The organism is Nocardioides sp. Z24_21, from assembly GCF_058134345.1.
The window spans coordinates 1,227,294-1,283,131 of the sequence record NZ_JBYTTH010000001.1; the positions used below are offsets into that span (position 1 = coordinate 1,227,294).

A 55,838-nucleotide genomic window follows, 5' to 3' on the forward strand; every position below is an offset into this window, starting at 1 on the left:
CCTCGACCCGGCCGGCCTGATGAACCCCGGGGTGCTGCTCCCGCCCGGCTCGTAGGCCCCGATCCACACCCCGACCTAGGGTGGCGCCATGAAGGCACAGACCCTCGGTCGCGTCCTGCTCGGCTCGGCGATGGTGGGCGCGGGGGTGATGCACCTGACCACGCAGCGCGAGGAGTTCCAGGCGCAGGTCCCCGACTGGTTCCCGGTCGACGAGGACCTCACCGTGCTCGGCTCCGGTGTCGTGGAGATCGCGCTGGGCGGCGCGTTCGTCGCGCTGCCCAGGCACCGACGCACCGTCGGCGCGCTGCTGGCCGCCTTCTTCATCGCGATCTTCCCCGGCAACATCGCGCAGTACGTCGAGGGCACCGACGCGTTCGGGCTCGACACCGACCGCGCGCGGCTGGCGCGGCTGTTCTTCCAGCCGGTGCTCGTCGTGTGGGCGCTCTGGGCCGGCGGGATGCTCGGCCGGCGCCGCCCGGTCGTCGCCGAGCGGGAGCAGCGCGAGGAGGTCGAGACGGGCGAATAGCCCGCCCGGCGCGGGTTTGCGGCGCGCCACGCGGGGCACGAAGGGTCCGACAGAGAGGGGGACTCCGTGCCCATCACCGTGCCCATCCGCAGGAGCACCAGCAGGACACTCGTCGGCGTCGCCGGCCTGTGCGCCCTTGCCCTGACCGCCACCATGGTGCCCGCCACCACCGCCAGCGCGTCCCGCGGCGACGACCAGCGAGCCGTCGAGCTGCTCGGCCCCGCCGGGACCGGCCGCCAGGCCGATGCAGAGTCTCGGGCGGCAGCCGACGAGCGCTCGCGTCCCGTCGACGTCGACGCGGCCGCGCTCGACGACGTACGAGCCGGTGACCGCATCAGCCTGACGGTGTTCGACGACACCACGATCACCGCGGCCGTCGGCGACCGCACCTCCGCCGACGGCGTCACGTCGTGGACCGGGTCCCTCGTGGGCACCACCGGCACGTTCACCGCCGTGGAGGTCGACGGCGTCGTCCGGATGCAGGTGGCGTCAGCCGCCGACGGCACCTTCGAGGTGAGCAGCGTCCCCGGCGGCGGCTACGAGGTCACCGAGGTGCCGTCCCCGTCCGACGCCCACGACGACGCCGTGCGTCCCGCCGAGCAGGCAGCGATCCACGCCGACCACGCGCACGCCAAGGTCCCGGCCGGGCGCGGCGGCGATGTGCCGGTCGCCGCCGACGAGCCGTCGACCGTCGACGTCGCCATCGTCTACTCCGCCTCGCTGCCCGCGTCGGCGGGTGGGGAGGCCGCGATGCAAGCGCAGTTCGCCCTCGGCATCACCCAGACCAACCAGGCGTTCGCCGCCTCGGGCATCGGCACGCAGCTCCGGCTGGTCGGCACCCGGCAGGTCGCCGCGGCGCCGCACTCCTCGCTCGACGCCAACTACCGCGCGCTCGGCACGCCGGGCGACGGCGTGTTCGACGAGGCCCAGGCGCTGCGCGAGGAGACGCACGCCGACCTGGTCAGCCTGTGGCTCGGTGGTCCCTACCCCTCCGGCAGCGCCTGCGGCCTCGGGGCCCTCGGCGGCGGCAACCCCGCCTACGATCCCGAGCGCGCGGCCTGGACGGTCGTGTGGGCCGACAAGTGCGCCACCGCCAACCTCACCTTCGCCCACGAGATCGGCCACAACCTCAGCGCCGACCACGACGCGAGCGCGTCCTTCCCGCCGAGCGGCGGCAAGCCGTACGCCCGCGGCTACGTCGACGTGCCGGGCAACTTCCTCACGGTGATGGCCTACCCGACCGCCTGCCCGACCTGTCCCCGCATCAGCCACTTCTCCAACCCCAACGTGGCCTACGGCGGCCGCACCACCGGCGCCGCCGCAGCCAACAACGCCCAGGCCATCAACGAGCAGATCGCGGCCGTGGCCAACTACCGCCAGTCGCAGATCTACCCGGGCGTGACCACCGTCGGCGGCAGTCCGCGCTTCAAGGGCATGGCCACGGCCACCACGACGCCGTGGTCGCCGACGGTCACCTTGGGCTACCAGTGGCTGCTCGACGGCGTCGCCGTCCCGGGTGCCACCACGAGCACCTTCTCGCTGTCGCGACGCGACATCGGCAAGAGCCTCAGTGTGCAGGTCGTGGGCTCCGCGCCCTTCTACCCGTCGGTGGCGACGGTCTCGGCCCCGGTCGTGGTCGGCAAGGCATCGTTCCGCACGAAGCGACCCAAGCTCCGTGGCGTGCCGCGCGCCGGCCGGGTCCTCTCGGTCAAGGTGAAGGGCTGGAAGCCCAAGCCGGCGAAGAAGAACGTCAAGGTCCGCTACCAGTGGCTGCGCAACGGCAAGGCGATCAAGGGCGCCAAGAAGGCCGCCTACCGCGTCCGCGCCAAGGACCGCGGCAAGAAGATCTCCGTGCAGGTCACCGCGAAGGCCAAGGGCTACGAGAAGGCACGGCGGTCCTCCAAGAAGGTCAAGATCCGTCGATGAACGCCCCTCGCCGGGCGGGTCACAGGGTCGGCAGCCAGTCGACCCGCCCGGCGAGCACGGCGTACCCCACGAACGCCCCCACGTCGAGCAGCGTGTGGGCGACCACGAACGGCATCACCCGGCCCCAGCGACGGAAGAGCCAGCCGAACAGCAGGCCCATCGCGAGGTTGCCGACGAAGCCGCCGAGGCCCTGGTAGAGGTGGTAGCTGCCGCGCAGCAGGGCCGCGAGGCCGATGGCAGCGGTGTCGCCGAAGCCGATCTGGCGCAGCCGCACCTGCACGAAGCCGAGCACCACGAGCTCCTCGAGCACGGCGTTCTCCGCCGCGGCCAGCACCAGCACCGGCACCCGCCACCACTCCCCCGGCAACGACTGCGCGACGACGGTGAGGTTGGTGCCGAGCGCGTAGGTCGCGAGGTAGAACACCACGCCCACCGACCCGACGCCGGCCGCCAGCCAGGCGCCGCGGCCCCAGTCGCGCCACGTGCTCCAGCCGCCGTCGCGTGCCCACACCTCGCGCAGCCGGGTGCCGGAGCGGACCAGCAGGTAGGCCGCCAGCGCGACGGGCACCAGCGCGAAGCCGATCCGCAGCAGCTGGTAGGTCAGGTCGAGCCACGGCCGGTCGGGGGCCAGCGAGTTGTTGAGGTTGGCCGCCTGCGACGACAGCGGACCCGGGGCGGTGAGCGCCGAGACGATGCTGACGACCGAATAGACCGCGCTGCGCCCGAGCGAGAGGAGCAGGACGATGGCGAGCTCGGCCCACAGCAGCGCCTTCGCCAGGTCGGGCACCCCGCCCGGGACGGGGGTGTCCCGCAGCCGCCACCACGGGCGTACGTCATCGGTGGTCGTCACGGGACCAGCATCCCCCAGCAGGCCGCGACCCCGCCGAGACCCCGCCGAGACCTCGCCGAGGCCCCGGCGGGAGCCGCCGGTTTGTCCGGGCCCGGCGAGGGCACACTGCTCCCATGCCCACCGGCCCCCGCACGCGCACGCCGCTCGCAGCAGTGCTCGCCACAGCACTGCTGCTGGGCGCGGGCTGCTCCGACACCCCCGGCGAGGGCGAGCGCGGGACCGAGGGCACGGGCGGCGGAGGTGCCGGGGGGAAGGGGACCAGCGGGCCGCCCGACGACACGGCGTGGACGACGAGCTCCGACCCCGTCGAGGCCGGCGGCCTGGTGTGGGCCTCCGGCGGCGTCGTCCACCTCTCCGACGGCACCACCGTCGACGTCGGCGGCCCGATGGCGACCTACGTCGTGGCCGGTGACGGCGTCTACTTCACCCCTGCCGCGAGCGACGCGGCCGCCACCGAGCACGGCTCCATGACGACCGGGCCCCTGCGCTTCGCCGACCGCGACGGGGTGAGCGACACCGGGCTGACGGTCTACGTCGAGTCCATCGGCAGCTCACCCGACGGGCGCTACGTGGGCTTCGTCGACGCCACCTCGGGACCCGCCGACCGCTTCAGCGGGCACCCCCGGGGCACGGCGGTGGTCGTGGACCTCACCTCCGGGGAGCGGGTCGTCGAGACCGCCGACGCGATGGGCGACCCGGAGCAGGACGACCTGGCGCGCGACTACGCGGAGGTCGACCTCGGGGTGCGCTTCGCCGACGCCGGGAGTGCGGTCGTCGAGGGGCTGGGCGACGTCCTCGTCTCCCTCCCCGACGGCGAGGTGACGCCGACCGACCAGGCTCCACGCAGCCCCGCCGACCCGGTCAGCCCGGACGGGGCGTGGTCGATCGACGACCGTGGCCTGGACGACCGGATCGTCTCGCGGGAGGGTCGCCCGGTGCCGGTCCGGACCGGCACGCCACGGCGAGACCTGCGGTGGTGGCTCGACGACTCGACCGTGGTCGGGATCGCGATCTCCGGCCCGGCGACGGGGCAGCAGATCGGTCCCGGCACCACCTCGACGCTGGTCACCTGCCGGGTTCCCGACGGCAGGTGCACCCCCGTCGACGGCACCACGGACGAGCGCATCCTCTTCCCCGTCGGCGCCGGCGACGAGGCACTCGACCTCGACCCGACAGGAGGTGGGTCGTGATCGACCCGGAGATCGACCACCGGCGCATCGTGTCGGGTGAGCGGAGCGCCCTCACCGGCGCCTCGGACACCCTCGCCGACGTGGGGCACGACCTCGACGACGCCCGGGGCCGCATCCACGACGCGGCCGCCACGACCGACTGGAGCGGGCCGGGCGCCGTCGGCTTCCAGGCCCGCATCGTGCAGCTCGCCAACGGGGTGTCGGTCAACCGCTCCGCGCTCGCCCGGGCGCGCGGCGCCCTCGACGTCGCCGCGACGGCGTACGGCACCGCGGTGCAGCACGCCGACCACTACATCTCCTTCTGGCGCAACCGCCCCGGCGACCTCGTTCCCGTCGTCGAGCAGCTCCTCGCGATGGTGGTGCGCACCCGGCTCGTCGAGGTGGGCGCCACCTACGGCCAGCAGCTGACCGCGGTGGCGGCGGTGATCAAGGGGGAGGACGTCGACCTCGACAGCCTCGACGAGGAGACCCGCGAGTGGGTCGAGCAGGGGCTGGAGAAGAACAAGGAGTGGGCCGGGGAGAGCGGCAGCACCTTCGGTCCGCTCATCCCCAACACCCTCGCGACCGGCGACGATCGCGGGCTCATCCCGCAGGGGCTGGCCTACGACCCGCGCACCGGCACCTACGTGATGAGCTACTACACCCCCGACGGGAGGTCCACCCTGGCCCTGGTCGACTCCGTCACCGGTCAGGAGATCGGCGACGTCGACCTCGCTGGCGTCCACGACCCCTACGCCGACCCGCCCGCTCCCGGACCGTCGCACGCCGGCGGGGTCAGCGTGCACGGCGACCAGGTCATCGTCGTCGACAAGGGCACGATCTACACCTACTCGATGTCGGACATCCGGGGCCGGAGCAACGGCGGCAGCGTCAACGCCACCAGCGTCCAGGAAGGCGTCTCCGGAGGGTCCTACTCCGCCGTCCACGACGGCAGGCTCTACCTCGGCGACTACGGGGCCGACAAGCTCCACGTCTACGAGATGGGCCCGTCCGGGTGGCAGCCGGTGCTGGACGCCAGCGGCAAGCCGGAGGTCCACGACACCCCCGACAAGTCCCAGGGGCTGGTCGTGCGCGACGGGGAGTTCGTCTTCAGCACCTCCCCCAACCGCTTCGACGACGGCTCCCTCGTCGTCCAGGACCGCGACTCGGGCGAGCGCAGCGACCCCTACCCGCTGCCCACCATGGCGGAGGGGGTCGTGGAGGTCGACGGCAACCTCGTCACGACCTTCGAGTCGACAGCCGCGAAGTACTCCGACGACGGCAGCGACTGGGCCTGGGTCCCCGGCGTGCCGGACGACGACGACCTCTGGGCCAACCCCTACCTCGCGGTCACCCCGCTTGCCGCGCTCGGCCTGTCCGCGGACTTCGAGGTGCAGCCGGGCACGCTGCGCGAGGCCTCCCACGCCCTCGACAAGCCGAGCGGCCAGCTGTCCGCAGCGTCGTCGACGGTGCGCGGGGTGCGGGTCGAGGCGGCCGACCTCGGCGAGGTGCCCGGCGCGGCCGTCTTCGCCGCGGCCGTCACGACCCTGCTCGGCGCGGCGTCCGACAGCCTGCGCTCCGGGTCGAAGGCGGTCGCGCTCGCCTCCGACAACCTGATGGACTCCGCGCGCGACTACCAGCGCACCGACGGGGTCGTCGGCGGTGCCTTCCGCGGCCTCACGCCCTGAGACCCCCGGGGGTCAGCTGAGCACGAGCCCGTCCTCACCCACGTCGACGGTGACCGAGCCGCCGTCGGTGACCTGGCCCGCGATCAGCATCCGGGCCAGCGGGTCGCCGATCGCCGACTGGATCAGCCGGCGCAGCGGTCGGGCGCCGTAGGCGGGGTCGTAGCCGGTCTCGGCGAGCCAGGCGCGCGCGGCGTCGGTGACCGAGATGCTGATCCGCCGCACCGCCAACCGCTTCTCCAGCAGCGCGAGCTGCAGGTCGACGATGTGCGCCAGGTCGTCCTTGGTGAGCGCGTCGAACATGACGACCTCGTCGAGGCGGTTGAGGAACTCGGGCTTGAAGTGCGCGCGCACGACGCCCATCACCGACTCCTTCTTCACCTCCGGCTCCATCAGCGGGTCCACGAGGAAGTGGGAGCCGAGGTTGGAGGTGAGGATCAGCAGGGTGTTGCGGAAGTCGACCGTGCGACCCTGGCCGTCGGTGAGCCGACCGTCGTCGAGCACCTGCAGGAGGATGTCGAACACCTCGGGGTGCGCCTTCTCGACCTCGTCGAGCAGCACCACGCTGTAGGGCCGGCGCCGCACCGCCTCGGTCAGCTGGCCGCCCTCGTCGTAGCCGACGTAGCCGGGAGGGGCGCCGACGAGCCGCGAGACCGAGTGCTTCTCGCTGTACTCGCTCATGTCGATGCGCACGATCGCCCGCTCGTCGTCGAACAGGAAGTCGGCCAGCGCCTTGGCCAGCTCGGTCTTGCCGGTGCCGGTCGGGCCGAGGAAGAGGAACGACCCGGTCGGCCGGTTGGGGTCGGCGATGCCGGCGCGCGAGCGGCGTACGGCGTCGCTGACCGCGGTGACCGCCTCGCGCTGGCCGATCAGGCGCTGGCCGATGACCGACTCCATCTCGAGGAGCTTGGCGGTCTCGCCCTGCAGCATCTTGCCGGTGGGGATGCCGGTCCAGGCCTCGACGACGTCGGCGATCTGCTCGGCACCGACCTCCTCGCCGACCAGCGGCTCGATGTCGGCGCCCTCGGCCCTCTCGACCTCGGCGATCTGCTTCTCGAGCTCGGGGATCTGGCCGTACTGGATCTCCGAGGCGCCGGCGAGGTCGCCCTCGCGCAGCTTCTTGTCCGCCTCGATCTTGAGCGCGTCGAGCTGACGGCGCAGCTCGCCCTCGCCCTGGAGCTGGTCGCGCTCGCGCTCCCAGCGGGCCTCGAGGCCGCGCAGCTCCTCCTCGCGGTCGGCGAGGTCCTTGCGCAGCACCTCGAGCCGCTCCGCGGAGGCCGGGTCGGTCTCCTTCTGCAGCGCGAACTGCTCCATCTTGAGCCGGTCGACCTGGCGGCGGAGCACGTCGATCTCCTCGGGGCTCGACTCGTGCTCCATGCGCAGCCGGGAGGCGGCCTCGTCGATGAGGTCGATCGCCTTGTCGGGCAGCTGGCGCCCGGGGATGTAGCGGTCGCTCAGGGTGGCCGCGGCGACCAGCGCGGCGTCGGTGATCCGGACGCCGTGGTGCGCCTCGTACTTCTCCTGGATGCCGCGCAGGATCTGGATGGTGTCCTCGACGCTCGGCTCGCCGACGAAGACCTGCTGGAAGCGCCGTTCCAGTGCGGGGTCCTTCTCGATCCGCTCGCGGTACTCGTCGAGCGTGGTCGCGCCGATCATGTGGAGCTCGCCGCGCGCCAGCATCGGCTTGAGCATGTTGCCGGCGTCCATCGCGGAGTCGCCGCCGGCGCCCGCGCCGACCACGGTGTGCAGCTCGTCGATGAAGGTGATGACCTGCCCGCCGGCGTCCTTGATCTCCTCGAGCACGGCCTTGAGCCGCTCCTCGAACTCGCCGCGGTACTTCGCGCCTGCGACCATCGCCGCAAGATCGAGGGCCAGCACCCGGCGACCCTTGAGGGAGTCGGGCACGTCACCGGCGACCACGCGCTGGGCGAGGCCCTCCACGACGGCGGTCTTGCCGACGCCGGGCTCACCGATCAGCACCGGGTTGTTCTTGGTGCGCCGCGAGAGCACCTGGACCACCCGGCGGATCTCGGCGTCACGGCCGATGACGGGGTCGAGGCGACCCTCCTCGGCGGCCTGGGTGAGGTCGACGGAGTACTTCTCGAGCGACTCGTACGACGCCTCGGCGCTCTCGCTGGTCACCCGCCGGTTGCCGCGCACGGCGGTGATCGCCTCGCGCAGCCCGGACTCCGTCAGGCCGGCGTCGGTGAGCACCTTCTGCGCGCTCGACTCGACGGTCGCGGTGGCGACCAGCAGGTGGTCGGTGGCGACGTACTCGTCCTTCATCGAGCCGGCCAGGTCGAGGGCCGTGGCGAGCACCCGGGTCAGGGCGGCCGACGCGCTGGGCTGCTGCACGGTCGAGCCGGTGGCGCGGGGCAGCTGCTGCTGCGCGCGCTCGGCCTGGGCGAGCAGCGTGGCCGGGTCGACGCCCGCCTTCTGCACGAGGCTGCGGGTGGCGCCGTCCTCCTGCCTCAGCAGGGCGACGAGCAGGTGGATGGGCTCGGTGGTGGTGTTGCCGCCGGTGGTCGCGGCGAGCTGGGCGGCCTCGATGACCTCGCGGCTGCGGGTGGTGAACTTGTCGGCACCGAACTGGCTCAACTCTTCCTCCGTCTGCGTCGTCGTGTGGTGACCACTGTGGTCCCGTCAGTCCCAACGCGCCAGAAGTTGAGTCGATTCCCCTCAACTTCAGTTTTTTCCGCCCGGCTGCCGCTCGGGCAGCGGTCCGGGCCGGGTTCGGGTCGCCGGGGCTCAGGCGAACGGGTCGGGCAGCGCGCCCGGCAGGCCGGCCAGCAGCTCGCGCGCCCGCGCGGCGTGCTTGTGCTCGACCAGCACCTCGTACTTCGTCGCCACCACCTGCGTCACCGAGGAGAAGTCGCGCCGCCCGCGCGTGAATGCGTAGCCGATGAGGGCCCAGATCAGGCCGAAGGTGGCACCGATGAACGCCGTGCTGAGCAGCACCTGCCACAGGTTGGCGGTCGTGAACAGGGCGAAGACCAGCCCGATGAAGACGCCGAACCACAGCCCGGACAGCATCCCGCCGACGGCGATCTTCGACCAGGTCAGCCTCCCGGTGACGCGCTCGATCCGCTTGAGGTCGGTGCCCACGATCATCAGCTGGTCGACCGGGAAGTCGGCGTCGGCGAGGAAGTCCACGCTCCTCTGCGCCTTGGCGTAGTCGTCGTAGACCGCCAGCGACTGCGGGAACTGCAGCTTGAGCGGGGACGCGGGGGTCGGGGCCTGGGTCGACATGCATCCACGATACGACCGCCTGCGGGCAGGCTGGCCAGAATCTTTACCGAGCGCCTGTTTCATTCCGCGAACAACCGGGCAAGGGTGGTGCTATGGGCAAGCTGATCTTCGACAACCGAGCGGTCGGCGCGCTGTTCGTCTTCCTCCTCGTGGTCAACGCGTTCGCCATCCAGCACGGGTGGTACGGCGCCTGAGGACCCTCCCGGTCCCTCACCACGCGCGTGCGACGATCCCCGGGTGGCGACACCCGGGTTGAGCTCCGACTGCTCGCGCTGCTTCGCACTGTGCTGCGTCCTGCTGCCCTACTCCGCCGACGCCGGCTTCGGCGCCGACAAGGCGGGCGGGCGCCCGTGTCTCAACCTGCTCGATGACGACGGCTGCCGCATCCACGCGACGCTGCGCGAGGACGGCTGGCCGGGTTGCACGGTCTTCGAGTGCTTCGGCGCGGGCCAGCAGGTCTCGCAGGTGAGCTACGCAGGCGTGTCGTGGCGCGAGCCCGGCAATCCGCCGCACCGGCTGGCCGAGATGGGCGCGGTGCTGACGGTGATGCGCCAGCTGCACGAGATGCTCGCCCACCTCGTCGAGGTCGCCCGGCGCTCGCCCGACCCGGCCGCCGACGCGGTCCGCACCGAGATCGAGGACCTGACCGGCGCCGACCCGGAGACGATCCTGCTCGCCGACCTCGACTCCCTCCACGACCGGGTCGGGCGGCTGCTGGCCGAGGCCAGTGCGCGCGTACGGCGACCGTGGCCCGCCGGGCGGGACCACACGCGCGCCGACCTGGCCGGGCAGCGGGTCACCGGCGACCACCGCGGCTCGACCTTCCGGGGCGCCCTGCTGATCGGGGCGGACCTCCGCGGCGCCGACCTGCGCGACGCCGACCTCCTCGGCGCCGACCTGCGCGACGCCGACGTGCGGGGCTGCGACCTCTCGAGCGCCCTGTTCCTCACCCAGCCCCAGGTCAACGCGGCGCTCGGCGACGTCGCGACCACCCTTCCCGGCGGGCTGTCCCGTCCGGGCCGCTGGGGGGCGTGAGGCGCCTCAGGCGGTCAGCAGGCCGACGCCCAGGCTCGTCAGGCTGACCGCGAGGAGCGCCGCACCGGCGAGCACCAGCACGACCAGGCCGTTGGGTCGCGTGCGGCCGGGGCCCATCGAGGAGAAGAAGAAGCCGGCGGGCATCAGCAGCGCGGACACGGCCACGCCGGAGCGCGAGAGCCAGTCGAGCGCCCCGGCCTGGGCCGTCGAGTCCGCGAGCACCTGGCACACCAGGGCGAGGACGAGCAGCACCCCGGCGTGCGCGTGGCCGGCGCGGGCGAACCTCTCCTGGAACGGCGTCACCTCGACCGCGCCGCGCGCGAGCCTCAGCAGGTAGAGCCCGCCGGTCTCGACCGTCACCAGCGAGAGCAGCAGGATCCCGGCGAGGATCCGGGACTCGTCGGACAGGACGTAGGACGCAGGCTCCATGGTGACCCCTTTGGATAGTCGACTCTCCAATAATTGGACAGTATGGTCTCCAAAGCAACCCCTGAGGAGGACGTTCCATGTGGATGGCCGAGCTGGCCGAGCGCAGCGGCGTGCCCGTGCCGACCGTGAAGTTCTACCTGCGCGAGCGGCTGCTCCCGCGGGGCGAGGCGCGCGGGGCGACCCGCGCGGCGTACGACATGGCGCACGTCAGGAGGCTGCGGCTGATCCGGGCGCTGGTCGATGTCGCCGGCTTCGGGCTCGACCGGGTGCGGCAGGTGCTGGCCGTGCTCGACGACTCCCGCACCACGCTGCACGAGGCCCTCGCCGCCGCCCACCAGCTGCTGTCCCCCGAGCCCGACATCCCGCCGTCGGAGGAGAGCCGCGCGGCGGTGGCGGCGCTCCTGGCCGCGCGAGACTCGCGCGCCGACGTCGACGGACGTCACGCGACGGCGCTCGCCGCGGCGCTCGACGCGATGGCGCGCGCCGGCCAGCCGCTGTCCGCCGACGGGCTCGCCCGCTACGCCGCGGCGATGGCCGACGTCGCCCGCGCCGAGGTCGGAGGCGTGCTGGAGGACGACCGCGACGAGGCGGTGACCTACGCGCTGCTCGGCAGCATCCTGGCCGAGCCCGTCCTGCTCGGCCTGCGCCGGCTCGCCCACGAGGACGAGTCGCTGCGCCGCTTCACCGACCTCGCCCCACCCTCCTGAGCGGGGCGACGGAATACCTCCCGGTCCGGACGGGCTGTGCCTGGCATGACCGTTCCCCGTATCCAGCTCCACGACGGCACGTCCATCCCGCAGCTCGGCTTCGGCGTGTTCCAGATCGACCCCGCCGAGACGGCGGAGGCGGTGTCGCGCGCCCTCGAGGTGGGCTACCGCCACATCGACACCGCCGAGATGTACGGCAACGAGAAGGAGGTGGGTGAGGCGCTGCGCTCGTCCGGCGTGCCGCGCGAGGAGGTCTTCGTGACCTCCAAGCTCAACAACGGCTTCCACGAGCCCGCGGAGGCCGAGCGCGCGTTCGACAAGACGCTCGCCGACCTCGGCCTCGACCGCATCGACCTGTTCCTCATCCACTGGCCGCTGCCCACGCGCTACGACGGGGACTTCGTCTCGACCTGGCGCACGATGGCGTCCTTCGTCGAGGACGGGCGGGCCGCGTCCGTGGGCGTGTCCAACTTCCAGCCCGCCCACCTGCAGCGCATCGTCGACGAGACCGGCGTGGTGCCGGTCGTCAACCAGGTCGAGGTGCATCCCTACTTCACCAACGACGCGGTCCGCGCCGCCAACGCCTCCCACGGCGTCGCCACCGAGGCGTGGTCGCCGATCGCGCAGGGCGCGGTGCTCGACGACGCGGTGATCACCGAGATCGCGGAGGCGAAGGGCCGGTCGGCCGCCCAGGTCACCCTGCGCTGGCACGTCGAGCGCGGCGACATCGTCTTCCCCAAGTCGGTCAACCCCGAGCGGATGAGGGAGAACTTCGAGATCTTCGACTTCTCGCTCACCGACGACGAGGTGGCCCGGATCTCCGGGCTCGACCGCGGGGAGCCCGGGCGCACCGGCCCCAACCCCGACACGTTCGACTACATCCCCGGCTGAGCGAGCCGCTCCCGGACACCATGAAGGCAGTTCGCCCACCGGCTCGCCGCGCTGAGCGCGGCCTCCCAGATGGCGGTCGCGAACTGCCTTCGTGGTGGCGGCAGGACCGGTGCGCGTACTCATGCGCGCCACCCTGCGGCTGCTCGACACTCGGCGCATGGACCCCAGCACCTGGCAGCGCCCGGGCCTTCGCGCCGCCCTCCTCTACGCCGTCGCCGCCGGCCTCCTCGGCGCCATCGTGTCCGTGGTCAGCCGACTCGAGCTCACCCGGCGCGCCCTCCCCGACACCCGGCTCCCCGACGGGCCGCTCATCGTCGTCGCCAACCACACCAGCTTCGCCGACGGGATCCTGCTGGCCCTCGTCGGACGCCGCCACGGCCGCTCACTGCGGCTGATGGCGACCAGCGGGGTCTTCCGTTCCGGTCTCGTGGGGCCGTTCGTGCGCCGCCTGGGGTTCATCCCGGTGCTGCGCGGGACCGACGCGGCGGCCGGCTCGCTCGACGCCGCGGCGCTGGCGCTCGCCGCCGGCGAGGCAGTGGGCCTGTTCCCCGAGGGTCGGATCAGCCGCGACCCGCAGCACTGGCCCGAGCGGTCCAAGACCGGTGCCGTCAGGCTCGCGCTCCGCACCGGGGCGCCGATCGTGCCGGTCGCGCTCGTCGGCGCCCACCAGGTCGTCGGCACGAGCGGGGTGGTGCGGCGGCTGCTGCGCAACACGGTGCTGCGCCCGCGCGTGCGGGTGGCGGTCGGCGAGCCCATCGACGTACGCCGCCTCGCGGGCGTCGCCGACGGCCCGATCGCCGACGAGGCGACGGTGCGGTGGCTCGCCGACGAGGTCATGGCCACGCTGGTGGCCCAGGTCGCGGAGCTGCGCGGCGAGCCGGCGCCGCACCCGACCGGCGTGCCGGCCGCGGCGCTCAGCGCCTGAGCGCAGCGGGCTCAGGAGTAGCGGTGGCTCTTCTGCGGGTGGCCCTGCTCGCGGGTGCAGGTGCGCCCGCTCATGTTGCGGTGGCCGCACAGCTCCTCGGTCGCCGGCTGGTCGGCCCCGACCTCCGGCTGCGCTGCCGACCTGGCCGGCGTCCTCGCAGCCGCAGCAGGCGGCGCGACGGGCGCCGCAGCCCTCGGGCGCGCCGGCGCGGAGCTCGAGCGCTTCTGCGCCTCGGCGTACTTCGCCTCGCGCATCGCACGCAGGTTGTCCATCTTGCTCATCGCTTGCTCATCGCTTGCTCATCGCCTGCTCATCGCTTGGTCGTCGCTCGCTCACTCACGTGATGAACCTACGCGCTCGCACCGACAGCAGCGGACGAGGGTGGTCACCGGCTCCAGTCGATCGCGTCGTGGACGTCCTGCAGCCGGCGTCCGCGCACCGGGTCGTGCTGGGCCACCCAGGCGATCCGGCCGCGCAGGTGGTCCTCGAAGGCCGGCACGTCGTCGCGGTTCTGCGTGCTCGGACCGTGCCGGTGGCAGTTGTGCAGGATCGCCCGCAGCACGTCGACCTGGTGGCGCGCGACCTTCGGGCGTTCGTTGACGACCAGACCGCCGAGCGTCTGCCGGCCGGCGCGTGGCATCACGCCGGTCTTGCGGGCGTTGAGGCGGAAGCCCTCGTCCCGGACGATCGCCTCGATCGCGTCGATCAGGCGCGAGGTGCCGGTGCCCCACCCGCGCTCGCCGGAGAACGCCAGGTCGTCGGCGTACCTCGTGTAGCGCCCGCCCCACGACCGGGCCAGCGCCGTGAGGCGCACGTCGAGCCGGAAGGCCGCGAGGTTGGCCATCGCCGGCGACGTGGGCGCACCCTGCGGCAGGTGCGGCGCGGCCAGGCGGCGGCCGAGGCGCCAGTGGGCGTCGAGCAGCCCGTCGTCGGCCGGCGGCGGGACGGCCCGCCACTGCGCGAGGGGCAGGACGCTGGTCACGAGCCCGGCCAGGCAGTGCGCGACCGGCTCCGGGTAGCCGGCGGTGCGCCAGATGCCGTAGACGCGGGAGACGGTCACGCTGGCGAAGAACGCCTCGAGGTCGAGCCGCAGGACGACGCTCCGGTCGGCGTGGGGTGCGGCGTAGGACCGCACCGAGCCCCCGGGCCGGAAGCCCCTGGCCGCGTCGTGCGGCGGGATGAGGGCGGCGATCTCGTGGAGCAGCCGGCGCTGCACGGCCTTGAGTCGCGGCTTGGGTGCCTCGAGCACGCGGATCGCCCCGCTGGGTGCGACACGGTGGCTGACGCGGTAGTGCTGGAGGCGGACCTCGGAGGCGCTGCGCGCCAGGTGTCGCGGGTCGGCGAACCAGTCGAGGTCGGCGGCGCTGAGGCGCACGAACGACGCCACGTCCGCGAGGTCGTCGAGCACCGGCAGCCGCCACCGGTTGGCTGCCATCTGCGTGGCGACGACCGGTCGCACCAGGGGGACCGCGCGCTGTGCCTTCGCCGCCGCGGGACGCGAGGCGAGGTTGGCGGCGAGCTCCCGGGGACGGTCGAGCGGTGCGCGCGGGTAGAGCGCGAGCGTCTGGCGCACGAGCGGCGGCAGCCACCGCGCCCGGCGACCCAGCACGGTCGTCCCGCTCGCGACCATGCCCTCATGGGTCCACTCACCGGCGAGGAAGGCGGCCGCCAGGGCGCGCGCCAGGTCGGACCTCATCCGGCGGCCGACCCGTGGGCCGGACGGGGGTGCGGCAGCGCAGCCCGACCTGTCCCGTCGTGCGCGCGATGACCTGCAGCGGAGCGCAGCGAGTCGCGCGCGGTGCCGTGCCCGAACGATCCGGTGGTCCCCGGGGTAGCCCCGGAGAGGCCGACCGGTGACGCGCACCGGTCCGCCGTCTCGAGATTGCGCTGCCGCACCCCGCGCACAGTAGCGGCAGGCCGCGACACCCGGGGCCGGTTGCGCCGCGAGCCAGGCCGCTAGGTCGGCCGGCGACGCGTCGTGCCCCCGCTGGGGCGCGTCGACGTCGATGGCGGGAGCTACGTCAGGACCCGCGGCGCCAGACGACGAGGGACTGGCTGACGGACTGGTGCCGCACGGGGAGCTTGTTGTCCGAGCGGGCGGCCGCCCGCAAGGCCAGCCCGCGGCGCAGGGCCTCGAGCTCGCCGTCGAGCTCGGCGTTGCGGGCGCGGAGGTCGTCGACCTGCCGCTCGAGGTCCATGATCCGCCGCACTCCCTCGATGCCGATGCCGGCCCGGGTCAGCTCCGCGATCTCGCGCAGCCGCTCGATGTCGCGGTGGGAGTAGCGGCGCCCACCGCCCCCCGTGCGGCCGGGCCGGATCAGCCCCATCCGCTCGTAGGCGCGCAGCGTCTGCGGGTGCAGGCCGGTGAGCTCGGCCGCCACGGAGATGACGTACACCGCCGCGTCGGGCGAAGGGGGGTGGAGCGCCCCGCTCATGAGTCGAAGAGCCCTGCTCGCAGCGGCTTGCCGGCGGTCGCCGCCCGGTAGGCCTCGAGGGCCTCGCGAGCGGTCGGGTCGAGGTGGGCCGGGACCTGGACCTCGACGGTGGCCAACAGGTCGCCCTTGCTGCCGTCGCGCCGGGTGGCGCCCTTGCCGCGCACCCGGAAGGTGCGTCCGTTGGGCGTGCCCGCCGGGATCTTGAGGGTCACCGGCGCGCCCCCGAGGGTCGGGATCTTCACCTCGGCACCGAGGGCGGCCTCGTCGAACGAGACGGGCACGTCGATGGTGAGGTTGTCGTCCTTGCGACCGAACACGCGGTGCGGCGTGACCTTGACCTTGACGAACAGGTCGCCGGCGGGTCCGCCGTTCTCGCCCGGCGCGCCCTTGCCCTTGAGCCGGATCCGGGCGCCGTCCTTGACGCCGGCCGGGATCCGGGCCTGGATCGTGCGCGAGGAGGTGCCGCGACCGCTGCCGTGGCAGGTCGGGCACGGCTCGTCGTAGACCAGCTGACGGCCGCCGCAGGCGGGGCAGGTCTCGTTGATGGAGAACGCCCCGCCCGTGCCGGACACGACGAATCCCGCGCCCTCGCACTCGGGGCAGATGTGCGGCCGGGTGCCCGGCTTGCCGCCGGTGCCCTGGCACGTCGGACAGGCCGAGTCGGAGGTGAGCCGGAGCGAGACGGTCACGCCGTCGAGCGCGTCGGTGAACCCGATCGTGGCCGAGCTCTCCACGTCGGCTCCCCGACGCGGCCGCGGCTGCTGGCCACGGCCGCGCTGGGCGCCGCCGAAGAGGTCGCCGAACATGTCGCCGATCCCACCGCCGGCGCCGGCCCTGTCGCGGAGCAGGTCGTCGAGGTTGAAGCCGCCCCCGCCGAACCCGCCACCACCGCCGCCGAAGCCGCCGCCCATGCCGGTGCCGAACCCGCCCTGGGCCTGCAGCGCGCGAAACTCGTCGTACTTGGCGCGCTTGGCCTCGTCGCCGATGACGTCGTAGGCCTCGGCGACGGCCTTGAACTTCTCGTGCTTGGCCTCGTCGCCCGGGTTGGAGTCGGGGTGGTTGGCGCGCGCCAGCTTGCGGTAGGCCTTCTTGATGTCGGCCGCGCTGGCGTCCTTGGCCACGCCGAGGACCTGGTAGAAGTCCTTGGTCGCCCAGTCGTTGCGGAAACCTTCGTTGTCAGCCACGGATCAACCTCCCTTCGTCCTCGACGTGGTCATCGGTGCGTGTGCTCGATCGCGACATCGGCCGGCGCCGGGTCAGGCGTCGGCGGGCTCGACCACGAGCACCTGGGCGGCCCGCACGACGCGGTCGCCCATCCGGTAGCCGCCCTTGGCGACGTGCTTGACGGTCGTCACCTCGACGGCAGGGTCGGCGCCCATGTTGCTCAGCGCCTCGTGCATGGTCGGGTCGAACGCGTCACCCGGCTCGCCGAAGCGCACCAGGCCTGCCGCGGCGACCACCCGCTCGAGCTGGTCGGCCACCGCCTTGAGGCCACCCTCGAGCTCGCCGTGCTCGCGGGCACGGTCGATGGTGTCGAGGACCTCGATCACGGGGGTCAGCGCCTTGTAGGCCGCGGACTCGGCGACGAACTGCCGGTCGCGGTCGACCCGCTTGCGGTAGTTGGCGTACTCGGCCTGGACGCGCTTGAGGTCGTTGGTGAGGTCGGCGACCGCCTTCCTCAGCGACTCCCCGTCGTCCTGGCCCGCGTCGTCCGGGCCGTCGGGGCGCTCCTCGGCGGTGCCGGGGGCGTCACCGGCGACGGCGTCACCGGCGACCTGCTCCTCGACCTCGGTCTGGGCGGGGGCCTCGCCCGCGGCGGCGCCGAAGCCGCCGGAGCCCTCCGGAGAGGGAGCCGCGGTGGGCTCCCCCTCCGGGAGGTCGGTCGCCTCGGTGCCCGTCATGGGCTCGTCGGGGCGCTGCGTCACTTGGACTCACCCTCGGCGGCGCCGTCGGTCGACTCGTCGACGATCTCGGCGTCGACGACGTCGTCGTCGGACTCACCGGTGGCCCCGGTGGTGCCGCCCGCGGCGGCCTGGTCGGCCTCGGCGGCGGCGTACATCGCGGCACCCATCTTCTGGCTGGACTCGCCCAGCTTGGTGATGCCCGCGGTGATCTCCTCGGAGGACGCGTCCTCCTTGGCCAGGGTCTCCTTGAGGGCGTCGACGTCGGCCTGGACCTCGGTCTTCACGTCGTCGGGGAGCTTGTCGGCGTTGTCGGCGAGGAACTTCTCGGTCGTGTAGACGAGCTGGTCGCCCTGGTTGCGGGCCTCGATGGCCTCGCGGCGCCGGGCGTCCTCCTCGGCGTACTGCTCGGCCTCCTTGACCATGCGGTCGATCTCGTCCTTGCTGAGCGCCGAGCCACCGGAGATCGTCATCGACTGCTCACGGCCGGACGCCTGGTCCTTGGCCGAGACGTGCACGATGCCGTTGGCGTCGATGTCGAAGGTGACCTCGATCTTCGGCACGCCGCGGGGGGCCGGCGGGAGGCCGGTCAGCTCGAAGTTGCCGAGGGGCTGGTTCTGCGACCACATCTGGCGCTCGCCCTGCGCGACCTTGATCTCCACCGACGGCTGGTTGTCGTCGGCGGTGGTGAAGATCTCCGACCGCTTGGTGGGGATGGTGGTGTTGCGCTCGATGAGCGTGGTCATCACGCCGCCCTTGGTCTCGATGCCGAGGGAGAGCGGAGTGACGTCGAGGAGCAGCACGTCCTTGACCTCGCCCTTGAGCACACCGGCCTGGAGCGCGGCGCCGAGCGCCACGACCTCGTCGGGGTTGACGCCCTTGTTGGGCTCCTTGCCGCCGAGCAGGTCCTTGACGGCCTCGGCCACGGCGGGCATGCGGGTGGAGCCACCCACGAGCACCACGTGGTCGATGTCCTTGACCGCGACGCCGCCGTCCTTGAGCACCGACTGGAACGGCGCCTTGGTGCGCTCGAGCAGGTCGGCCGTCAGCTTCTGGAACTCGCTGCGGGTCAGCTTCTCCTCGAAGTGGAGCGGGCCGGACTCGCCGTGGGTGATGTAGGGCAGGTGGATCGTGGTCTCGCTGGAGGACGACAGCTCGATCTTCGCCTTCTCCGCGGCCTCCTGGAGGCGCTGCTTGGCGATCTTGTCGGCCCCGAGGTCGACGCCGTTGGCGTCCTTGAACTTCTTCACCATCCACTCGACGATGCGGTTGTCCCAGTCGTCACCGCCGAGGTGGTTGTCACCGGAGGTCGCCTTGACCTCGACGACGCCCTCGCCGATCTCGAGCAGGGACACGTCGAACGTGCCGCCACCGAGGTCGAAGACGAGGATGGTCTGGTCCTCGCCCTTGTCGAGGCCGTAGGCCAGCGCGGCCGCGGTGGGCTCGTTGACGATGCGGCTGACGTTGAGGCCCGCGATCTCACCGGCCTCCTTGGTGGCCTGGCGCTGGGCGTCGGAGAAGTAGGCCGGCACGGTGATGACCGCGTCGGTGACGGTCTCGCCGAGGTAGGCCTCGGCGTCCCGCTTGAGCTTCTGCAGCACGAAGGCGCTGATCTGCTGCGGGGTGAAGGTCTTGTCGTCGATCTTGACCGACCAGTCCTCGCCCATGTGGCGCTTGACGGACCGGATGGTGCGGTCGACGTTGGTGACCGCCTGACGCTTGGCGACCTCGCCCACGAGGACCTCGCCGGACTTGGTGAAGGCGACGACGGACGGGGTCGTCCGGGCACCCTCGGCGTTGGCGATGACGGTGGGCTCGCCACCCTCCAGAACGGCGACGACGGAGTTGGTCGTGCCGAGGTCGATGCCGACCGCTCGAGCCATGGTGTTACCTCCTGCGTGTGGATGACGGTGAGTCTGCGTGCCATCCTGCCGTGTGGTCCACGGAGGAGGCAAAACAGTTGAGTCGATCTGACTCAAGTCTGTTCATGGGGTACAACGCAGGGCGCACCCAGATGTTCCCCGATCGGCGCACTCGTGATGTGACGTGGATCGCTCTAGCCTTGCGCGCATGATCCGCCACACCGTCGCCTTCCGGCTCCACCACGCCCCCGGCTCCGCGGAGGAGGCCGACTTCCTGGCCGCCGCCCGGGCGCTCGCCGACGTCCCCGGCGTCACGGCGTACGAGCAGCTGCGCCAGACCAGCGCGAAGAACGACTTCACCTTCGGCTTCTCGATGGAGTTCGCCGACCAGGCGGCGTACGACGGCTACACCGAGCACCCGGTCCACACCGCGTTCGTCGCGGAGCGGTGGGTGCCGGAGGTCGCCGACTTCCTCGAGATCGACTACACGCCGCTCTGACCCGGCCGGCCTCCGGGCTCCGGCCGGCCGCGGACCCCGACGTGTCGGCGGAGTCTGACACCTGGAGGGGATTGCAACCGCCTCCAGGTGTCGGAGTCCCCGCTCGAGCGGGGACTCCGACAAGGGCACCCCAGGGCACACCAGGGCACACCAGGGGCACCAGGGCAACCCGGCAGCAGACAGCCGACCGGCAGGTCAGCGGGACCAGACGTAGGGCGTGGTGGTGGTGACCGCGCGGAGGCCGGAGCGCTCGAGGATGGGGCGGGACATGTCGGTGCAGTCGGAGTGGATGTAGCGGATGCCGCGCTGGAGGGCGGAGCGGGCGCGAGCGGCGACGAGGGCGCGGTAGATCCCGCGGCCGCGGAGCTCGGGGAGGGTCGCGCCGCCCCAGATCCCGGCGAACTCGGTGCCCTCGACGGGGGTGAGGCGGCCCGCGCACACCACCCGGTCCCCGACCTCGGCCACCCAGAGCTCGGAGCGGCCGGTCTCGAGCTCGGCCAGGGTCGCGGCGAGCGAGGGGCCGCGGCCGTTGCCGAAGACCGACTCCTGGGCGGCGAGCATCCGGGCGACGTCGGCGGCGGCGGTCGGACCCGGCTCCAGCCGGCGGAGCACGACGGGGCCCTCGGCCGTGTCCGCGAGGGGCACCGCGACGTCGAGCAGCGCCGCCTCGCCGATCATCACGGTCTCCTGCGGCTCGGCCGCGAGGCCGTGGGCGAGGAGCCGCGCGCCGAGGTCGGCCGGGCAATCGTGGCCGCGCGACTTCCACTCGAACGACGTCACGTCGGTGTCGTCGCGGTAGTGGGCGACGGTGCGCGCGATCAGCGCGTCGAGGTCGTCGCCCTCGACACCGCCGAGGTCGCGGTAGGACACGAAGCCGCCGTGCTCGAAGACCCCCCACCACAGCGGGCCCTCGCGTCGTACGCCCTGCGCCCCGGCCATCTCGGCGTCGGTGCGCAGCTGCTCGTCGTAGGCCGCCAGCAGCGGGTCCGTCGTCATGGGTGGACACCCTAGGCCGGGAGTCGGGGGAATCTCAGGGGTTTTCCGCTGCGCGGGGCCGGGCCGTGGGCGCACACTTGTCCTGTGCCGCAGGCAGGAAGCCCGCGCCGGGTCGCCGGCGCCTCGGGAGTCGTGCTGCTGCTCGCCGCCCTCCTGGCGTTCTACGTCGCCGACGTCGCCGGCGCCGGCCCGTCCCGGTGCCAGCAGCACCGCGTCGAGGCCCGCGAGCGCGCGCGCGCCGTGACCGGCGACGGCTCCCCCGTGCTCGTGGTCGGCGACTCGTGGTCCGTCGGGCTCGGCCTGGACGACCCGGTCGGGTCGTGGGCGAGTCGCCTCCCCGGCGAGGTGCACGTCCGCGGCTTCTCCGGCTCCGGCTTCAGTGCCCGGGCCAGCGGCTGCGGCCGCGTGTCGTTCCACGACCGCGCTCCGACGGCGTTGGGCGTGCGTCCACAGCTCGTCGTCGTCGCCGGCGGGCTCAACGACTACGACCAGCCCGCCCGCGCCATCGACCGCGGCTTCCGCGCCCTGATGGCCGACCTGCGAGGCCACCACGTGGTGGTCGTCGGCCCCGCGAGCGCTCCGCTGCGCGCGGGCGCCGTGCCGAGGGTGGACGAGCAGCTGGCCCGGCTCGCCGCGCTCTACGGCGTGCCCTACGTCCCCACCGGCGACCTCGACCTCGACTACCTCGACGACCGGCTCCACCTCACCGCGGGCGGGCACCGCGCGTTCGGCGACGCGGTGGCCGCGCGGCTGGCGGACGTACGCCCGACGCGCCCGGCCGTGCTGGCGCGCTGACCCGCACCGGTCGGTGACCGGTCGCCCGCCGTCGACTATCGGACACTTCCGCCGACGATCGGCCGAACGGTGCAGGTTCTCGCGTTGCACGAACACGCAGATCGGCGCTCATTGACGGGGTGGTCGGCGATTGCGACTTTGTGCAGAGGTCTGCAGCACCCAATCCACCCTCGCGTCCGCCGGGCGCGAACTCACGATTGGACATCCCAGTGAAATCACTCCGTCCGGCCTTCCTGGCCGGTATCGCAGCGTCAGCCGTCGCTGCGTCCTTCCTGGCACCGGCCGCCACCTCGGCCGGCGCCTCCCCCGCGGCGGGCGACCCCCGTCTCGAGGCCCAGCAGGCGGCGTCCGCCTGGGTCAAGGGCCACTCCCGCGCGCTCGAACGGGCCGCAGCGGACGCCTTCGTCCGCACCGGCACGTTCGAGGGCGACAGCGGCATCTACGCGATGGCCTACGAGCGGACCCACGAGGGCCTGCGCGTGGTCGGGGGCGACTTCGTCGTCCTCGCCGACGCCGACGGCCAGGTGGTCGGGTCGTCGGTCGCCCAGGAGGCGCCCGTCGCGATCAGCGACACCACCGCCTCGGTGCCCGCGGCGCGCGCGAGCGCCGTCGCGACGGGACGACTCGACGAGGTGGCCGACGCCTCGGCGCCCGAGCTCGTGGTCTGGCACCGCGACGCCGGCACCCGCCTCGCCTACGAGGTCGAGGTGCGCGGCACCGACGCCGGCGAGGTGTCGTGGCAGAAGGTCTGGATCGACGCCGAGGACGGCAGCGTCCTCGAGGCGCGCGAGCAGATCGCCCACGGCACCGGCACGGCGGCCTACTCCGGCCCCAACCCCCTGCCCATCGCCACCAGCGGCTCGGGCAGCAGCTACTCGATGACCGACCCGACGGCGACCACGCTGCGCTGCCAGGACGCCGCCACCAACACGACCTTCACCGGCAGCGACGATGTGTGGGGCAACGGCAACGCGACCAACCGCGAGACCGGCTGCGTCGACGCGCTCTACGCCGCCCAGCAGATGAAGGCGATGATGTCGTCGTGGCTGGGCCGCAACGGGATGAACGGCTCGGGCGGGTGGGTGCCGATCCGCGTCGGGCTCAACGACATCAACGCCTACTACGACGGCACGCAGGTCCAGATCGGCAAGAACCAGGCCGGCGCCTGGATCTCCGCGATGGACGTGGTGGCGCACGAGTTCGGCCACGGCGTCGACGACAAGACGCCCGGCGGCATCTCCGGCGGCGGCACCCAGGAGTTCATCGGCGACGCGCTCGCCGCGGCCACGGAGTACTACGACGGCCAGGCCGCGCCGAACGACTCCCCCGACCACACCGTCGGCGAGGAGGTCAACCTCGTCGGGCAGGGCCCGATCCGCGACGGCTCCAACCCGGCCAACGTCGGCGACCCGTCGTGCTACACCAGCTCGATCCCCACCGCCGAGGTCCACGCGGCCGCCGGCCCCGGCGACCACTGGTTCTACCTGCTCTCACGTGGCGGGGTGTCGAAGTGCGACGGCACCTCGACGACCGGCATCGGCGAGCAGGCGGCCATCAAGGTCCTCTACAACGCGATGCTGATGAAGACCAGCTCGTCGAACTACCTCAAGTACCGCACCTGGACGCTCACCGCGGCGAAGAACCTGGACAGCACGTGCGCCCAGTTCAACGCCGTCAAGAACGCCTGGGACGCGGTCAACGTGCCCGCCCAGACCGCCGACCCGACCTGCGGTGGCGGCACCACACCGCCCCCGACGACCGGCGGCAACATCCTGGCCAACCCGGGCTTCGAGTCCGGCACGACGGGCTGGACGGGCAACACCGGCGTGATCACCTCCAGCACCAGCCGTCCGGCCCGCACCGGCTCCTTCAAGGCCTGGCTCGGCGGCAACGGCCGGACCAGCACGGAGACGATCAACCAGACGGTGACGATCCCGGCCAGCGCGACGGCGGCCACGCTGTCCTACTGGATCCGCACCGACACCGCCGAGAGCGGCTCGACGGCGTACGACCGGATGCGGGTGCAGGTCGTCGACGGGTCGACGGCCACCACGGTGCGCACCTTCACCAACGTGGGCACCAGCACGACGTACACGCAGTACTCGCACAGCCTCACCTCCTACAAGGGCAGGACGGTCACCATCCGCTTCACGATGACCGAGGACGCCTCGCTCCAGACCAGCTTCGTGGTCGACGACACCGCGCTGAACGTCTCCTGACGCCAGCCACTCCGTGACGGGGCGGGGCAGCGACCGCTGCCCCGCCCCGTTCCCCTGTCCAGCACCCGGGAGATCCCATGCGCTCGCTCCGTACGCCCGTCCTGTCCGCCGTGGCCACCGCCGCCCTCGTCGCCGGCGCGCTCGTCGGCGGCACCCCGCCCGCGGTCGCGGCCCCGTCGCCCGACCTCAGCATCGCCAACGCCACCGCCCACCTCCAGCAGCTGCAGTCGATCGCCACCGCCAACGGCGGCAACCGCGCCACCGGCCGTCCCGGCTACAAGGCCTCGCTCGACTGGGTGCGCGCCAGGCTCGACGCCGTCGGCTACACGACGCAGGTGCAGCAGCTCTCGACCTCCTCGGGGACGTCCTACAACCTCGTGGCCGACTGGCCGGGCGGCGACCCCGAGCACGTGGTGATGACCGGCGCCCACCTCGACAGCGTCGCCGCAGGCCCCGGCATCAACGACAACGGCACCGGCTCGGCCGCCGTGCTCGAGGCCGCCCTCGCCTGGGCCGCGAGCGGCAACACCCCCCGCAACCACCTGCGGTTCGCGTGGTGGGGCGCGGAGGAGCAGGGCCTGCTCGGCAGCAACCACTACATGCGCACCCTGCCGGCCGCCGACAAGGACCGCATCGAGCTCTACATGAACTTCGACATGGTCGGCTCGCCCAACCCCGGCTACTTCGTCTACGACGACAACCCGGCCGGCAACGGCGCCCGCGACGCGATGACGGCGTACTACACGTCCAAGGGCATCGCGTGGGAGTACGTCGACGTGCAGGGCCGCTCGGACCACGCGTCGTTCCGCAGCCAGGGCATCGCCACGACGGGCATGTACTCCGGCGGCGAGACCACCAAGACCGCCGCGCAGGCGTCGAAGTGGGGCGGCACCGCCGGGCGGGCGTTCGACCCCTGCTACCACCGCGCGTGCGACACGACGGCCAACGTCGACACCACCGCGCTCGACCGCAACCTCGACATGATCGGCCACATGGTGTGGCTCCACGCCGACAAGGACTACGGCGCCACCACCCCGCCGCCGACGACTCCCCCCGCCGGCACCAACCTGCTCGTCAACCCCGGTTTCGAGTCCGGGGCGAGCGGCTGGTCGGGCACGTCGGGAGCGATCACCAGCAGCGCCTCGCGCCCGGCGCGCACCGGGACGTGGAAGGCGTGGCTGGGCGGCAACGGGCGGACGACGTCGGAGAACGTCTCCCAGCAGGTGAGCATCCCGGCGTCCGCCACCGCGGCGTCGCTGGCCTACTGGCTCCGCACCGACACCGCCGAGTCCGGCTCGACGGCGTACGACACCCTCAAGGTGCAGGTGATCAGCGCCGGCACGACGACCACCCTGCGCACCTTCTCCAACGTGGGCGCCGGCGCGGGCTACGCGCAGTTCTCCCACAGCCTGCTCGCCTACCGCGGCAAGACCGTCACCGTGCGGTTCCTGATGAGCGAGGACGCGTCGCTGCAGACGAGCTTCGTGCTCGACGACACCTCGGTGACGACGAGCTGAGGCCGCCGCGCAGGCGAGGGCCGGTCCTGGCCCTCCCGGTCGCCCGGCTCACTCGGCGAGCCAGGCAGCCCAGCTGTCGAAGGAGTAGGGCCGGCCCAGGAAGTCGGCGACGAGGTCGGCGGCGTCCTTGCGCCCACCCATCGCCAGCACCTTGTCGCGGTAGGCGTGGGCGACGTCGGCGGCGAAGAGGTCGTCGGGGTCGAAGGCGGAGAACAGGTCCTTGGCGATCACCAGCGACCACATGTAGGTGTAGTAGCCCGAGGAGTAGCCGTCGAGGTGGCCGAAGGCGCAGTGCATGTGCGCGCCCTCGAGCGGCGGGATCACCGAGTAGCGGCGCTGCAGCTCGTCGCCGTAGGCGGTGAGGTCGTCGTGCCGCTCCGCGTGGAACCAGTAGGACCGGGCGGCGTACGACATCTGCTGGACGGCGTAGAGGCCCTTGCCGAAGTGGTCGGCCCGGCGCATCGCCGCGACCAGCTCGGCCGGGATCGTCTCACCGGCCTCGTTGCGGGCGAAGGTGGCGAGCACGTCGGCGTCCCACGCCCACTCCTCGAGCATCTGGCTCGGCGCCTCGACGAAGTCCCACTCCGTGGCGACGCCGGAGAAGCGGGCCCACTCGCCCTGACCGGCGAGGACGTGGTGGACCAGGTGGCCGAACTCGTGGAAGAGCGTGACCACCTCGTCGTGCTCCATCAGGCCGCGGGCGAAGTTGCACACCAGGACCCCCTCGGGCAGCTGCTCGCCGGCGATGCCCTTGACGAGGTCGAACTGGGCGGCGTGCTTGAACTTGCCCTCGCGTGGGTGCAGGTCGAGGTGGATGCGCCCGATCCGGGTGCCGTCGAGCTCGACGTCATAGCTGGCGACGTCCTCGTGCCAGGTGCCGGCCTCCTCACGGGCGACCGGCGTCCAGGTCAGGCCGAACAGCCGACCGGTCACGTCGAGCAGGCCCTGCCGCACCTGCTCGAAACCGAAGTAGGTGCGCACGACCTGCCCGTCGACGTCGTACTGCTCGCGGCGCACGATCTCGGAGTAGTAGCGCGAGTCGTAGCCGGTCACGGTGTCGGCGGTGGGGTCGTCGACGCGCTTGCGCTCGAGCAGGACGGCGACCTCCTGGCCCGCCCGCTCCTTGGCGGCCTCGCCGATCCGGTCGATGAAGTCGGCGACGGCCTGGCCGCTCCCGATCATCTTCACCTCGGTGTCGTAGTCGGGCCACGAGTCGTAGCCGAGCAGCTGCGCGGTCTCGCGACGCACGGCCAGCAGGTCCTGCAGGACCTGGTCGTTGGCCGGCCAGGCCACGTTGCTGTGCGCGAGCGCGAGGTCGTGGCGGGCCTCGGCGTCGGAGCCGAAGGTGAGGAAGGGGACCAGGTCGGGGTAGTCGGTGGTGAGGGTGACCAGGCCGTCGTCGTCGGGGGCGTGGGCGGCGCGGTAGTCGTCGGGCAGGCCGGCGAGCCGCTCCGGGGCGATCCGGATGGAGCGGACGTCGTCGCGGATGGTGCGCCCGAAGTCCTGCGACAGCTTCACGGCCTGCTCGCTGAGCGCGCGGAGCCGGTCGCGGGTGGCGTCGTCACGGTCGACGCCCGCGCGCCGGAAGTCACGCAGCGTGTGGTCGAGGACGCGGCGGGCGTCGGCGTCGAGGGCGGTGAGGTCGGAGGACGTCGCCAACCGGTCGAGGACGGCGTAGAGGTCGCGGTCGAGCCTGAGCTCGGTGACGTACTTCTGGACCTCCTGGCCCAGGTCGTCGGCCCGGTCGCGGACCGCGGCGTCGGGGTGCACCTCGGCCCACAGCGCCACGGCCTCGGCGTTGGCGAGGGCGGTCTCGGCCTTGTTCCACGCGACGAGGACGACGGGGGCGTCGGACGAGCCGGCCTTGACCAGCCCGACCTGGCGGCGAGCCTCCTCGAGCTGGTCGTGGCAGCGCCGCGTCACCCAGTCGAGCCAGTCGCCGTCGCCGGGAAGGGTGATGGGGGCAGGAGCGGGGGCGAGGGGATCGGTCGGCACCGGGCGAGCCTACGGCCGCGCGCCCGTGCGCTCCAGCACGCCCGTCGGGGTCGTCCGCATCGAGGGCCGCGGGCCGTAGCGTGTGCGCGTGAGCACCTCGGGGGACGTCGCGTTCCGCTTCCGCGACATCTGGCTGGTGGCCTACGGGCCCTCGATGGTCTCCGCCATCGGCCACGGCGCGATCATGCCGGTGCTGGCGCTGCGGGCGCGCGACCTCGGTGCCGACGTCTCCACCGCCGCCGCGATCGTGGCCCTCACCGGCGTCGGCATGCTGCTGGCCAGCCTCCCGTCGGGCGCGCTGGTGGCCCGGGTGGGCGAGCGCCGGGCCCTCGTGGGCGCGGGGATCCTCGACGCGGCGGCGATGGCCTTCGCCGCGCTCACCGACTCCGTCGCCGGGCTCGCGGTCGGGGTGCTGCTCAGCGGCGTGTGCTGGACGCTCTTCCTGATCGCCCGGCAGGGCTTCATGATCGACGCGGTCCCCGAGACCCACCGCGCCCGGGCGATGTCGCTGCTCGGCGGCTCCCACCGGGTGGGCGTGCTCGTCGGTCCGCTCATCGGCGCCGGCCTGATCGAGGTCACCGACCTGACCAGCGTCTTCTGGCTCGGTGCGGCGATGTCGGTCCTCGCGGCCCTCCTCGCCGCCACGATGCCCGACCTCGGCGAGGAGAAGCGAGCGGCGGAGCGGGCACGTGGCCACGTCGGCGTGTGGTCGGTCATCGTCGCGCACCGCCGGCTCCTGGCCACCCTCGGCACGGCCGTCATGGTCCTGGGCGTCAGTCGGTCGCTGCGGCTCAGCCTGCTGCCGCTGTGGGCCGACCACATCGGGCTCTCGGCGTCCACCACGTCGCTGATCTTCGCGGGGGCGTCCGCCATCGACGTGGCGTTCATGTGGCCGGGCGGCTGGCTGATGGACGCCCGGGGCCGGATGGTGGTCGCGGTGCCGGTGGTGCTGTCGATGGCCGTCGCGTGCCTCCTGCTCCCCCTGGCCACGAGCGCGCTCACGGTCGCGCTCGTCATGGCCCTCATCGCGTGCGGCAACGGCCTCGGGTCGGGCATCGTGATGACGCTCGGGGCGGATGCCGCGCCGGAGGGCGGCCGGTCGCAGTTCCTCGGCGCGTGGCGGCTGTGCGGCGACATCGGCAACACCGGCGGTCCCCTGCTGGTGAGCGCGGTGGCCGCCGTCGCGCCGCTGGCTGCGGCGAGCGTGGTGGTCGGCGTGCTGGGCCTGGCCGGGGCGGGGTGGGTGGGCTACTGGACGCGGAGGGTGGACCTCGCGCGGACGAACGCGGTGCCGGTCAGCCGACCGTCACCGTGACCTCGTTGGACACGACCTCGGAGTCGGTGTCGACCACGCGGAACTTGTTGGGCCCGGTGCGGCTGGTCTGGACGTAGGTGGCGAACGTGCCGCCACTGACCGACATCGTCACCGGGAAGTCCGACCACGTGCCGTTCTCCATCCGCTGCACCTGCAGGATCGCCCCCTCGCCGGCCGGGTAGGTGCCGGTGAGGTCGATCTGCTGCATGGGGCTCACCGACTGCTGGTCGGCCGTCAGCGAGATGCCCTCCGCGGGCGCCTCCGAGGTCGACTCCTCACCCGGGTTGGGCTCCGACGCCTCGGCGGAGCCGGCCTCGGTGCTGGTCTCGGTGGGCTTGGGCAGGCGGAAGGTGGCCGAGGAGCTCGGCGCGCCGCTGGCCTCGGTGTCGTCGCCGATGCCGGTCACCTTGACCCCGACGAGGACCGCGAGCCCGCCGAGCAGGCCGATGACCACGGCGACCCCGACCAGGGCGATGAGCCCCGTCAGGACGGGGCGGTTCTCGGTGTCCATGTCGGTGGGGAGGGACCTTTCGCGCGGGGTGCGGGGCCTCGTTGTCGGCGGGGCCATTGTCCGGGAGGGGCGGGTGCGCGGCCAAGTCGGCCGGTGCGTCGGTGGGCGTGCCACCCCGCGTCGGACAGGATGGGCACATGCAGTCACCGTTGCGACACGGCAAGGCCGCCATCGGCACGACCCTAGCGGGCGGAGCGCTGGCCGCGCTGTCCTCTGCCCCGGAGCGCGCCTCCCGCCTGCTGCGCCACCGCTACCCCACGGTCGCCGTGACCGGCATGACGGGCGTGGGCAAGACCCGCCTGGCCGACCGCCTCTCCCGGCGCGCGAGCGCGGAGTCGGGCGGCTCGGAGGAGGGCTCGGAGGTGGGCTCGGCCGTCATGGAGCGTCGTACGCGCCGCAACGCGCGGCTGCGCGGCTACCGCTTCCGCGTCGTGCCCGGCGAGAACGCCGCCACCCGCCTCGGCGCCCTCGACGAGGTCTTCCACGACGAGCCGGTCGACGGGGTGCTGCACGTGGTCGCGTGGGGCCACGCCACCCCGCGGCGCACCGCCGGCACCACCGGCGCGGCGCTCGCCACGCGCGAGGAGCAGCTCGCCGCCGAGCTCGACGACTGGGCCATCACGGCCCACCGCATCGCCAGCATGGCGGTGCGACGCGACCGGCCGACCTGGCTGGTCGTCGCGGTCACCAAGGCCGACCTGTTCCCCGACGACGTCGACGAGGCGGTGCGCTACTACTCCCCCGGCAGCGGCTCCCCCTTCGCCGAGCGCCTCGACGAGCTCCGCGCCCTGGCCGGCGGCGCCAGGCTGTCGATCGACGTGCTGCCGGTGTGCTCCCAGGGCGGCGACAAGCGCTCCCCCATGCCCGAGAAGGCGTGCAGCGACCTCCTCGGTCGCCTCGAGCTGCGGATGGCCCAGCTGAGCGGGCACGTGTGAGGGGTGCCGGCCGCCGCGCCCTCCTCGTGGTCGGCGCGGCGTACGTCGCGGCGCTGGCGTGGGCCGCCGTCGTCCTGCCCGACCGGGTGCCCACCCACTTCGACGCCGCCGGCCGGGTGGACGAGTGGTCGTCGCGCACCGCGCTGATGGTGACCTGGGTCGTCCTCGGCGTCGTCGTGCTCGCCGGCATCCCGGCGCTGACCCGGGCGCTGACCGCCGGCGACGGCACCTGGGTCAACATGCCGCAGGCGTCGAAGGACTACTGGTTCGCCCCGGAGCGGCGCGCCGAGTTCGCCGTGCGCTTCCAGGACGACATGGAGGCCGTCACCGCGCTCACCGGGGCCCTGCTCGTGGCCGCGCTGGTCCTCACCACCTGGGTGGGCGCCACCGGCGGGGACGCCGCCCCCTCGTGGGCGTTCCCGGTGCTGGTGGGGGGCTACCTCGTGCTAACGGCGCTCTGGACGGTGCGCCTGCTGCGGGCCTACCGGCCGCCGGTCCAGACCGGGTGAGCGCGTAGCCCCCAGGTGCCCGACTCCTGGTTTCGACACCGTCCCGGAGGGCACAAGGCCTCCATGAGGCCGATCGCGATCAACCAGCGGGCGCTGCGGGGCGCCAAGGAGGAGCTCGACTCCGCGCGGGAGGCGTTGCGCGGCGCGCTGGGCGACATCGACCACCCCGCCGACGACTTCCCGTGGCGCGACCTGGTGGTCGAGGGCGTGCGCGCCCTGGTCGACGACGCCGAGCAGGTCGCGAGGCGATGCCGCACCCTCGCCGGCGCGATCGACGACTCGGTCGTCGACTTCGACGAGCTCGACCTCATGGTCGGGGAGGCCGCCGCCGTCGCCGCGAGGCTCGACCAGGTCACGCCATGACCAGGATCGTGGCCGACCGGGTCGAGACCCAGGAGGAGCGGTTCCAGTTCGGCGACCCGATCGGCTGCCGCTACCACTGGGTCGAGCCCGACGAGGTCGACTCCTACGGCGACTCGGTGCGCCGACTGTCGGCCAAGGTCGAGCTCGCCGTCGACGCCTTCGAGCGCACCTCGACGCTCTCCGAGGACGTCTTCGCCGGGGAGGCGGCCGACACGCTCCGCGACCGCGCCGCCCGGCGGCACGAGGAGTCGGCGAGCGTCCGCGACGACCTGCGCGGTCTCGGCCGGGCGATCAACGCCTACGCCGACGTCCTGCGCCGCCACCGCGAGGGCCTCGAGCAGCTGCGCGCGTTCGCCGTGAGCAAGGGCCTCGAGGTCCGCGAGCACCGCGTCTGGCCCCCGGTCGCGACCCTGCCCGGTGACGCCACCCAGCGGCAGGCCGACGCGTGGGAGGCCGACTGGAAGGCCTACCAGGACTGCTTCGAGACCAAGCTCGAGCTGCGTGACGCCCGCCGTGCGGGCGCCCGCGAGCTCGTGCGGGCGCTCGCCGAGCATGCCGGGGTGCATCCCGACAAGGACCAGGCGAAGGTCGTCGCCGCCGGCCCACGTGCGGTCACCTTCGGCGAGCTTCGCCGCGAGGCCGCCGAGGAGGCCCGGGAGGCCGTCGAGGCCGCGGACGGCGCGGACGCGGCTCGCGGCACCGTCGACGCGCTCAGGCGCCGCGAGCAGTCGGCGCTCGACAGCCTCGAGCGGCTCCTCCTCGCCGGGGCGCCCCACGAGGAGATCGACGCCCAGGCAGGGAAGGTCCAGGCGCTGCACCGCGAGCTCGACGACGCCCGGGCCGAGGCCCGCGACGCCGAGGCCGCCGCCGACCGCGAGCAGGCTCAGGCCAACCGCGCGGCGCGCGACCTGCGGGCCGCGGAGGAGGGCGGGCCGCGCCTCATCGCCCAGCGCCGGCCCGCGAGCGACCTCGAGGACCGGCTCGGCTGAGCGTCGGATCGCCCGCGGCTGCCCGCTAGTCCGGCTGCGCCGAGTCCGTCGCGCGGCGCTCGCGCTCGGCGACGGCGTGCTCGTCGGTGCGCGAGTCGTAGGACCAGAAGTCGCGCAGCGCCACCGCGGTCAGAACGACCCCGCCGACGCACGCCACGCCGCCGCTCACGATCGCCCCGCGCACCGACCAGGCGTCCGCCACGAAGCCGGCGCGCGTCTCGCCGACCATCGGACCGACCGAGTAGGACAGCATCTCGATGCCGGCGAGGCGCCCGCGCATGGTGTCGGGGATCGTCTGGTTCCACACCGTCGACCGGAAGACCGCCGAGACCATGTCGGCCGCCCCGGCCAGCGCCAGGAACAGGCACGCCAGCCAGAACGACGGCATCAGCCCGGCGAGCGCGATGCAGCCGCCGTAGAGGCTGGCGGCGATGACGATCGCGCGGCCGTGGTGGTGCACCCGCCCGATCCATCCGCTGAGCGCGGTGGCGACCAGGGCTCCGACGGTCTCGGCCGAGTAGAGCAGGCCCAGCAGCTCGGGCCGGTCGAACACCTCGTGCGCCAGGGCGGGGAACAGCACCACCGGGATCGCCAGCATCATCGCGGCGATGTCGACGACGTAGGTGCCGAGGAGGTCGCGGCGGCGCAGCGCATAGGTGAGGCCCTCGTGGACGCCGCGCAGGCTCGGCGGCGTGGTCTCGCCGGCGTGCGGGTAGGGCCGCATGGCCGTGAACAGCACCGTGGCGACCGCGTAGCCCGCCATGCCCGCCACGAAGCACCAGCCGACGCCGACGTAGGCCATCAGCAGGCCGCCGATGAGCGGTCCGAGCAGGACGCCGAGCTGCATCGCGAAGCTGCTGAGCGCGTTGGCGGCGGCGATCTGGTCGTGCCGCACGGTGCGCGGCTCGAGCGCCTCCCGCGACGGGCGCTGCACCGAGCTCGCGGCCGCGTAGAGGGCGGCGACGACGAAGATCAGCCAGACCCTGGGGTGCGCGGAGAACGCGTTCCAGGCGAACACGCCCATCAGGACGACCTGGACGACCCCGGTCACCACGAGCAGCCGGCGCCGGTCGACGTGGTCGGCCAGCGCGCCGCCGTAGAGCCCGAACACGATCAGCGGCCCGAGCTCGACCAGGCCCACGAGGCCGACGAGGAGGTTGGACCCGGTGAGGTCGTAGATCGCGAACGGCACGGCGACGTAGGCGACCATGCTCCCGAGGTAGAAGACGCTGCCGGCGGTGAACAGCAGCCGGAAGTCGCGCGACTCGCGCAGCGGGGTCACGTCCATCCGCATCGAGCGGAGCCGGTCGGTCCAGGTCACGAGGGACCAGTCTCCCCGCACGCGGCGTGGCGGCGCACCCGACTTTGCGTCCGGTGGACGTCAGGAGGCGGCGCGGACCTCGACGACCTCGTGGCGCGGCACGGCGCTCTCGCGGCGGGCCGAGCAGGTGAGCCGGTGGGTCGTCTCCCCCGGCACCCGGCGCACGACGACCTCGACCGGCTCGTGCCCGCGCACCTCGAACCGGGCGGTGGTCAGGTCGCCGTCCACGCGGACGGCGCCCGGGCGCACGTCGTCGAGGCCGACGAGGCCGTGCTCGTGGCGCAGCGCCACGTCGGCCGCCTGGACCGCCATCGGCAGGTCGGACCGGCCGCGGAGGTGCTCGAGCAGCACCTCGCCCGCCGCCGTGGCAGCGGCGACGCGCTGCGCGGACCCGGCATCGAGGTCGCCGTAGTAGAGCCCGCGCGGCAGCACGACGAGGTTGCCGGCGAACCGGTCGCCCCCGACGTGGGACACCTCCCACACGGCGTCGGCGTGCGGGCCGTCGGCGAGCGCCCGCGCGACCGGTCGGCCGCGCTCGGCGCAGCACGCGTCGTGGCGTCCGTGGGTGCAGACCGCGAGCACCGGGGCCGGCTCGGGTGGGAGGCCGAGGCTCTGCCCACGGCCGAGGGCGGCCAGGTCGAGGTCGCGCACGTCCTGCACGCGGTCGAGGTCGACCGCCTCGGCCCAGGAGTCCGGGCCGGCGACGCGTGCGGCGACGACGCGGGTCGGACCGCCGGGGGCGCTGCGGCCGGGACGGCGGACCAGGAGCACGCGTACGCGGTGGCGCCGGGACTGCTCCTGCAGGTGGGCGCCGACGCCGTCGGGGAGCCGAGCGTCGCGCAGCGCGTCCGCGCCCCACGGCCCGGGGTGCTCGACCAGCAGGAAGCTGCGCACGGTGGAGGCGGTGCCGGCGAGCTGGTCGCCGCGCTCGCGGCTGGCCGGGGCGCACCGGAAGGCGGTCACCGCACGACCTCGAGCAGCCCTTCCCGGACCAGCCGGCGGCACAGCACCAGCGCGCTCTCGGCGTCGAGCGGGGCGAGGTCGCCCGGCGTCAGCTCCGCGTGGGCGGCGACGTGCTCCAGGGCCGGACGGACCCGCGCCGGCACCCGGACGACGCGGTCGCCGATCAGCACCCGGACCGTGCCACCGTCGTCGACCAGCACGCAGGGATGTCCGCGCCGGCGGCGCAGGCGGGTGTCGGCGTCGATCGTGGCCAGCGACGCGCGGTCGAGCAGGGCACCCGCCAGGCGCGGCGGGCGGTGGCTGACGAACCGCTCTGCCTGTCCGGCGGCGAGCGCCGCGGGGTCGAGCCGGCGGACGGCGTCGGCGAGGGTCGTGAGGTGGCCCGACAGTCCCGCGGCCAGGCGGGCCGGGTCGCTGAGGTAGCCGGCGGGCAGGTGGTCGTCGGGCACGTCGGCGAGCAGCCCCTCGACCTCACGGGCGAGGAGGGCCCGCCAGGTCAGCTGGTTGATGCCGATGGTCAGGTGGAGCGAGACGGACTCCTGCGCACGCGCGGCGTGGGGGGTGCCGGTCGGGAGGTAGGCCACCACCCCCGGCTCGAGCAGCAGGTCGCCGGGCCCGCCCTCGCCGTGCACCTCCCACCTCTTCGTGCCGTGGGTCTGCACCACGAACACGTCGTGGGAGTCGGAGTGGACCGCGAAGCCCTGCGCCCCGGGCGGGGTGAGGTAGGCGTTGACCTGGCAGGGGTGGCCGAGCTCGAGCTCGAGCTCGGCGACGAGGTCGCCGACGGGCGAGCAGTAGCGCTGGAGGCCCTGCAGCACGATCGTCGCGCCCTCGTCGTGCAGGCGCATCAGCTTCTCCGGGTCGACCAGCCCGGTCAGCGGCCTGCCGGCGAGGCTGCCGCCGCGGGTGAAGGACGACTCCGGCAGCACCGACCCGTTGCGGGCGACCCGCACGGCCGGCGTGCGGATCGCGGTCTGGGTCAGGAGATGGTCGACGTCGGCGAGCGAGAGCACCTCGGCGCCGTAGGCCGGATCGGTGCGGTGGACGTGGACGGACGACGCCCAGACCTTGTCGAGGAAGGTCTGGGCGTCGCCCGTGAGGCGGTCGAGAGCGCTCAGAGCGCGGTCCCGTCGGTGCCGTCGGCGTCGGTCGAGTCGCCGTCGGTGGCATCGGTCGAGTCACCGTCGGTGCCGTCGGCGTCCGCGCCGTCGGCGTCGGTCGAGTCGCCGTCGGTCGCATCGGTCGAGTCACCGTCGGTGCCGTCGGCGTCGGTGCCGTCGGCATCCGTCCCGGGACCGGCCGCGACGCCGGTGGGGTCGACGCCCTCGGTGCTCATCTCGTCGTCGCCGAGGGGGTTGTCAGGAGTCGTCATGGGTTCCTCCCAGTCGCACCGTGACGGTCGGTCCGTCCCGGGTCTGTGTCGAGTCTGGCGCTCGGGCTCCCCACCGTTCCACACCCCGGTGGACGGGCTCTCGCGCCTGCCGGGCCCCTCAGTAGCGCTGGTTCTGCCAGAGCAGGGCCGCCGCGGCGTACTCGGTGGGGTTGCAGTAGCCGCCGTAGGTGCGGTAGCGCACGGGCGAGACGAGCTCCGTGGCGCAGTCGGCCGCGTGCTCGAGCGGCTCCCACCTGGGCGACATCGGGACGGTCGGCACCGCGGGGTCGGGGTTGTTGTCGGGGACGAACACCTCCTCGGAGCGGGCCTTCAGCTTGGCCCAGTCCTGTTGGGTGCCGCCCCAGTTGTAGAACTGCTTCATGTGCGCGCACTCGTGGATGGAGATGGCGAGCCTGCTCTCCTCCGGCTCGTACGGGATCGCCGCGAGCGCCGCGGTGTCGATCGTGATGCCGTGCTGCCAGCTGAAGACGGCGTCGTTGTCGCCGGTGATGCCGGTGGTGTCGATCGTGATGTTGGCGGTGGGGCACAGCGAGGCGATGGGCGCGTAGAAGCGCGCCTGGTCACCGGTGTACATCGCCTGGTTCTCGAACGTGACGCTCACCGGCTTGGAGGCCACGCTGCGGCGCGCGCGCCGCGGGCCCTTGGTGATCTTCTTGGTCTTGAGGCGGTAGTCGACCCGCTGCGCAGGGACGCCGGCGGGCACCACGTGGGCCGGGATCCGGGCGGTGACGAGCTGGCGGCCGATCTTGCCGCGGGCCCCGCTGACCTTGCCCCACTTGCCTCCGTCGACCCGCGCCTGCACGAAGACCTTCTTGGGCTTGATGGGCTTGACGCCCCGGTAGGTCTTCCACGCCGCCTGCATCTGGATGCCGGTGCCGGAGCCGCGGACGGCGGTGGTGAAGCCGAAGCCGTCGATGCGGTTGTGCTTCTTGCCCCAGAAGGCGAAGAGCGGCCTGCGCACGGCTCGAGCGGAGGACGTGCGCGCCGAGCCGGGTGCCTCCACCACGAGCGGCGCCGGCGGGGGCAGTGGCTGCACGTCGCGGGTCGTCAGCGCCACGTCGGGAGGAGTGGGGCGCTCGGCGTCGGGGGCGGCCGCGACGGGGCCTGCGACTAGCGCCGTGGACAGGACCACCGCCGCTGCTGCCAGTGCGGTGGTGAGACGTCGACCTGCTCGCATGTGGTTCGCTCCGTGTCGTGTGTGTCGTGTGTGGGATGCCGGGGTCGCCCCCTGCCTACCCGGCGGAGCCGGAGGGCAAACGCCCGGCACGCGGTCGGGTCACAGCAGCCCCCGGCGCCGGGCGACGGCCGCGGCCTCGGTGCGCGAGGCGGCGTCGAGCTTGGCCAGGATGTGGGAGACGTGGACCGAGACGGTCTTGGTGCTGATGAAGAGCTGCTTGCCGATCTCGCCGTTGGACCTGCCCTCCGCGACGAGGGCGAGGACCTCCGCCTCCCGCGGCGTCAGGCTCGCCGCGTGCTCGGAGGTGGCCGGGGTGGCGGTGGAGCCCTGCGCGGTGAGCTCGTCGAGCATCGGCTGGGCGCCGATCGCCCGGGCCACCTCGCGCGCCAGGTCGGCGACCTGCCGGGCGCCGTCGGCGTCGCCGGCCGCGCGCAGCACCCCGGCCAGCCGGACCCGGGTCTGGGCCAGCTCGGGGACGCTGCCGTAGGCCACGGCGGCCTCCTCGGCCGTGCGCCAGGCCGACACGAGCTCGTCGGCCGATGGCGGGGCGACCTGGGCCAGCCAGCGCCACCGCAGGTGCTCGGCGGTGCGGCGCGCGACCCACATCCGGTATTCGGGGCCATGGCTGTCGTCGTAGGGGGCGTAGAAGTCGATCACCCGGCCGCCGTCGGCCGCCAGCCGCTCGACGTCGCGCGCGGCGCACTCGCGCTCGTCGGCCGACTGGCGATGGGCGGCAGCCGCGAACGCGGTGAGCGCCAGCGTCGCGAGCCGCAGCCGGGCCTGGAACCACTCGTGCCACAGCGGCACGACCGCGGTGACGACGTCGTCGTAGACCGATAGCGCGAGCGCCCCGTCGCCGGCGGCGGCGGCGCGCAGGATCTCGGCCGCGGCCGACGAGATCGCGGTCAGCCCGTCGGTGGTCCAGTGCTCGCGCAGCCGCTCCAACGCCTGGGCCTTAGAGCTGCCACGCAGGCCGATGACGATGAACATCTGGTGCGCGAAGTAGGCCCACTCCGAGACCATGGGCGGGCTCTGCCCGCTCACGTCGAGGAGCTCCCACGCCTCGTCGAGCAGGCCCTGGTGGGTGAGCACGACGGCGAGCAGCAGCCGCGCCTCGGCGGGATAGGGCGACCAGGTCAGACCGCCGACCTCGCTGCGGGCGATCACCTCGCGATAGACCTCGACCGCCGCGGCGAGGTCGCCGCCGTCGTGGTGCGCGCGCCCGAGCAGGTAGAGCGCCCGCAGCTCCGGCTCGATCAGGCCGGCACGACGCGCCCGGTCGGCCGCCGCCCGCCACCCGACGACCGCACTGGACCCACCCTCGGGGTCGAGGCCGGCGACGGTGGCGTGGAGCTCGACGGCCAGGCTGGCGAGGTCGTGGCGCTCGGCGAGCTCGAGGGCCGGCAGCGCGACCGCCCGCGCCTGGTCGTCGTGCCAGCCGACCAGGGTCTGGGCGTGCACCAGCAGGGCCCGGGCCAGCAGCTTGGGCGGCCCCGTGCGCAGCAGCTCGACGGCCTCGGCGGCGGTCTCGCTGGGCGACTCGGGGCTGTCGGTGAGCAGCAGCGCGGAGGCCAGCGCCGTCAGCAGCTGGCCGCGGTCGACGTCGGCGCCCTCGGCGGGCAGGGCGGCCAGCCGGGCGCGCAGCACCTTGACGGCTTTGGCGACCCGGCCCGAGGCGATCAGCGCCTCGGCGCAGCGGCGGGCGAGGGCGAAGTCGTCGATCCCGGGCACCGGCTCGCGGGACGTGTCGACGAGCTCGAGCGCGTCGAGGAAGTGGGTGGCCGCCTCGGCCGGACCGCCGACGGCCAGCGCCTCCTCGCCCGCCTCGATCGAGGCGCGGACGGCGACGGGAACGTCGTGGGCCCGGCGCGCGTGCTGCGCGAGCTCGGCTGCCGTGCCGACCGCGCGGCCCTCGCCGAGGGCGGCGACGAAGTCGGCGTGCAGCCGCATGCGCTCGCCCGGCAGCAGGTCGTCGTAGACGGCCTCGCCGAGCAGCGCGTGGCGGAAGGCGTAGGTGTCGCCGCGGGAGGCGATCAGCACGTGGGCGTCGACGGCGGCGCGCAGCGCGGCCTCGAGCGCGGCGGCGTCGAGGTCGGAGACGGCGGCGAGCAGGCCGTGGCTGACCTGGCGGCCGGCGACCGACACGATGCGCACGACCTGGCGCGTCGTCTCGTCGAGGCGGTCGAGGTGGACGAGCAGCACGTCGGCGAGCTCGCCGGGCACCTGCCCGGACCACGCGGCGTCGACGAGCTCCTCGATGAAGAACGGGTTGCCCTCGGCGCGGTCGACGATGGAGGTGTACTCCGCCTCGGACAGCGTCGAGGGGTGCAGCGCGCGGACGAGGAGGCGTACGGCGTCGGCGGCGAGCGGCTCGAGCTGGAGGCGGTCGACGCCACGCAGGCGCATCCACTCCGCCACCTGGCGACGCAGCGGGTGGCGGCGGTGCAGGTCGTCGGCGCGGTAGGACACGACCAGGGCGACGCCCGGGACGGGGCGGGAGAAGAGATAGCTGAGCATGTCGCGCGTGGACTCGTCGGCCCAGTGGGCGTCCTCGACGATCACCAGGACCGGGGCGTGCTCGGCGGCGGCGGCGAGGAGGTGGCCGAACGCGTCGTAGACATTGCCGCGGTCGAGGGCCTGGTCGCCCGAGGCGCTCTCGCCGCTGCGGATGCGCCGGCCGGGCTGGAGGCGGGCGAGGGTGGGGTGGGCCTCGAGGACGCGGCCGGTGACATCGGGGTGGTCGGCGACGAGCCCGCCGAGGATCTCGGAGAAGGGGAGGTAGGGCAGGGAGCTGTCGGCGAGGTCGAGGCAGTGTCCGGCGACGACCTGCCAGTCGGCGTCGAGGGCGGCGTCGCGCAGCGCCATCAGCAGTCGGGTCTTGCCCACACCCGCGTCGCCGGCGACGAGCATCGACCGGACCGTCTGGCCGGTCCCGGACGTGCGGATGCCGAGCTGGGCGGTCAACTGCTCCAGCTCGGCATCGCGTCCGATCAGATCGGTGGTCCGCAGGGCCGGCACGGACGCCATTGTGTCGTGCCCGTCCGACACTCGCGGGTCGATCGCGGTGCGGGTCACTTCCCGGTGTCGTCGGCGCGGACGCGGGTCCAGCGGCGCCGGCCGTAGTCCTTGCGGATCCTGTCGTGTCGGTAGTTGATCTCGGCGCTCAGGAAGCTGTCGGTGGCGAACATGTCCTTCTCCTCGTCTCCCGATCCCGTCTGGATCGATGTGTCGAGGTTGCGCCCGTGAGGTAGCACCCGGCATCGGGTGCGTGCCCTATCCGCGGCCGGCCGGCTACCTCAGATGCCCCGCCCGGCGCGTACGACGCCCGCCTGAGGTAGCCGGTGGGCCACCGGCCTACCGCGGGACGACCACCGGGCGGCCGGCCTGCCAGACCCCGGCGACGAGCGGGACGCCGGGGCGGTAGGCCAGGTGGACGTGGGAGGGCGCGTCGAGCAGGACCAGGTCGGCGGTCCTGCCGGGGGCGAGCACGCCGACGTCGGCGCGGTCGAGGGCGGCGGCTCCCATGGCGGTGGCGGCGTGGAGCGCCTCAGCGGGGGTCATCCGCATCTCCCGGACGGCGAGCGCGACGCAGAGCGCCATCGAGGAGGTGAAGCACGACCCGGGGTTGCAGTCGCTGGCCAGTGCCACGCGGACGCCGGCGTCGAGCAGTCGCCGGGCGTCGGGGTAGGGCTGCCGGGTGGAGAACTCCACGCCGGGCAGCAGCGTCGCGATGGTGCCCGACCCCGCGAGCGCGGAGACGTCGGCGTCGGTCAGGAACGTGCAGTGGTCGACGGCGGCCAGGTCCAGCTCGCAGGCCAGCCGCACCCCGCCGCCGTAGGTCAGCTGGTTGGCGTGGAGCCGACCGCGCAGGCCGCTGTCGGACCCCGCCGCCAGGATGGCGCGTGCCTGGTCGACGTCGAAGGCGCCGTCCTCGCAGAACACGTCGATCCACCGGGCGTGCGGTGCCGCCGCCGCGAGCATGGGGCCGGTGACGAGGTCGACGTAGTCCTCGGGGGTGGTGCCGTCGGGGACGACGTGGGCACCGAGGAACGTGGTCTCGTCGGTGAGCTGGCGGGCCACCGCGAGACTCCGCGCCTCGTCGTGCACCGACAACCCGTAGCCGCTCTTGATCTCGACGGTGGTGGTGCCCTGGGCCCGCATCTCGGCGACGAGCCGGGCGGCATGCGAGGTGAGCTGGTCGTCGGTGGCGGCACGCGTCCTGGCGACGGTGGCGCGGATGCCGCCCGCCGTGTAGGGCTCGCCGGTCATCCGCGCCTCGAACTCGGCGGAGCGGTCGCCGGCGAAGACGAGGTGGCTGTGGGAGTCGACGAAGCCGGGGATGACCGCGCGGCCGCCGGCGTCGACGCGCACGTCGGCGGCGGGCGCCTCGGCGGCGGGTCCGACCCAGGCCACCCGGCTGCCCTCGATCACGACGGCGGCGTCGCGGACGAGGCCGAGCAGGCCGCCCTGCGCGGCGCGGGCCGGGTCGTTGGTGACGAGCTCGCCGATCCCGGTGATCACGCTCGCGAGCGGTCCGGGCGTCATCGGTCCTCCCCCCAGATGCGCGCGACGGCGGCCTCGAGCTCGAGGCCGATGTCGTAGCGCTCGCCCTCCTCGACGATCCACCGGCCGTCGGCCATGACGCGCTGCACGTCCTCGGCGCACGCGGCGAACACGACCGCGCCCTCGTCGCGGCCGGCGCCCGCGGTGCGCGGGCTGGCCGGGTCGACGACGACGAGGTCGGCGCGCTGCCCGACCGCTATCGCGCCGGCGTCGGGCCAGCCGAGCGACGCGTGGCCGGTGACGGTGGCGGCGTCGAGCAGCTCGTCGGCGCTCCAGTGACCGCGCCGCTGGGTGGCGAGCCGCTCGTCGAGCTCGACGGCGCGCATCTCCTCGAAGAGGTCGATCACCGCGTGGCTGTCCGAGCCGAGGGTCAGCCGGGCGCCCGCGTCGTGCAGGCGCCGCGACGGGCCGATGCCGTCGCCGAGGTCGCGCTCGGTGGTCGGGCAGAAGGCGGCGTACGCCCCCGCGCGACCGATCAGCGCGACGTCGTCGTCGGTGAGGTGGGTGGCGTGGACGACGCTCGTGGTGGGCCGCAGCAGCCCGTGCTCGTCGAGCAGGCGTGCGGGGGTGAGCCCGTAGGCCTCCAGGCAGGCCTGGTTCTCGGCGACCTGCTCGGACAGGTGGACGTGGAACGGCCGCCCGCCGACCCAGTCGGCGACCGTGCCGAGCGCGTGGTCGGGCACGGCGCGCACCGAGTGGACGGCGGCGCCGACCCGGGCGTGGGGGTCGACGTCGAGCGCGTCGACCCGCTCGGCCCACGCCCGGGCCGAGTCGTCGCTGTAGCGCAGCTGGGCGCCCTGTGGTGCGGCACCGAAGCCGGCCGACAGGTAGAGGGTGTCGAGCAGGGTGATGCGCACGCCCGCCTGCCGCGCCGCCTCGACCAGCGCCCGGCCCATCTCGTTGGGGTCGGCGTAGCGGGCGCCGTCGGGTCGGTGGTGCACGTAGTGGAACTCCCCGACGCAGGTGATGCCCGCCGCGGCCATCTCGCGGAACGTCGCCCGGGCGAGGGCGAGATAGGTGTCGGGGTCGAGCCGCGCGGCGACGGCGTACATCTGGTCGCGCCAGGTCCAGAACGTGCCGCGCTCGCGCTGCGTGCGCCCCCGCAGGGCCCGGTGGAACGCGTGGCTGTGGGTGTTGGCGAGGCCGGGCACCACGAGGCCCCGCACGGGGACGGCGCGGCGGGGGTCGGCGTCCGGGGTCACGGAGGTGAAGCGGCCGTCCTCGACCTCGACGAGCACGTCGTCGAGGAAGCGGTCGCCCACCCAGGCGCGCTCGAGGAGGTAGGCCGTCACGCGGGGTCCCCGGTGAGCTCGGCCAGCACGTCGGCAAGCGCCTCGACCCCGGCCAGGCAGTCGGCGGTCTCGGCGCGCTCATCGGGCGAGTGCGAGACCCCGGTGGGGTTGCGGACGAAGACCATGGCCGTGGGGATGCCCGCGTCGGACAGGATCCCCGCGTCGTGGCCGGCCTGGGTCGAGATGACGGGCCAGTCGCCGAGGTCGGTGAGGCGCGCGGCGAGGTCGGGGTCGAAGGCGACGGCGCCGGAGACCGACTCGGCGGTGACGTCCAGCGACGTGCCGTCGCGGTCGGCCCGGTCGTGCGCCTGCCGCCCGATGGCGTCCACCAGCTCGGCGAGCGCGTCGTCCGACGAGGCGCGGGCGTCGAGCCAGGCGGTCACCAGCGAGGGGATCGCGTTGGTGCCGTTGGGCTCGACCGCGAGGCGACCGAAGGTGGCCCGCTGCCCGGCGAGGCGGGCCTGCTTGTTGGCGGCCAGCGCCGTCATCGCGTAGGTCAGCATCGGGTCGTGGCGGTCCTCCATCCGCGTGGTGCCGGCGTGGTTGGCCTGCCCGGCGAAGTCGAAGCGCCACCGCCCGTGCGGCCAGATCTCGCTGGCCAGCCCGACCGCGACGTCGCGGTGGGCGAGGTCACGGCCCTGCTCGACGTGGAGCTCGACGAAGGTGCCCACGCGGTCCAGCGACAGCAGCCCCTGCGACGGGTCCAGCCCGGCGTCGGCGACGGCGTCGGCGAGCAGCACCCCGTCGCGGTCGCGCAGCTCGCGCGCCTCGTCCCAGGTCGTCGCCCCGGTGACCAGGCGGGAGCCGAGACAGGCGCGGCCGAAGCGCGAGCCCTCCTCCTCGACGAAGACGCCGAGGCCGAGCGGCCGCTCCGGCACGAAGCCGCGCTCGCGGAGCACGTCGACGCCCGCCAGCGCCGAGACCACGCCCAGCGGGCCGTCGTACGCCCCGCCGTCGAGGACCGAGTCGAGGTGGGAGCCGGTCAGCACGCCGCTCGCGGTCGAGGCACTGGCGGGCTCCCACCAGGCGACCTGGTTGCCCACGCCGTCGGTCTCGACGGCGAGGCCGCGCGCGGCGCACGCCTCGGCGAACCAGGCCCGCAGCTCCGACTCGGCGGAGGTCCAGGGCTGACGGAAGTAGCCGCCCGACGACGCGCTGCGCCCGACCGGTGCGAGGTCGCGCCACATCTGCTCGAAGTCCGACGGTGCTGCCATGCGAGCAGTCCACCGGGATCGCCGGACGCGGTCAACGCACGACGTCGGCGATTCGTCTCGGATCCCAGACGCAGCGGCGGGCGGGGCGCTCCACCGCCGCGGGTGAGAGCCTGCCCCCATGGAGTTCCGCGACGTCGTCCGCCGCCGGCGCATGGTGCGCCGCTACGCCGAGCGCCCCGTCGACCCGGCGGCCGTCGAGCGGATGCTCGAGCACGCCCAGCGCGCACCCAACGCCGGGTTCACCCAGGGCTGGGCGTTCCTGGTGCTCGACACCCCCGAGGACGTGGCCCTGTTCTGGGCGGCGACGGGGGCCGACCCGGACGACCACAACCCCTGGCTCGACGGGATGCGCACCGCGCCGGTCGTCATCGTGCCGCTGACCAGCAAGGCCGCCTACCTCGACCGCTACGCCCAGCCCGACAAGGGGTGGACCGATCGTGACGAGGAGCGCTGGCCCGTCCCCTACTGGTGGGTCGACGCGGGCATGGCGTCGCTGCTGGTGCTGCAGACGGCGGTCGACGAGGGTCTCGGCGCGTGCTTCTTCGGCATCCCCGGCGAGCACCTGGCGTCGTTCCGCGACGCGTTCGGCATCCCCGACGACCACGCACCGGTCGGCGCGATCACCGTCGGCCACCGGGCGGACGACGACGCGGGAGCGCCCGGGTCGCCGGCGCGTCGCGAACGGCTGGGCGATCTGGTCCACCGCGGGCGATGGGGCACTACGGTCACCCCATGACCGACCGCGTCGTCGCCGCCCTGCAGGCGCTCGTCCGCATCCCGACCGTCTCCGACCGCGACCCCGCGCGCGTCGACGCCGACGCCTTCGACCGGCTGCTCGCCGAGCTGGCCACCCGGTTCCCGCTGCTGCACGAGCGGCTGTCCCTCACCCGCGTGGCCTCCCACGGCCTGCTGTTCCACTGGGCCGGGGCGAGCGCGGAGCGCCCGGTCGTGCTGATGGCCCACCTCGACGTCGTGCCGGTCGATGCGGAGGCCCCGTGGCAGCACGACCCGTTCGGCGGCGAGATCCACGACTCCCCCGCGGGACCGGCGATCTGGGGGCGCGGCACGCTCGACGACAAGGGCTGCGTCGCGGCGGTCTGCGAGGCCGTCGAGCAGCTGCTCGAGGCCGACCACGTGCCGGCCCAGGACGTGTGGCTGTCGTTCGGCTGCGACGAGGAGGTCAGCGGCACCGCGGCCGCCGACGCCGTCGAGGTGCTGCGGACGCGCGGCGTGACGCCGTGGCTCGTCCTCGACGAGGGCGGGGCGATCGCGGGCGGCGCCTTCCCCGGCGTGAAGGCGCCCCTGGGCGTCATCGGCGTGACCGAGAAGGGCACCACCTCGCTCGAGCTGGTGGCCGAGGGGCGTGGCGGCCACGCCTCGACCCCGGCGCGCAACGGCCCGACCGCCCGCATCGCCCGGGCGATCCTGCGGCTCGAGAAGTCCCCGTTCCCGGCGTCCGCGCCCGCCCCGACGCTGGAGCTGGCGCGCCGCCTGGCACCCCACGTCCCGCTGCCGCTGCGTCCCCTGCTGGGCCGCGCCGACCGGCTCGCGCCGGTGATCACCCGGGCGCTCGTCGCCGCCGGTCCGGAGGCCGCGGCGATGACCCGCACGACCGTCGCCACCACGACCCTGAGCGGCTCCCCCGCCCTCAACGTCATCGCCTCGACGGCCCGCGCCGGGCTCAACATCCGCGTCATGGTCGGCGACACCGTCGCGGGCGTCGTGGAGCACGTGCGCCGCGTGATCGACGACGACGCGATCCGCATCGACGTGGTCGAGACCGGCGAGCCGTCGCCGGTGTCCCCGATGGACGAGGCCTTCGAGCTCATCGAGGACTGCATCGGCGAGGTGTTCCCCGACGCGGTCGCGACGCCCTACGTGATGATGGCGGCCACCGACTCGCGACACTTCACCGCGATCAGCGACCGCGTCTACCGCTTCGCCCCGTTCCGGATGTCCAAGGCGCAGCGCGCGGCCATCCACTCCTACGACGAGCACCTCGGCGTCGCCGACCTCGTCGACGGCTCACGCTGGTATCGGCTGCTGGTCGAGAGGCTTCCGGCATGAGCACCGAGATCCCGCCCGGCCCGATCCAGGCCCCGGCCGCGGACTCGGCGGTCAAGGGTCTGGTCAGCGTCGTCGGCTTCCTGGTGCTGGTCGAGGTCGCCAGCGGCATCCTGCAGGGCTACTACACGCCCATCTACCCGCAGATCGCCGACCACCTCTCCATCAACGAGGGGGACATCAACTGGTTCGAGGCGGCGCAGCTCATCGTCAGCGCGCTCTGCATCCCGCTCCTCGCGCGGCTCGGCGACCTCGTCGGCCACAAGAGGGTGCTCCTCGTCTCGACCGCCGCGACCGCGATCGGGTCGTGGTGGCTGGCGTTCGCCCCGGGCTTCGGCAGCTTCCTGCTCGGCTGGGCCGTCCAGGGTGCGTACGTCGTCTGGCTGCCGCTGGAGATCGCCATCATCCACCGGCGCACGCGCGACTCCGGGCGCCAGGAGCTGCTGACCCGCCGCGGCGCCGCCGTCCTGGTCGGCTCGCTCGAGCTGGCCGTGATCGTGGGCGCGCTGAGCAGCGGCCTGCTCGTCGAGACCCTCGACATGAACGTCCTGCTCGCCCTGCCCGCCGTCGTGGTCACCGCGGTCTTCTTCGTGATCCTCGTCGGCATCGAGCAGGTGCCGGGCGACGACATCGGCGGCGGCCTCGACTGGACCGGCCTGAGCCTGGTCACCGTCTCGCTCGGCGTCCTGATGGGCGGCCTGGTGTGGCTGCGCCTCGACGGCGCCGGGTCGCTCCTCGGCTGGTCGACGATCGTGCTGTCGCTGGTGCTCTTCGCCGCCTTCTGGCGCTTCGAGCAGCGACACCCCGAGCCGATCGTCGACGTGCGCCTGTTGTCGAGCCCCGCCCAGTGGCCGGTGCAGCTGACGGCGTTCCTCTTCGGCATCCCGGTGCTCGGCGGCCAGATCCCGCTGTCGACCTACGCCCAGGCCGACCCCGTCGAGCGTGGCTACGGGCTCGGCGCCGAGCCGGCGTTCGTCTCCACCCTCATCGGCCTCTACGTCGTCACGCTCGCGATCGGGGCCTTCACGCTGCCCCTGACCACCCGGCTGCTCGGCGGCGTGCGCCGCGCGCTCGTGGTCGCCTGCCTGCTCGTCGGCGTCGGCTACCTGCTGTGGCTGCCCTTCCACGACGAGACGTGGCAGGCGCTCCTCAACATGGGCGTCGCCGGTCTCGGCTCGGGTGCGCTGGTCGCGGCGCTGCCGGCCGCCGCGGCCGCCGCCGCGCCGCCCGAGCGCACCGGGATCGCCACCGGCATGACCAACGGCACCAAGACGGTCGGCGGCGCCATCGCCTCGGCGATCTTCGCGATCGCGCTGACCGCGACCGGCTCGCTCGACGCGACCTCCGAGCAGGTGGCGCCGTTCAGCGGCTACCTCACGGTGTGGGCGGTGTGCGCCGGTGCGGCGTTCGTGGCGGCGCTCGCCCTGGTGGCCGCCCCGAGGCACGCCTTCGGCGACGCCCCCGCGCCGCCGATCACCCGCTGAGGGCGCTGCCGAGCCGGGCGACGCCGGGGCCGGTCAGGTCGGCCAGCGCCTGCCCCCGCCCGGAGACGGCCAGGAGCAGCGACACCAGCGGCCCACGGACCTCCGGGCCCTCGCCGTGCGACCAGTCGGCGTCGCTCGCGACGAGCCGGAGACCGGCCGCCCGCTGCTTGCCGCCGCCGAGCCCCACCGACGTCCTCAGCTGGTGGGCCAGCGCCCGGACCACCGACTCCTCGGGGTAGGCGCGGGTGAGGCCGAGCGGGCGCCGCACGTCCTCACCGTGCGCGACCTCCTCGACGAGGCGGCTGTCGAGCGGGGCCGGCGGAGTCGACGTGCGTCCGACGACCTCGCGCAGCCGCTGGAGCGTCTCGGCGGGGGTCGCCCCCTTCACGCGCGCGACGCCCTGGTCGTTCTGCCGGTCGAAGTCGAAGCGCGCCCGCACCATCGCGACCACGATCCCGACGCGGGTGGTCCGGGCGTTGTCGACGAGGTGGGCGGCGACGTCGTGCACCGTCCACCCGCCGCACAGCGACGGCGCCTCCCACTGCTCGTCGGACAGTCCGGCCAGGTCGTCGATCAGCGCCTCGCGCTCACGGCGCACCAGCTCCCACACGTCGCTCATGCGGTCAGCCTGTCAGGCCGCGCCGACACCGCAGCGCGGCGGAGGGCCCGCGAGGCTGCGTGCCACTAGGGTCCTGCTTTATGAATCGGGGGACTCGGGCGCGGCTGGTCGCGCTCACGACGGCACTGCTCACCCTTCCGCTCCTGGGCGGCACGCCCGCCGCGGCGACGCACGATCCGGCGGCGTCCACGACGGCCGCTGCGACCGATGCGCGCACGACCACTCGCCTCCCCGGCGGCGGGACGACGATCTTCGCCAAGAAGCGCTTCCTCACCGCCTACTACGGCACGGCCGCGACCGGGGCGCTGGGCGTGCTGGGCGAGTCGGGTCCGGACCAGGCGTTCCGCAGGATCACCCGTGCGGGGAAGCCGTTCCTGCAGCGCGGCGAGCGGCTGCTGCCGGTCTACGAGCTCATCGTCACGGTCGCGGACGGCGCCGACCACCCCGGCACCGACGGCGACCACGCCCACGACGTCCTGCACAGTCACGTGCAGTCCTACATCGACGCCGCCCATCGCAACGGCGCGCTGCTGCTGCTCGACCTCCAGCCCGGTCGCACCGACTTCCTGACCGCGGCCAAGCGGTGGGAGTGGGCGCTGAAGGACCCGTGGGTCGGGCTGGCGCTCGACCCCGAGTGGCGGGTCGGCCCCGATCAGTTCCCCGGGCAGCAGATCGGCTCCGTCGGCGCCCGCGAGATCAACCGCACCGCCGGCTGGCTGTCGCGGCTGACCCGCGACAACGCGCTGCCGGAGAAGCTCTTCGTCATCCACCAGTTCACGACCGGGATGGTCCCCGACGTCCGCAAGGTCCGGCACCGCGAGGGGCTGGCGATGGTCCAGCACGTCGACGGCTTCGGCAGCCCGGCGGACAAGCTGGTGACGTACGACAACGTCGCGGTGCCGCGGAAGTTCACGATGGGCTTCAAGCTGTTCTACGACGAGGACTCACCGCGGATGCGGCCCCAGCAGGTGCGTCGGGCGCTGCCCGACGTCCGGTTCGTCTCGTTCCAGTAGGTGCCTCAGGCGCCAGGGCGTCCCGCGCGCGGCGGCGAACCGCCGGGTGCTGTGCTGCGGGACATCGAGCCAGTCGGCAGCGATGCCTCGGACCACGGTCAGCGCGGGAGGTGCGGGGGGTTCTTCGCGGCGACGACGCTGTCCTCGCTCGGCATGAGGAACCACAGCAGCGGATAGACCAGGAACTGGCTGCCCGGGATGACCACGAGCGTCACCAGGAACAGCAGCCGCGTGATCCAGGGCGTCAGACCGAATCGGCGACCGACCCCGGCGCACACACCGCCCAGGATGCCGCGGTCGGCCGAGCGGACGAGGCCCTGGCGGGCGAGGGAGGCGCGGATCTTTTCCATGCCTCCAGCATGGGCCGCCGGGGCGCGCGACACCATAGGGATCGACCCTTGTCCGACCCCGGGTCGCCCGCAGCGGCGACCGGACTCAGTGCGCGCGGCCGGACTCCTCGCTCACCTCGCGCAGGCGCCGGGCGAGGTCGTCGGTGAGCATGCCGGGCTCGAGGCGCCACGACCAGGTGGCCACGGATCCGGGGGTGTTCATCCGGGCCTCGCCGCCCAGCGACAGCACGTCCTGGGCCTGCACCATGGCGAGCGCGCAGGGGGTGTGGTGGGCGAGGCGGATCATCGCCCACGCGGGGTCCGGGTCGTCGATGCCGGCCGCGGCCCAGGCACGCTCGACCTTGTGCCGCCGGCGTTCGGGCAGGGTGTCCCACCAGCCCACCACGGTGTCGTTGTCGTGGGTGCCGGTGTAGACGACCTGGTCGGGGCGCAGGTTGTGGGGCTCGTGGGTGCCGTCGTCGCTGTCGGGGTCGAAGCCGAACTGCAGGACCGCCATCCCCGGGAAGCCCAGCGCATCGCGGAGCGCCTCGACGGGGGCGTCGATGACCCCGAGGTCCTCGGCGACGACGGGCAACGGCCCGAGCTCGGCGGACGCGGCGTCGAAGACCGCCCGTCCCGGGCCAGGCTGCCAGCTGCCGTGCTCCGCCGTCTCGTGGTCCGCCGGCACGGCCCAGAAGGCCGCGAAGGCCCGGAAGTGGTCGACCCGGACGAGGTCGTGGAGCGCGAGGCTCCGGCGCAGCCGCTCCACCCACCACCGGTAGCCGTCGGCCGCCATCGCCGTCCAGTCGTAGAGCGGGTTGCCCCACAGCTGGCCGGTGTCGGTGAACGCGTCGGGCGGTACGCCGGCGACGGCGTCGTGGCGGAACAGCTCGGGCCACGTCGCCACGTCCGCGCTGCCGGCGGCGACGTAGATCGGGACGTCGCCCAGCACCCGGACCCCGTGGTCGGCGGCGAACGAGCGCAGCGCCCGCCACTCGCGGTCGAAGCGCACCTGGTCGGCGAGGTCGCCGCCGTATGCCGTCCACGACCCGGCCCAGTAGGCGTTCTCCTCGGCGAACTCCTGCACCTCGTCGTCGCCGACCGGCGCGTCCGGGTGCTCGAGCAGCCCGGGCCAGGTGGCGAACGCGGACGGGGAGGCGTACGGAGACCCGTGCGCGTCGGGGACGGTGAGGGGCAGGACCTGCCACACCGACTGGCCGGCGGCGGCCAGCCACCGCACGAAGTCGCGGGCCGGCTCGCCGAGCCGACCGCCGGGCAGCGAGGTCACGTGGAGCTGCACTCCTGCGGCACGGTCGGGCAGTACCGGGATCGCCATGGGCGACAGCCTGCCACGCAGCCGACCCGGGACGAGGAGGCCCCCGGGCCGGTGTCAGCGCTGGCCGACCAGGCCGTGCTCGTGCGCGAACACCACGATCTGCACCCGGTCGCGCAGCGCCAGCTTGCGCAGCACCGAGCCGACGTGGGTCTTGACCGTCGACTCCGAGGCGAAGATCTCCGCGGCGATCTCGGTGTTGGACAAGCCACGTGCCACGGCCGCGAAGACCTCGCGCTCCTTCCCGGTCAGGGCGAGGTAGGCCGCCGGCGCCGGCGCCCGGGCGACGAACTGACCCTGCAGGAGCAGGGACAGATCGGCGGGTGCGAGCACCGCGTTGCCGGCGTGGACCGTGCGGATCGCGTCGCGCAGCATCAGCGGGGTCGTGTCCTTGAGCAGGAAGCCGCTGGCGCCGTAGCGGATCGCCGTCGCCGCGCGGTCGTCGAGGTTGAAGGTCGTCAGCACCACCACCCGCAGCGGGCGCTCGCGCCGCGACACCCGGTCGGGCGCGCACAGCTGACGGGTCGCCTCGACGCCGTCCATCTCCGGCATCCGGATGTCCATCAGCACCACGTCGGGCTGGAGCTCGTCGCAGACCGCGACGGCCTCGAAGCCGTCGCCGGCGACGCCGACGACCTCCATCCCGTCCTGGGCGTCGATGATCGTGCGCACGCCCTCGCGGAAGAGCTCCTGGTCGTCGACCAGCACGACCCGGATCACGTCGTGACCCGCACGGGCAGCCACGCCGTCGCGGTGAACGTCTGCCCGCCCGCCTCGTCGCGTCGGCGTACGTCGAGCCGGCCGCCGACCGCCTCCAGCCGGCGCCGCATGCCGTCGACGCCCTGGCCGGCCGCCTGACCCGGGACCGCGACGGGCGGGGCGTCCGGGGCCGCGGTGCGGATCGGCTGGGTGGCGTCGGAGGCGGCGGGGTCCACGACGTTGCGGACCTCGAGACGCAGCTCGCCCTCCCAGTGCCGCTCCACCGTCACCGGGCTGTCGCGGCGGCCGTGCCTGATCGCGTTGGTCAGCATCTCCTGCAGGACGCGGTAGGCGACGGTCTCGAGCTCGGGCGGCAGCGGCTGCGGTCGGCCGACGACGCTCGAGACGACCTCGTGCCCGCTGGAACGGACGTTGTCGACCAGGCTGTCGAGGCTCGCGCTGCCCGTCGGCGCGGTGGCACCCTGGGTGGTGGTCAGCACCTGCCTGACGTCCTGCAGCGACGTGCGCGCCGACGTGGCGATGGTCGCCATCGTCTGCTTCAGCCGCTCGGTGTCGGCGTCCTCGAGGTATTGCGCCGACTCGGCCTGGGCGAGGATCACCGCGAGCGAGTGGCCCACCACGTCGTGCACGTCGCGGGCCAGGCGGGCCTGCTCCTCGCGCAGCCGGGCGATCTCGCGGGCCTGCTCGGAATCGCGGTGCGCCCGGGCCGCGTCCTCCTCGGCGGCGACCTGCGAGAGCTCCGACGTCCTGGCCCGGGACATGAACCGCAGCGCCAGCCCGGCGAGCCACGGGGCACCGAGCACCAACATCCCGGTCACCGCCGCGCCGATCTGCCAGGTGTCGCCGTAGGAGTAGGCCTCCGAGACGATCGTCCCGAGGCCGACCTGGTCGACCAGTCCCGAGAGCTGGGGTGCCGCGATCAGCACGAAGACGATCAGCCCTGCAGCGGGGATCGAGAGAGCGCTGAGCCAGACCGTCGGGAGCGACCCCCAGCGCGCGGTGCCGAAGGCCACGACCGCGATGGCGAGCTGGGCGAGCATCACATCGGTGCCGGTGAGCAGCTGGAGACCGCAGAGCCCCCAGACCAGCAGCAACGCGATCGCCGGCGCGCGCCGGCACAGGCCCGCGGCGACGGCCATGCCGACGGCGATCAGGAGCAGCCTCCGGGGCGGTGAGAACTGGGGCGGGGAGAGGAGGTGCTCGGCGGTCGTCGCCTCGACCAGGCCGAGGACCAGCACGGCCGCGCCGATCGCGATGTCCGGCGCCCAGTCCCGCAGCCGATCGGCGACGGGCGGGCTCGGCGGGCCGCTCATGGCACCACTGCGCCGGGCACGGTCCGCCGCGACGTCGGCGGCACCGGGGTGAGCGCGGCGATGGCGGGTCCTCCTGGCAGGTGACTGGGCGGCTGACTGGGCGCGTGACGGCGCAATCGAACCATGCCGGGGACGGTCACGACACGGCTCGCCCCGGGAGCACGTCGCGGACGAGGCGGTCGAGCAGGTCGGCGTACGACATCCCGGCTGCGGCGAACATCCGCGGCACCTGCGACTGCTCGGTGAAGCCGGGCATGGTGTTGACCTCGTTGAGCACCGGGCCGTCGCCGGTCACGAAGCAGTCGACCCTCGCCACTCCGGCGCAGCCGAGGGCGTCGTAGACCGCGAGGGCGGCCTCCTCGAGGGCGCAACGCTCGGCGTCCGACAGCGCGGCGGGGACGCGGAAGTCGGCACCGCCGGCGTACTTCGCCTCGTAGTCGAACCAACCGTCGACCACGACCTCCAGGGCCGGCGACACCACGCGGGTGCCGTCGGGCCCGCCGAGGACGGCGACGTCGACCTCCCGGCCCGCGACGACGTCCTCGACGAGCACGCGGTCGTCGAGGGCGAGCGCCGCAGCGAGCGCGTCGGCCAGCCGGGACGGGTCGCCGACCAGGCTCACGCCGTGGCTCGAGCCGGCCGCGACGGGCTTGACGACGACCGGGTGGGTCCACGCGTACGACGTGGCGGTGGCCGCGGTGAGCAGCACGCCGGGGGCGGTCGCGATGCCGAGCGCCCCGGCGACGAGCTTGGTCGCCCACTTGTCCATCGCCAGCGCCCCGGCCCCGACGCCGGAGCCGACGTAGGCGACCCCGGCGAGCTCGCAGAGCGCGGCGAGCGAGCCGTCCTCGCCGCGCGGGCCGTGCACCACGGGCAGCACGGCGGCGCAGGACTGCAGCACTGTCACGGCCTCGCCGAGGCCGAGGGCCCGATCGCCGCCGGCCCAGCGCCCGTCGCGTCCGATGGTCAGCCGGACGACGTCGTAGGCCGTCGGGTCGAGGGCGGCGGCGACCGCGGCGGCGGAGGCGAGGGAGACCTCGTGCTCGCAACTCTGGCCGCCGCCGACGACGGCGACCCGGGTGCGGGCGCCCTGCGAGGCGGCGGGGGTGGTCACGGGATGCTCCTGAGTCGGGGTGAGGAGGAGTGCGCGGCAGGGCCGGCGGGGCGGACGCTGCGGCGCACGCGGGGACCGATCCCGGTGACGATCTCGTGCGGGAGGGTGTCGGCCCAGCGGGCCCAGTCGCCGACGGTCGGCTCGCCGGCGGCGCCGGGGCCCAGCACGGTGGCGGTGTCGCCGGGCTCGGCGTGGTCGTCGCCGAGGTCGACGACGACCTGGTCCATCGAGATCCGCCCGACGACGGGTCGCCGATGCCCGCGCAGCAGCACCTCCGCCCGACCGGAGGCTGCGCGCGGCAGCCCGTCGGCGTAGCCGAGCGGCAGCAGCGCCAGGTGGGTCGCCGCGGGCGCGATCCAGCTGTGCCCGTAGCCGACGCCCGCGCCGGCGCGGACGCGACGGACGCCGACCACCGGCGCGGTGAGGGTCAGCCCCGAGCGCAGGAGGGTGGTGCCGGTGGGGTCGATGCCGACGAGGCCGGCGCCGACGCGGACCGTCGTGTGGTGGCTGCGGACGTCCAGCAGGGTCGCCGCCGTGGCCGCGAGGTGGCGGCGGGCGGGGCGGAGCCCTGCGCCCCTGGCCGTCTCCACCCCCCACGCGAAGCGCCGCCGGCCCAGCGCGTTGCACCCGTCGGCCGGGTCGTCGGCGCAGCCGAGGTGTCCCATCACCCCGACCACGCGGACGAGTCCCGCCCGCTCCGCCCGGCGGGCGGCACGGCACAGGTCGGGCCACGCCGACGGCTCCGCACCGTCGCGGGCCATGCCGGTGTCGAGGTGCAGGTGGATGCGGGCCGAGCGCTGGTGCGGCCCGGACCGCTGGGCGAGGACGACGGCGTCGAGGTGCTCGCGCGAGGGCACGGCGAGCTCGACCTCACCGGCCAGCGCGTCGGCGTACGCGGCGTCGACCGGGTTGAGCCAGCTGAGGACGGGCGCGGTCAGGCCGGCCGTACGCAGGGCGAGCGCCTCCTCGATGCTGGTGACACCGAGCGAGGTCGCCCCGTGCGCCAGCGCCGTGCGGGCCACATCGGCCCCGCCGTGCCCGAAGCCGTCGGCCTTCACCACCGCCATCACCTCGGCCGCGGTGCGCGAGGCGATCAGGCGGGTGTTGGCGGCGACGGCCGACAGGTCGACGTCCAGGGTGGGCGCTGCGCCGGGGACCGCGGTGGGCGCCACGGCCAGCGCGCTCACGCGGCTGCCTCGTCGCCGACGCGGGCCGGGCCGTAGGTCGCGGCACCCGCGCCGGTGACGAGCGCCCAGTAGCGGTCGCCGAAGCTCCAGTGCCACCACTCGGTGGGGTAGTTGACCAGCCCGGCGCCGCCGAGCACGCGCGCCAGCAGGTCGCGGTGCGCGCGGGCGTCGGCCCCGATGCCGGCCGCGGCGAAGTAGCAGGCGCCGTCGGACTGCTCCGGCGTCGCGTCGATGGGCGTGCCGAGGTCGAGGTCGTCGCCGCAGGCGTCGACCAGTGTCAGGTCCACCGCCGCGCCGGCCACGTGCGGCGCGACGTCCACCGGCGCGACGAAGCGGCTGGTGAGCCGCCGCACCTCGTCGGGGCCGGCCTCCGGATGGGCGGCGCGGACCTCCGTGGCGTAGGCGGCGACGATCGAGCGCTGGTCGGCCACCGACCGGTGTCCCTCGACGACCCGGATCGCGATGCCGGGCGGCAGGTCGCGCCGGGCGTGGGCCAGCCGGTCGGC

Annotated in this window: 52 protein-coding genes (2 of these 52 cut by a window edge); 22 read left to right on the top strand and 30 right to left on the bottom strand. The window is 73.9% G+C overall.

The features are described from left to right. From AC3X7Z_RS05995 to AC3X7Z_RS06005, 3 genes are all read left to right on the top strand, one after another. Positions 1 to 55: the 3' portion of an FAD-binding oxidoreductase gene (locus tag AC3X7Z_RS05995; RefSeq protein ID WP_489975321.1), read on the top strand. 1,409 nt of this gene lie to the left of the window's left edge; the window shows 55 of its 1,464 coding nt (coding positions 1,410-1,464); its start codon lies beyond the left edge, outside the window; it ends in the stop codon at positions 53 to 55. Positions 56 to 88: 33 nt separating this feature from the next. Further along, positions 89 to 526, top strand: a complete 438-nt coding sequence (locus AC3X7Z_RS06000; protein ID WP_489975322.1) for a DoxX family protein — start codon at positions 89 to 91, stop codon at positions 524 to 526. Positions 527 to 592: 66 nt separating this feature from the next. Next, positions 593 to 2,452: a reprolysin-like metallopeptidase gene (locus AC3X7Z_RS06005; RefSeq protein WP_489975323.1), complete on the top strand. Its 1,860-nt coding sequence runs from the start codon at positions 593 to 595 to the stop codon at positions 2,450 to 2,452. 19 nt (positions 2,453 to 2,471) lie between these two features. Here AC3X7Z_RS06005 and AC3X7Z_RS06010 read toward each other — a convergent pair whose 3' ends face one another. Beyond that, positions 2,472 to 3,302, bottom strand: a complete 831-nt coding sequence (locus AC3X7Z_RS06010) for a CPBP family intramembrane glutamic endopeptidase (RefSeq protein WP_489975324.1) — start codon at positions 3,300 to 3,302, stop codon at positions 2,472 to 2,474. Between the two features lie 113 nt (positions 3,303 to 3,415). On the opposite strand from AC3X7Z_RS06010, the gene AC3X7Z_RS06015 reads away from it, so the two are divergent. Further along, positions 3,416 to 4,492, top strand: coding sequence for a hypothetical protein (locus tag AC3X7Z_RS06015; RefSeq protein ID WP_489975325.1), 1,077 nt, complete (start codon positions 3,416 to 3,418; stop codon positions 4,490 to 4,492). After that, complete coding sequence (locus AC3X7Z_RS06020; RefSeq protein ID WP_489975326.1) at positions 4,489 to 6,159, top strand: WXG100 family type VII secretion target; 1,671 nt, start codon at positions 4,489 to 4,491, stop codon at positions 6,157 to 6,159. The genes AC3X7Z_RS06015 and AC3X7Z_RS06020 overlap by 4 nt, the downstream gene beginning before the upstream one ends. A 12-nt stretch (positions 6,160 to 6,171) precedes the next feature. Here the strand turns inward: AC3X7Z_RS06020 and clpB are convergent, their stop codons facing one another. Both clpB and AC3X7Z_RS06030 read right to left on the bottom strand, forming a co-directional pair. Next, positions 6,172 to 8,754 carry an ATP-dependent chaperone ClpB gene (gene clpB, locus AC3X7Z_RS06025; RefSeq protein ID WP_186339372.1) on the bottom strand — a complete coding sequence of 861 codons (2,583 nt, stop codon included), beginning with the start codon at positions 8,752 to 8,754 and terminating at the stop codon, positions 6,172 to 6,174. Between the two features lie 150 nt (positions 8,755 to 8,904). Further along, the gene (locus tag AC3X7Z_RS06030) at positions 8,905 to 9,405 is read right to left on the bottom strand and encodes a YflT domain-containing protein (protein ID WP_186339373.1); all 501 of its coding nucleotides are present in this window, start codon (positions 9,403 to 9,405) and stop codon (positions 8,905 to 8,907) included. Between the two features lie 237 nt (positions 9,406 to 9,642). Between AC3X7Z_RS06030 and AC3X7Z_RS06035 the strand changes: the two genes are divergently transcribed. After that, positions 9,643 to 10,440 (top strand): pentapeptide repeat-containing protein, encoded by a 798-nt coding sequence (locus tag AC3X7Z_RS06035; RefSeq protein ID WP_489975327.1) that lies wholly within the window; start codon positions 9,643 to 9,645, stop codon positions 10,438 to 10,440. A 6-nt stretch (positions 10,441 to 10,446) separates the two neighbouring features. Here AC3X7Z_RS06035 and AC3X7Z_RS06040 read toward each other — a convergent pair whose 3' ends face one another. Continuing rightward, positions 10,447 to 10,869, bottom strand: coding sequence for a hypothetical protein (locus tag AC3X7Z_RS06040; protein ID WP_186339375.1), 423 nt, complete (start codon positions 10,867 to 10,869; stop codon positions 10,447 to 10,449). A 77-nt stretch (positions 10,870 to 10,946) separates the two neighbouring features. On the opposite strand from AC3X7Z_RS06040, the gene AC3X7Z_RS06045 reads away from it, so the two are divergent. The 3 genes from AC3X7Z_RS06045 (at position 10,947) to AC3X7Z_RS06055 (ending at position 13,392) form a co-directional block, all read left to right on the top strand. Next, the gene (locus tag AC3X7Z_RS06045; protein ID WP_489975328.1) at positions 10,947 to 11,576 is read left to right on the top strand and encodes a MerR family transcriptional regulator; all 630 of its coding nucleotides are present in this window, start codon (positions 10,947 to 10,949) and stop codon (positions 11,574 to 11,576) included. 45 nt (positions 11,577 to 11,621) lie between these two features. Beyond that, positions 11,622 to 12,467 (top strand): aldo/keto reductase, encoded by an 846-nt coding sequence (locus AC3X7Z_RS06050; protein ID WP_186339377.1) that lies wholly within the window; start codon positions 11,622 to 11,624, stop codon positions 12,465 to 12,467. Between the two features lie 157 nt (positions 12,468 to 12,624). After that, positions 12,625 to 13,392 carry a lysophospholipid acyltransferase family protein gene (locus tag AC3X7Z_RS06055; protein ID WP_489975329.1) on the top strand — a complete coding sequence of 256 codons (768 nt, stop codon included), beginning with the start codon at positions 12,625 to 12,627 and terminating at the stop codon, positions 13,390 to 13,392. Positions 13,393 to 13,403: 11 nt separating this feature from the next. Here the strand turns inward: AC3X7Z_RS06055 and AC3X7Z_RS06060 are convergent, their stop codons facing one another. The 6 genes from AC3X7Z_RS06060 to dnaK form a co-directional block, all read right to left on the bottom strand. Beyond that, a complete protein-coding gene (locus AC3X7Z_RS06060) occupies positions 13,404 to 13,673 on the bottom strand; it encodes a hypothetical protein (RefSeq protein ID WP_186339379.1) in 270 nt (89 codons plus the stop codon). A gap of 104 nt (positions 13,674 to 13,777) precedes the next feature. Beyond that, a complete protein-coding gene (locus AC3X7Z_RS06065) occupies positions 13,778 to 15,088 on the bottom strand; it encodes a reverse transcriptase family protein (protein WP_186339380.1) in 1,311 nt (436 codons plus the stop codon). 325 nt (positions 15,089 to 15,413) lie between these two features. Then, positions 15,414 to 15,827, bottom strand: a complete 414-nt coding sequence (locus AC3X7Z_RS06070) for a heat shock protein transcriptional repressor HspR (protein WP_186339381.1) — start codon at positions 15,825 to 15,827, stop codon at positions 15,414 to 15,416. After that, on the bottom strand, positions 15,824 to 17,011 hold the full coding sequence (gene dnaJ, locus AC3X7Z_RS06075; RefSeq protein WP_186339382.1) for a molecular chaperone DnaJ: 1,188 nt from the start codon (positions 17,009 to 17,011) through the stop codon (positions 15,824 to 15,826). Before dnaJ ends, AC3X7Z_RS06070 begins: the two co-directional genes overlap by 4 nt. Positions 17,012 to 17,083: 72 nt before the next feature. Next, positions 17,084 to 17,752 (bottom strand): nucleotide exchange factor GrpE, encoded by a 669-nt coding sequence (grpE, locus tag AC3X7Z_RS06080; RefSeq protein ID WP_241005235.1) that lies wholly within the window; start codon positions 17,750 to 17,752, stop codon positions 17,084 to 17,086. Beyond that, positions 17,749 to 19,611: a molecular chaperone DnaK gene (gene dnaK / locus AC3X7Z_RS06085; protein WP_186339383.1), complete on the bottom strand. Its 1,863-nt coding sequence runs from the start codon at positions 19,609 to 19,611 to the stop codon at positions 17,749 to 17,751. The genes grpE and dnaK overlap by 4 nt, the downstream gene beginning before the upstream one ends. Positions 19,612 to 19,798: 187 nt before the next feature. On the opposite strand from dnaK, the gene AC3X7Z_RS06090 reads away from it, so the two are divergent. After that, a complete protein-coding gene (locus AC3X7Z_RS06090) occupies positions 19,799 to 20,089 on the top strand; it encodes a Dabb family protein (RefSeq protein ID WP_186339384.1) in 291 nt (96 codons plus the stop codon). Positions 20,090 to 20,284: 195 nt separating this feature from the next. On the opposite strand, the gene AC3X7Z_RS06095 is transcribed toward AC3X7Z_RS06090, so the two are convergent. Next, positions 20,285 to 21,085: a GNAT family N-acetyltransferase gene (locus AC3X7Z_RS06095; RefSeq protein ID WP_186339385.1), complete on the bottom strand. Its 801-nt coding sequence runs from the start codon at positions 21,083 to 21,085 to the stop codon at positions 20,285 to 20,287. Between the two features lie 84 nt (positions 21,086 to 21,169). Here AC3X7Z_RS06095 and AC3X7Z_RS06100 point away from each other — a divergent pair, with 84 nt between their 5' ends. The 3 genes from AC3X7Z_RS06100 to AC3X7Z_RS06110 all read left to right on the top strand — a co-directional run bounded on the left by AC3X7Z_RS06100 (position 21,170) and on the right by AC3X7Z_RS06110 (position 25,616). After that, a complete protein-coding gene (locus tag AC3X7Z_RS06100) occupies positions 21,170 to 21,880 on the top strand; it encodes an SGNH/GDSL hydrolase family protein (RefSeq protein ID WP_186339386.1) in 711 nt (236 codons plus the stop codon). A 209-nt stretch (positions 21,881 to 22,089) separates the two neighbouring features. Continuing rightward, complete coding sequence (locus tag AC3X7Z_RS06105) at positions 22,090 to 24,099, top strand: M4 family metallopeptidase (protein ID WP_489975330.1); 2,010 nt, start codon at positions 22,090 to 22,092, stop codon at positions 24,097 to 24,099. Between the two features lie 77 nt (positions 24,100 to 24,176). Continuing rightward, positions 24,177 to 25,616, top strand: coding sequence for a M28 family peptidase (locus AC3X7Z_RS06110; RefSeq protein WP_489975331.1), 1,440 nt, complete (start codon positions 24,177 to 24,179; stop codon positions 25,614 to 25,616). Positions 25,617 to 25,664: 48 nt separating this feature from the next. On the opposite strand, the gene AC3X7Z_RS06115 is transcribed toward AC3X7Z_RS06110, so the two are convergent. Continuing rightward, positions 25,665 to 27,611 (bottom strand): M3 family metallopeptidase, encoded by a 1,947-nt coding sequence (locus AC3X7Z_RS06115; protein WP_489975332.1) that lies wholly within the window; start codon positions 27,609 to 27,611, stop codon positions 25,665 to 25,667. Positions 27,612 to 27,699: 88 nt separating this feature from the next. Here AC3X7Z_RS06115 and AC3X7Z_RS06120 point away from each other — a divergent pair, with 88 nt between their 5' ends. Then, the gene (locus AC3X7Z_RS06120; protein WP_241005237.1) at positions 27,700 to 28,926 is read left to right on the top strand and encodes an MFS transporter; all 1,227 of its coding nucleotides are present in this window, start codon (positions 27,700 to 27,702) and stop codon (positions 28,924 to 28,926) included. Here AC3X7Z_RS06120 and AC3X7Z_RS06125 read toward each other — a convergent pair. After that, on the bottom strand, positions 28,907 to 29,437 hold the full coding sequence (locus tag AC3X7Z_RS06125; RefSeq protein ID WP_186339389.1) for a hypothetical protein: 531 nt from the start codon (positions 29,435 to 29,437) through the stop codon (positions 28,907 to 28,909). The genes AC3X7Z_RS06120 and AC3X7Z_RS06125 overlap by 20 nt on opposite strands. Before the next feature lie 137 nt (positions 29,438 to 29,574). Between AC3X7Z_RS06125 and AC3X7Z_RS06130 the strand changes: the two genes are divergently transcribed. From AC3X7Z_RS06130 to AC3X7Z_RS06145, 4 genes are all read left to right on the top strand, one after another. After that, positions 29,575 to 30,372 carry a hypothetical protein gene (locus tag AC3X7Z_RS06130; protein WP_489975333.1) on the top strand — a complete coding sequence of 266 codons (798 nt, stop codon included), beginning with the start codon at positions 29,575 to 29,577 and terminating at the stop codon, positions 30,370 to 30,372. Then, positions 30,369 to 30,881: a DUF1648 domain-containing protein gene (locus tag AC3X7Z_RS06135; RefSeq protein WP_489975334.1), complete on the top strand. Its 513-nt coding sequence runs from the start codon at positions 30,369 to 30,371 to the stop codon at positions 30,879 to 30,881. The genes AC3X7Z_RS06130 and AC3X7Z_RS06135 overlap by 4 nt, the downstream gene beginning before the upstream one ends. A gap of 63 nt (positions 30,882 to 30,944) precedes the next feature. Further along, entirely contained in the window at positions 30,945 to 31,244 is a 300-nt protein-coding gene (locus tag AC3X7Z_RS06140; protein ID WP_489975335.1) for a hypothetical protein, read from the top strand. Further along, the gene (locus tag AC3X7Z_RS06145; RefSeq protein ID WP_489975336.1) at positions 31,241 to 32,233 is read left to right on the top strand and encodes a hypothetical protein; all 993 of its coding nucleotides are present in this window, start codon (positions 31,241 to 31,243) and stop codon (positions 32,231 to 32,233) included. The genes AC3X7Z_RS06140 and AC3X7Z_RS06145 overlap by 4 nt, the downstream gene beginning before the upstream one ends. Positions 32,234 to 32,258: 25 nt before the next feature. Here AC3X7Z_RS06145 and AC3X7Z_RS06150 read toward each other — a convergent pair whose 3' ends face one another. The 9 genes from AC3X7Z_RS06150 to AC3X7Z_RS06190 form a co-directional block, all read right to left on the bottom strand. Continuing rightward, the gene (locus AC3X7Z_RS06150; protein ID WP_489975337.1) at positions 32,259 to 33,554 is read right to left on the bottom strand and encodes an MFS transporter; all 1,296 of its coding nucleotides are present in this window, start codon (positions 33,552 to 33,554) and stop codon (positions 32,259 to 32,261) included. Between the two features lie 60 nt (positions 33,555 to 33,614). Further along, positions 33,615 to 34,517, bottom strand: coding sequence for a ferredoxin family protein (locus tag AC3X7Z_RS06155; protein ID WP_489975338.1), 903 nt, complete (start codon positions 34,515 to 34,517; stop codon positions 33,615 to 33,617). Continuing rightward, positions 34,514 to 35,530 (bottom strand): cupin domain-containing protein, encoded by a 1,017-nt coding sequence (locus AC3X7Z_RS06160; protein ID WP_489975339.1) that lies wholly within the window; start codon positions 35,528 to 35,530, stop codon positions 34,514 to 34,516. Before AC3X7Z_RS06160 ends, AC3X7Z_RS06155 begins: the two co-directional genes overlap by 4 nt. Before the next feature lie 101 nt (positions 35,531 to 35,631). After that, on the bottom strand, positions 35,632 to 35,889 hold the full coding sequence (locus tag AC3X7Z_RS06165; protein ID WP_489975340.1) for a hypothetical protein: 258 nt from the start codon (positions 35,887 to 35,889) through the stop codon (positions 35,632 to 35,634). Between the two features lie 118 nt (positions 35,890 to 36,007). Then, positions 36,008 to 37,087, bottom strand: a complete 1,080-nt coding sequence (locus AC3X7Z_RS06170) for a hypothetical protein (protein ID WP_489975341.1) — start codon at positions 37,085 to 37,087, stop codon at positions 36,008 to 36,010. 99 nt (positions 37,088 to 37,186) lie between these two features. Then, complete coding sequence (locus AC3X7Z_RS06175) at positions 37,187 to 40,105, bottom strand: ATP-binding protein (protein WP_489975342.1); 2,919 nt, start codon at positions 40,103 to 40,105, stop codon at positions 37,187 to 37,189. Between the two features lie 336 nt (positions 40,106 to 40,441). After that, positions 40,442 to 41,632 (bottom strand): imidazolonepropionase, encoded by a 1,191-nt coding sequence (hutI, locus tag AC3X7Z_RS06180; RefSeq protein WP_489975343.1) that lies wholly within the window; start codon positions 41,630 to 41,632, stop codon positions 40,442 to 40,444. Continuing rightward, the gene (locus AC3X7Z_RS06185; RefSeq protein ID WP_489975344.1) at positions 41,629 to 42,942 is read right to left on the bottom strand and encodes a formimidoylglutamate deiminase; all 1,314 of its coding nucleotides are present in this window, start codon (positions 42,940 to 42,942) and stop codon (positions 41,629 to 41,631) included. The genes hutI and AC3X7Z_RS06185 overlap by 4 nt, the downstream gene beginning before the upstream one ends. Next, positions 42,939 to 44,156, bottom strand: coding sequence for an allantoate amidohydrolase (locus AC3X7Z_RS06190; RefSeq protein ID WP_489975345.1), 1,218 nt, complete (start codon positions 44,154 to 44,156; stop codon positions 42,939 to 42,941). The genes AC3X7Z_RS06185 and AC3X7Z_RS06190 overlap by 4 nt, the downstream gene beginning before the upstream one ends. A 118-nt stretch (positions 44,157 to 44,274) precedes the next feature. On the opposite strand from AC3X7Z_RS06190, the gene AC3X7Z_RS06195 reads away from it, so the two are divergent. Genes AC3X7Z_RS06195 through AC3X7Z_RS06205 form a run of 3 tightly spaced genes read left to right on the top strand, consistent with a single transcriptional unit; the run spans position 44,275 to position 47,704 of the window. Then, positions 44,275 to 44,892 (top strand): nitroreductase family protein, encoded by a 618-nt coding sequence (locus AC3X7Z_RS06195; RefSeq protein ID WP_489975346.1) that lies wholly within the window; start codon positions 44,275 to 44,277, stop codon positions 44,890 to 44,892. Beyond that, entirely contained in the window at positions 44,889 to 46,223 is a 1,335-nt protein-coding gene (locus AC3X7Z_RS06200; protein WP_489975347.1) for a M20/M25/M40 family metallo-hydrolase, read from the top strand. Before AC3X7Z_RS06195 ends, AC3X7Z_RS06200 begins: the two co-directional genes overlap by 4 nt. Then, a complete protein-coding gene (locus AC3X7Z_RS06205; protein WP_489975348.1) occupies positions 46,220 to 47,704 on the top strand; it encodes an MFS transporter in 1,485 nt (494 codons plus the stop codon). Before AC3X7Z_RS06200 ends, AC3X7Z_RS06205 begins: the two co-directional genes overlap by 4 nt. Here the strand turns inward: AC3X7Z_RS06205 and AC3X7Z_RS06210 are convergent. Then, the gene (locus AC3X7Z_RS06210) at positions 47,694 to 48,323 is read right to left on the bottom strand and encodes a maleylpyruvate isomerase family mycothiol-dependent enzyme (RefSeq protein WP_489975349.1); all 630 of its coding nucleotides are present in this window, start codon (positions 48,321 to 48,323) and stop codon (positions 47,694 to 47,696) included. The genes AC3X7Z_RS06205 and AC3X7Z_RS06210 overlap by 11 nt on opposite strands. Positions 48,324 to 48,403: 80 nt before the next feature. On the opposite strand from AC3X7Z_RS06210, the gene AC3X7Z_RS06215 reads away from it, so the two are divergent. Next, positions 48,404 to 49,336, top strand: a complete 933-nt coding sequence (locus AC3X7Z_RS06215) for a hypothetical protein (RefSeq protein ID WP_489975350.1) — start codon at positions 48,404 to 48,406, stop codon at positions 49,334 to 49,336. A gap of 98 nt (positions 49,337 to 49,434) precedes the next feature. On the opposite strand, the gene AC3X7Z_RS06220 is transcribed toward AC3X7Z_RS06215, so the two are convergent. From AC3X7Z_RS06220 to AC3X7Z_RS06250, 7 genes are all read right to left on the bottom strand, one after another. Further along, the gene (locus AC3X7Z_RS06220) at positions 49,435 to 49,686 is read right to left on the bottom strand and encodes a PspC domain-containing protein (protein ID WP_489975351.1); all 252 of its coding nucleotides are present in this window, start codon (positions 49,684 to 49,686) and stop codon (positions 49,435 to 49,437) included. Positions 49,687 to 49,771: 85 nt separating this feature from the next. After that, positions 49,772 to 51,001, bottom strand: a complete 1,230-nt coding sequence (locus AC3X7Z_RS06225) for a 4-alpha-glucanotransferase (RefSeq protein ID WP_489975352.1) — start codon at positions 50,999 to 51,001, stop codon at positions 49,772 to 49,774. A gap of 54 nt (positions 51,002 to 51,055) precedes the next feature. Beyond that, on the bottom strand, positions 51,056 to 51,742 hold the full coding sequence (locus AC3X7Z_RS06230) for a response regulator (RefSeq protein ID WP_241005239.1): 687 nt from the start codon (positions 51,740 to 51,742) through the stop codon (positions 51,056 to 51,058). After that, positions 51,715 to 53,031: a sensor histidine kinase gene (locus tag AC3X7Z_RS06235; protein ID WP_489975353.1), complete on the bottom strand. Its 1,317-nt coding sequence runs from the start codon at positions 53,029 to 53,031 to the stop codon at positions 51,715 to 51,717. Before AC3X7Z_RS06235 ends, AC3X7Z_RS06230 begins: the two co-directional genes overlap by 28 nt. Positions 53,032 to 53,167: 136 nt before the next feature. Next, on the bottom strand, positions 53,168 to 54,145 hold the full coding sequence (locus tag AC3X7Z_RS06240) for a D-alanine--D-alanine ligase family protein (protein WP_489975354.1): 978 nt from the start codon (positions 54,143 to 54,145) through the stop codon (positions 53,168 to 53,170). After that, positions 54,142 to 55,332, bottom strand: coding sequence for an alanine racemase (gene alr / locus AC3X7Z_RS06245; RefSeq protein WP_489975355.1), 1,191 nt, complete (start codon positions 55,330 to 55,332; stop codon positions 54,142 to 54,144). The genes AC3X7Z_RS06240 and alr overlap by 4 nt, the downstream gene beginning before the upstream one ends. Beyond that, positions 55,329 to 55,838: the 3' portion of a M15 family metallopeptidase gene (locus tag AC3X7Z_RS06250; RefSeq protein ID WP_489975356.1), read on the bottom strand. Its footprint extends 141 nt past the window's final position; only the last 510 of its 651 coding nucleotides appear in the window; its start codon lies beyond the right edge, outside the window; its stop codon occupies positions 55,329 to 55,331. The genes alr and AC3X7Z_RS06250 overlap by 4 nt, the downstream gene beginning before the upstream one ends.

Excerpts from the sequence above, each read along its gene's own strand:
- AC3X7Z_RS06235 (WP_489975353.1), bottom strand. The coding sequence starts at position 53,031 with ATGAGCGGCCCGCCGAGCCCGCCCGTCGCCGATCGGCTGCGGGACTGG.
- AC3X7Z_RS06130 (WP_489975333.1), top strand. The coding sequence starts at position 29,575 with ATGCAGTCACCGTTGCGACACGGCAAGGCCGCCATCGGCACGACCCTA.
- AC3X7Z_RS06165 (WP_489975340.1), bottom strand. The coding sequence starts at position 35,889 with ATGACGACTCCTGACAACCCCCTCGGCGACGACGAGATGAGCACCGAG.
- AC3X7Z_RS06215 (WP_489975350.1), top strand. The coding sequence starts at position 48,404 with ATGAATCGGGGGACTCGGGCGCGGCTGGTCGCGCTCACGACGGCACTG.
- AC3X7Z_RS06000 (WP_489975322.1), top strand. The coding sequence starts at position 89 with ATGAAGGCACAGACCCTCGGTCGCGTCCTGCTCGGCTCGGCGATGGTG.
- AC3X7Z_RS06205 (WP_489975348.1), top strand. The coding sequence starts at position 46,220 with ATGAGCACCGAGATCCCGCCCGGCCCGATCCAGGCCCCGGCCGCGGAC.
- AC3X7Z_RS06225 (WP_489975352.1), bottom strand. The coding sequence starts at position 51,001 with ATGGCGATCCCGGTACTGCCCGACCGTGCCGCAGGAGTGCAGCTCCAC.
- dnaK (WP_186339383.1), bottom strand. The coding sequence starts at position 19,611 with ATGGCTCGAGCGGTCGGCATCGACCTCGGCACGACCAACTCCGTCGTC.
- hutI (WP_489975343.1), bottom strand. The coding sequence starts at position 41,632 with ATGACGCCCGGACCGCTCGCGAGCGTGATCACCGGGATCGGCGAGCTC.
- AC3X7Z_RS06195 (WP_489975346.1), top strand. The coding sequence starts at position 44,275 with ATGGAGTTCCGCGACGTCGTCCGCCGCCGGCGCATGGTGCGCCGCTAC.
- AC3X7Z_RS06170 (WP_489975341.1), bottom strand. The coding sequence starts at position 37,087 with ATGCGAGCAGGTCGACGTCTCACCACCGCACTGGCAGCAGCGGCGGTG.
- AC3X7Z_RS06145 (WP_489975336.1), top strand. The coding sequence starts at position 31,241 with ATGACCAGGATCGTGGCCGACCGGGTCGAGACCCAGGAGGAGCGGTTC.
- AC3X7Z_RS06125 (WP_186339389.1), bottom strand. The coding sequence starts at position 29,437 with ATGGACACCGAGAACCGCCCCGTCCTGACGGGGCTCATCGCCCTGGTC.
- AC3X7Z_RS06060 (WP_186339379.1), bottom strand. The coding sequence starts at position 13,673 with ATGAGCAAGATGGACAACCTGCGTGCGATGCGCGAGGCGAAGTACGCC.
- AC3X7Z_RS06050 (WP_186339377.1), top strand. The coding sequence starts at position 11,622 with ATGACCGTTCCCCGTATCCAGCTCCACGACGGCACGTCCATCCCGCAG.
- AC3X7Z_RS06110 (WP_489975331.1), top strand. The coding sequence starts at position 24,177 with ATGCGCTCGCTCCGTACGCCCGTCCTGTCCGCCGTGGCCACCGCCGCC.
- AC3X7Z_RS06200 (WP_489975347.1), top strand. The coding sequence starts at position 44,889 with ATGACCGACCGCGTCGTCGCCGCCCTGCAGGCGCTCGTCCGCATCCCG.
- AC3X7Z_RS06055 (WP_489975329.1), top strand. The coding sequence starts at position 12,625 with ATGGACCCCAGCACCTGGCAGCGCCCGGGCCTTCGCGCCGCCCTCCTC.
- AC3X7Z_RS06065 (WP_186339380.1), bottom strand. The coding sequence starts at position 15,088 with ATGAGGTCCGACCTGGCGCGCGCCCTGGCGGCCGCCTTCCTCGCCGGT.
- AC3X7Z_RS06210 (WP_489975349.1), bottom strand. The coding sequence starts at position 48,323 with ATGAGCGACGTGTGGGAGCTGGTGCGCCGTGAGCGCGAGGCGCTGATC.
- AC3X7Z_RS06190 (WP_489975345.1), bottom strand. The coding sequence starts at position 44,156 with ATGGCAGCACCGTCGGACTTCGAGCAGATGTGGCGCGACCTCGCACCG.
- AC3X7Z_RS06140 (WP_489975335.1), top strand. The coding sequence starts at position 30,945 with ATGAGGCCGATCGCGATCAACCAGCGGGCGCTGCGGGGCGCCAAGGAG.
- AC3X7Z_RS06220 (WP_489975351.1), bottom strand. The coding sequence starts at position 49,686 with ATGGAAAAGATCCGCGCCTCCCTCGCCCGCCAGGGCCTCGTCCGCTCG.
- AC3X7Z_RS06045 (WP_489975328.1), top strand. The coding sequence starts at position 10,947 with ATGTGGATGGCCGAGCTGGCCGAGCGCAGCGGCGTGCCCGTGCCGACC.
- AC3X7Z_RS06040 (WP_186339375.1), bottom strand. The coding sequence starts at position 10,869 with ATGGAGCCTGCGTCCTACGTCCTGTCCGACGAGTCCCGGATCCTCGCC.
- AC3X7Z_RS06030 (WP_186339373.1), bottom strand. The coding sequence starts at position 9,405 with ATGTCGACCCAGGCCCCGACCCCCGCGTCCCCGCTCAAGCTGCAGTTC.
- AC3X7Z_RS06095 (WP_186339385.1), bottom strand. The coding sequence starts at position 21,085 with ATGACGACGGACCCGCTGCTGGCGGCCTACGACGAGCAGCTGCGCACC.
- AC3X7Z_RS06015 (WP_489975325.1), top strand. The coding sequence starts at position 3,416 with ATGCCCACCGGCCCCCGCACGCGCACGCCGCTCGCAGCAGTGCTCGCC.
- AC3X7Z_RS06090 (WP_186339384.1), top strand. The coding sequence starts at position 19,799 with ATGATCCGCCACACCGTCGCCTTCCGGCTCCACCACGCCCCCGGCTCC.
- AC3X7Z_RS06070 (WP_186339381.1), bottom strand. The coding sequence starts at position 15,827 with ATGAGCGGGGCGCTCCACCCCCCTTCGCCCGACGCGGCGGTGTACGTC.